51 protein-coding genes, 1 pseudogene and 1 other annotated feature (2 of these 53 cut by a window edge) are annotated in these 57,671 nt (G+C 41.9%); of the genes and pseudogenes, 25 read left to right on the forward strand and 27 right to left on the reverse strand.

Annotation, left to right across the window (positions count from 1 at the left end):
• The 4 genes in view from pdxA to apaH are tightly spaced (at most 12 nt apart) and all read left to right on the forward strand, a layout consistent with a single transcriptional unit that may run on beyond the window.
• Window positions 1-796, forward strand: the 3' portion of a protein-coding gene (pdxA, locus tag ACGF5R_RS01575; RefSeq protein WP_112876458.1) for a 4-hydroxythreonine-4-phosphate dehydrogenase PdxA. The gene continues 224 nt to the left of window position 1, outside the view; the window shows 796 of its 1,020 coding nt (coding positions 225-1,020); its start codon lies off the left edge, out of view; it ends in the stop codon at window positions 794-796.
• On the forward strand, window positions 789-1,607 hold the full coding sequence (gene rsmA, locus ACGF5R_RS01580) for a 16S rRNA (adenine(1518)-N(6)/adenine(1519)-N(6))-dimethyltransferase RsmA (RefSeq protein WP_387689398.1): 819 nt from the start codon (window positions 789-791) through the stop codon (window positions 1,605-1,607). Before pdxA ends, rsmA begins: the two co-directional genes overlap by 8 nt.
• Before the next feature lie 12 nt (window positions 1,608-1,619).
• Entirely contained in the window at window positions 1,620-1,997 is a 378-nt protein-coding gene (gene apaG, locus ACGF5R_RS01585) for a Co2+/Mg2+ efflux protein ApaG (RefSeq protein WP_112876456.1), read from the forward strand.
• Window positions 1,998-1,999: 2 nt separating this feature from the next.
• Complete coding sequence (gene apaH / locus ACGF5R_RS01590) at window positions 2,000-2,827, forward strand: bis(5'-nucleosyl)-tetraphosphatase (symmetrical) ApaH (protein ID WP_262980984.1); 828 nt, start codon at window positions 2,000-2,002, stop codon at window positions 2,825-2,827.
• A gap of 43 nt (window positions 2,828-2,870) precedes the next feature.
• Here the strand turns inward: apaH and folA are convergent, their stop codons facing one another.
• Window positions 2,871-3,356, reverse strand: a complete 486-nt coding sequence (gene folA, locus ACGF5R_RS01595; RefSeq protein WP_112876454.1) for a type 3 dihydrofolate reductase — start codon at window positions 3,354-3,356, stop codon at window positions 2,871-2,873.
• A 179-nt stretch (window positions 3,357-3,535) separates the two neighbouring features.
• On the opposite strand from folA, the gene ACGF5R_RS01600 reads away from it, so the two are divergent.
• From ACGF5R_RS01600 to ACGF5R_RS01655, 12 genes and pseudogenes are all read left to right on the forward strand, one after another.
• The gene (locus tag ACGF5R_RS01600) at window positions 3,536-4,150 is read left to right on the forward strand and encodes a LysE family translocator (RefSeq protein ID WP_387689402.1); all 615 of its coding nucleotides are present in this window, start codon (window positions 3,536-3,538) and stop codon (window positions 4,148-4,150) included.
• Window positions 4,151-4,906: 756 nt separating this feature from the next.
• Window positions 4,907-10,105, forward strand: coding sequence for a DUF637 domain-containing protein (locus tag ACGF5R_RS01605; protein WP_387689405.1), 5,199 nt, complete (start codon window positions 4,907-4,909; stop codon window positions 10,103-10,105).
• Window positions 10,102-10,452 carry a hypothetical protein gene (locus ACGF5R_RS01610; RefSeq protein ID WP_112876452.1) on the forward strand — a complete coding sequence of 117 codons (351 nt, stop codon included), beginning with the start codon at window positions 10,102-10,104 and terminating at the stop codon, window positions 10,450-10,452. The genes ACGF5R_RS01605 and ACGF5R_RS01610 overlap by 4 nt, the downstream gene beginning before the upstream one ends.
• Before the next feature lie 52 nt (window positions 10,453-10,504).
• Window positions 10,505-11,365: a hypothetical protein gene (locus ACGF5R_RS01615; RefSeq protein ID WP_240002995.1), complete on the forward strand. Its 861-nt coding sequence runs from the start codon at window positions 10,505-10,507 to the stop codon at window positions 11,363-11,365.
• Window positions 11,362-11,847: an immunity 42 family protein gene (locus ACGF5R_RS01620; protein WP_112876451.1), complete on the forward strand. Its 486-nt coding sequence runs from the start codon at window positions 11,362-11,364 to the stop codon at window positions 11,845-11,847. The genes ACGF5R_RS01615 and ACGF5R_RS01620 overlap by 4 nt, the downstream gene beginning before the upstream one ends.
• A gap of 127 nt (window positions 11,848-11,974) precedes the next feature.
• Window positions 11,975-12,502 (forward strand): annotated as a pseudogene (locus tag ACGF5R_RS01625) (hemagglutinin); the annotation flags it as partial.
• Window positions 12,459-12,758: a hypothetical protein gene (locus ACGF5R_RS01630; RefSeq protein WP_240002994.1), complete on the forward strand. Its 300-nt coding sequence runs from the start codon at window positions 12,459-12,461 to the stop codon at window positions 12,756-12,758. The pseudogene ACGF5R_RS01625 and the gene ACGF5R_RS01630, both read left to right, overlap by 44 nt.
• 260 nt (window positions 12,759-13,018) lie before the next feature.
• The gene (gene cdiI / locus ACGF5R_RS01635) at window positions 13,019-13,222 is read left to right on the forward strand and encodes a ribonuclease toxin immunity protein CdiI (RefSeq protein ID WP_255566853.1); all 204 of its coding nucleotides are present in this window, start codon (window positions 13,019-13,021) and stop codon (window positions 13,220-13,222) included.
• 7 nt (window positions 13,223-13,229) lie between these two features.
• On the forward strand, window positions 13,230-13,370 hold the full coding sequence (gene cdiI, locus ACGF5R_RS01640) for a ribonuclease toxin immunity protein CdiI (protein ID WP_255566851.1): 141 nt from the start codon (window positions 13,230-13,232) through the stop codon (window positions 13,368-13,370).
• Window positions 13,354-13,722, forward strand: coding sequence for a hypothetical protein (locus tag ACGF5R_RS01645; protein ID WP_387689408.1), 369 nt, complete (start codon window positions 13,354-13,356; stop codon window positions 13,720-13,722). Before cdiI (ACGF5R_RS01640) ends, ACGF5R_RS01645 begins: the two co-directional genes overlap by 17 nt.
• Before the next feature lie 121 nt (window positions 13,723-13,843).
• Window positions 13,844-14,188 carry a hypothetical protein gene (locus ACGF5R_RS01650; RefSeq protein WP_387689411.1) on the forward strand — a complete coding sequence of 115 codons (345 nt, stop codon included), beginning with the start codon at window positions 13,844-13,846 and terminating at the stop codon, window positions 14,186-14,188.
• Window positions 14,189-14,304: 116 nt separating this feature from the next.
• Window positions 14,305-14,460 carry a hypothetical protein gene (locus ACGF5R_RS01655; protein WP_387689414.1) on the forward strand — a complete coding sequence of 52 codons (156 nt, stop codon included), beginning with the start codon at window positions 14,305-14,307 and terminating at the stop codon, window positions 14,458-14,460.
• Between the two features lie 56 nt (window positions 14,461-14,516).
• On the opposite strand, the gene carB is transcribed toward ACGF5R_RS01655, so the two are convergent.
• From carB to ribF, 8 genes are all read right to left on the reverse strand, one after another.
• A complete protein-coding gene (gene carB / locus ACGF5R_RS01660) occupies window positions 14,517-17,741 on the reverse strand; it encodes a carbamoyl-phosphate synthase large subunit (RefSeq protein ID WP_387689417.1) in 3,225 nt (1,074 codons plus the stop codon).
• 15 nt (window positions 17,742-17,756) lie between these two features.
• Complete coding sequence (gene carA / locus ACGF5R_RS01665) at window positions 17,757-18,920, reverse strand: glutamine-hydrolyzing carbamoyl-phosphate synthase small subunit (protein WP_387689420.1); 1,164 nt, start codon at window positions 18,918-18,920, stop codon at window positions 17,757-17,759.
• A gap of 434 nt (window positions 18,921-19,354) precedes the next feature.
• Entirely contained in the window at window positions 19,355-20,176 is an 822-nt protein-coding gene (dapB, locus tag ACGF5R_RS01670; RefSeq protein WP_262980978.1) for a 4-hydroxy-tetrahydrodipicolinate reductase, read from the reverse strand.
• 92 nt (window positions 20,177-20,268) lie between these two features.
• On the reverse strand, window positions 20,269-21,222 hold the full coding sequence (gene ispH, locus ACGF5R_RS01675; protein WP_112876445.1) for a 4-hydroxy-3-methylbut-2-enyl diphosphate reductase: 954 nt from the start codon (window positions 21,220-21,222) through the stop codon (window positions 20,269-20,271).
• Entirely contained in the window at window positions 21,203-21,673 is a 471-nt protein-coding gene (fkpB, locus tag ACGF5R_RS01680; RefSeq protein ID WP_112876444.1) for an FKBP-type peptidyl-prolyl cis-trans isomerase, read from the reverse strand. The genes ispH and fkpB overlap by 20 nt, the downstream gene beginning before the upstream one ends.
• 5 nt (window positions 21,674-21,678) lie before the next feature.
• Window positions 21,679-22,182 (reverse strand): signal peptidase II, encoded by a 504-nt coding sequence (gene lspA / locus ACGF5R_RS01685; protein WP_011144971.1) that lies wholly within the window; start codon window positions 22,180-22,182, stop codon window positions 21,679-21,681.
• A complete protein-coding gene (gene ileS / locus ACGF5R_RS01690; protein WP_387689424.1) occupies window positions 22,182-24,998 on the reverse strand; it encodes an isoleucine--tRNA ligase in 2,817 nt (938 codons plus the stop codon). Before ileS ends, lspA begins: the two co-directional genes overlap by 1 nt.
• Window positions 24,999-25,022: 24 nt before the next feature.
• On the reverse strand, window positions 25,023-25,967 hold the full coding sequence (gene ribF, locus ACGF5R_RS01695; protein WP_112876442.1) for a bifunctional riboflavin kinase/FAD synthetase: 945 nt from the start codon (window positions 25,965-25,967) through the stop codon (window positions 25,023-25,025).
• 350 nt (window positions 25,968-26,317) lie between these two features.
• On the opposite strand from ribF, the gene rpsT reads away from it, so the two are divergent.
• Window positions 26,318-26,578, forward strand: a complete 261-nt coding sequence (rpsT, locus tag ACGF5R_RS01700) for a 30S ribosomal protein S20 (protein ID WP_112876441.1) — start codon at window positions 26,318-26,320, stop codon at window positions 26,576-26,578.
• Between the two features lie 74 nt (window positions 26,579-26,652).
• On the opposite strand, the gene nhaR is transcribed toward rpsT, so the two are convergent.
• The 5 genes from nhaR to ACGF5R_RS01725 form a co-directional block, all read right to left on the reverse strand.
• On the reverse strand, window positions 26,653-27,567 hold the full coding sequence (gene nhaR, locus ACGF5R_RS01705) for a transcriptional activator NhaR (protein ID WP_112876440.1): 915 nt from the start codon (window positions 27,565-27,567) through the stop codon (window positions 26,653-26,655).
• Between the two features lie 223 nt (window positions 27,568-27,790).
• On the reverse strand, window positions 27,791-28,957 hold the full coding sequence (nhaA, locus tag ACGF5R_RS01710; RefSeq protein ID WP_387689427.1) for a Na+/H+ antiporter NhaA: 1,167 nt from the start codon (window positions 28,955-28,957) through the stop codon (window positions 27,791-27,793).
• Between the two features lie 371 nt (window positions 28,958-29,328).
• Window positions 29,329-29,514: a hypothetical protein gene (locus ACGF5R_RS01715; RefSeq protein ID WP_192880979.1), complete on the reverse strand. Its 186-nt coding sequence runs from the start codon at window positions 29,512-29,514 to the stop codon at window positions 29,329-29,331.
• A 361-nt stretch (window positions 29,515-29,875) separates the two neighbouring features.
• On the reverse strand, window positions 29,876-31,723 hold the full coding sequence (locus ACGF5R_RS01720) for a beta-glucoside-specific PTS transporter subunit IIABC (RefSeq protein WP_387689430.1): 1,848 nt from the start codon (window positions 31,721-31,723) through the stop codon (window positions 29,876-29,878).
• A gap of 93 nt (window positions 31,724-31,816) precedes the next feature.
• Entirely contained in the window at window positions 31,817-32,668 is an 852-nt protein-coding gene (locus tag ACGF5R_RS01725) for a PRD domain-containing protein (protein ID WP_387689433.1), read from the reverse strand.
• Window positions 32,669-33,128: 460 nt separating this feature from the next.
• Here ACGF5R_RS01725 and ACGF5R_RS01730 point away from each other — a divergent pair, with 460 nt between their 5' ends.
• The 3 genes from ACGF5R_RS01730 to ACGF5R_RS01740 all read left to right on the forward strand — a co-directional run bounded on the left by ACGF5R_RS01730 (window position 33,129) and on the right by ACGF5R_RS01740 (window position 37,350).
• On the forward strand, window positions 33,129-34,565 hold the full coding sequence (locus tag ACGF5R_RS01730; RefSeq protein ID WP_112876436.1) for a PTS transporter subunit EIIC: 1,437 nt from the start codon (window positions 33,129-33,131) through the stop codon (window positions 34,563-34,565).
• A 75-nt stretch (window positions 34,566-34,640) separates the two neighbouring features.
• Window positions 34,641-36,062 (forward strand): glycoside hydrolase family 1 protein, encoded by a 1,422-nt coding sequence (locus ACGF5R_RS01735; protein ID WP_387689436.1) that lies wholly within the window; start codon window positions 34,641-34,643, stop codon window positions 36,060-36,062.
• Entirely contained in the window at window positions 36,046-37,350 is a 1,305-nt protein-coding gene (locus ACGF5R_RS01740; protein ID WP_262980975.1) for a carbohydrate porin, read from the forward strand. The genes ACGF5R_RS01735 and ACGF5R_RS01740 overlap by 17 nt, the downstream gene beginning before the upstream one ends.
• A gap of 226 nt (window positions 37,351-37,576) precedes the next feature.
• On the opposite strand, the gene dnaJ is transcribed toward ACGF5R_RS01740, so the two are convergent.
• Entirely contained in the window at window positions 37,577-38,707 is a 1,131-nt protein-coding gene (gene dnaJ, locus ACGF5R_RS01745; RefSeq protein ID WP_112876433.1) for a molecular chaperone DnaJ, read from the reverse strand.
• Window positions 38,708-38,820: 113 nt separating this feature from the next.
• The gene (gene dnaK / locus ACGF5R_RS01750) at window positions 38,821-40,731 is read right to left on the reverse strand and encodes a molecular chaperone DnaK (protein ID WP_112876432.1); all 1,911 of its coding nucleotides are present in this window, start codon (window positions 40,729-40,731) and stop codon (window positions 38,821-38,823) included.
• A 312-nt stretch (window positions 40,732-41,043) separates the two neighbouring features.
• On the opposite strand from dnaK, the gene satP reads away from it, so the two are divergent.
• Entirely contained in the window at window positions 41,044-41,613 is a 570-nt protein-coding gene (gene satP / locus ACGF5R_RS01755; RefSeq protein WP_112876431.1) for an acetate uptake transporter, read from the forward strand.
• Window positions 41,614-41,702: 89 nt separating this feature from the next.
• Here satP and ACGF5R_RS01760 read toward each other — a convergent pair whose 3' ends face one another.
• From ACGF5R_RS01760 to ACGF5R_RS01770, 3 genes are read right to left on the reverse strand one after another with little or no spacing between them, the layout of a single operon-like run.
• Entirely contained in the window at window positions 41,703-41,876 is a 174-nt protein-coding gene (locus tag ACGF5R_RS01760; protein ID WP_192880978.1) for a hypothetical protein, read from the reverse strand.
• A gap of 8 nt (window positions 41,877-41,884) precedes the next feature.
• Complete coding sequence (gene galK / locus ACGF5R_RS01765; RefSeq protein WP_387689439.1) at window positions 41,885-43,045, reverse strand: galactokinase; 1,161 nt, start codon at window positions 43,043-43,045, stop codon at window positions 41,885-41,887.
• A 22-nt stretch (window positions 43,046-43,067) separates the two neighbouring features.
• A complete protein-coding gene (locus ACGF5R_RS01770) occupies window positions 43,068-44,141 on the reverse strand; it encodes a UDP-glucose--hexose-1-phosphate uridylyltransferase (RefSeq protein ID WP_112876430.1) in 1,074 nt (357 codons plus the stop codon).
• A 504-nt stretch (window positions 44,142-44,645) separates the two neighbouring features.
• Here ACGF5R_RS01770 and ACGF5R_RS01775 point away from each other — a divergent pair.
• Window positions 44,646-45,161: a hypothetical protein gene (locus tag ACGF5R_RS01775; RefSeq protein ID WP_387689442.1), complete on the forward strand. Its 516-nt coding sequence runs from the start codon at window positions 44,646-44,648 to the stop codon at window positions 45,159-45,161.
• Between the two features lie 77 nt (window positions 45,162-45,238).
• Here the strand turns inward: ACGF5R_RS01775 and mog are convergent, their stop codons facing one another.
• From mog to ACGF5R_RS01790, 3 genes are all read right to left on the reverse strand, one after another.
• Window positions 45,239-45,814: a molybdopterin adenylyltransferase gene (gene mog / locus ACGF5R_RS01780; RefSeq protein ID WP_387689445.1), complete on the reverse strand. Its 576-nt coding sequence runs from the start codon at window positions 45,812-45,814 to the stop codon at window positions 45,239-45,241.
• A gap of 80 nt (window positions 45,815-45,894) precedes the next feature.
• On the reverse strand, window positions 45,895-46,848 hold the full coding sequence (tal, locus tag ACGF5R_RS01785; protein ID WP_387689448.1) for a transaldolase: 954 nt from the start codon (window positions 46,846-46,848) through the stop codon (window positions 45,895-45,897).
• Between the two features lie 266 nt (window positions 46,849-47,114).
• On the reverse strand, window positions 47,115-48,326 hold the full coding sequence (locus tag ACGF5R_RS01790) for an MFS transporter (protein WP_112876425.1): 1,212 nt from the start codon (window positions 48,324-48,326) through the stop codon (window positions 47,115-47,117).
• Window positions 48,327-48,729: 403 nt separating this feature from the next.
• Here ACGF5R_RS01790 and yaaA point away from each other — a divergent pair, with 403 nt between their 5' ends.
• Window positions 48,730-49,506, forward strand: coding sequence for a peroxide stress protein YaaA (gene yaaA / locus ACGF5R_RS01795; protein WP_387689451.1), 777 nt, complete (start codon window positions 48,730-48,732; stop codon window positions 49,504-49,506).
• Window positions 49,507-49,555: 49 nt separating this feature from the next.
• Here yaaA and thrC read toward each other — a convergent pair whose 3' ends face one another.
• The 4 genes from thrC to ACGF5R_RS01815 all read right to left on the reverse strand — a co-directional run bounded on the left by thrC (window position 49,556) and on the right by ACGF5R_RS01815 (window position 54,401).
• Complete coding sequence (gene thrC, locus ACGF5R_RS01800) at window positions 49,556-50,854, reverse strand: threonine synthase (RefSeq protein ID WP_387689454.1); 1,299 nt, start codon at window positions 50,852-50,854, stop codon at window positions 49,556-49,558.
• A 3-nt stretch (window positions 50,855-50,857) separates the two neighbouring features.
• On the reverse strand, window positions 50,858-51,787 hold the full coding sequence (thrB, locus tag ACGF5R_RS01805) for a homoserine kinase (protein ID WP_112876421.1): 930 nt from the start codon (window positions 51,785-51,787) through the stop codon (window positions 50,858-50,860).
• Between the two features lie 2 nt (window positions 51,788-51,789).
• A complete protein-coding gene (thrA, locus tag ACGF5R_RS01810) occupies window positions 51,790-54,249 on the reverse strand; it encodes a bifunctional aspartate kinase/homoserine dehydrogenase I (protein ID WP_387689457.1) in 2,460 nt (819 codons plus the stop codon).
• 25 nt (window positions 54,250-54,274) lie between these two features.
• Window positions 54,275-54,394 (reverse strand) — a sequence feature (Thr leader region).
• Window positions 54,333-54,401, reverse strand: coding sequence for a thr operon leader peptide (locus tag ACGF5R_RS01815; RefSeq protein WP_110882773.1), 69 nt, complete (start codon window positions 54,399-54,401; stop codon window positions 54,333-54,335). It overlaps the preceding feature by 62 nt.
• A 659-nt stretch (window positions 54,402-55,060) precedes the next feature.
• Between ACGF5R_RS01815 and arcA the strand changes: the two genes are divergently transcribed.
• Window positions 55,061-55,777 carry a two-component system response regulator ArcA gene (arcA, locus tag ACGF5R_RS01820; protein WP_011144944.1) on the forward strand — a complete coding sequence of 239 codons (717 nt, stop codon included), beginning with the start codon at window positions 55,061-55,063 and terminating at the stop codon, window positions 55,775-55,777.
• Window positions 55,778-55,969: 192 nt separating this feature from the next.
• Here the strand turns inward: arcA and creA are convergent, their stop codons facing one another.
• The gene (creA, locus tag ACGF5R_RS01825; protein WP_112876420.1) at window positions 55,970-56,455 is read right to left on the reverse strand and encodes a protein CreA; all 486 of its coding nucleotides are present in this window, start codon (window positions 56,453-56,455) and stop codon (window positions 55,970-55,972) included.
• Between the two features lie 507 nt (window positions 56,456-56,962).
• Between creA and robA the strand changes: the two genes are divergently transcribed.
• Window positions 56,963-57,671 carry the 5' portion of an MDR efflux pump AcrAB transcriptional activator RobA gene (gene robA, locus ACGF5R_RS01830; protein ID WP_036777055.1) on the forward strand. The gene runs 167 nt beyond the window's last position, so 709 of the gene's 876 nt are visible here — the first part of the coding sequence; the start codon lies at window positions 56,963-56,965; the stop codon falls past the right edge of the window.

Here is a 57,671-nt window from a genome sequence, read left to right on the forward strand (position 1 = left end):
ACCACAGGCTGCCGGGACGTTGACAATACTGCCAGTTCCTCTTCATGTACCCGCAATCGCTGGCGAATTGAATCAAGAAAACGGTAGATATGTCACCGAAACACTGGCACAAGCTTGTGACGGCTGTTTAAACGGGGAATTTTCAGCATTAGTCACAGGGCCAGTTCATAAAGGGAATATCAATGATGCTGGCGTGCCTTTTATCGGCCATACCGAATTCTTTGCCGATCGCAGCGGATGCCAACGAGTCGTCATGATGCTTGCGACAGAAGAACTTCGGGTTGCCCTGGCAACGACGCATCTACCCATTATTGATGTACCAAAGTCCATCACTTTCGATAGCCTGCGAGAAGTGATTACTATTCTTAACCATGACTTAAAAACAAAGTTTGGCCTGGCAAAACCCTGTATTTATGTTTGCGGTCTGAATCCTCATGCGGGAGAAGGCGGCCATATGGGACGGGAAGAGATTGATGTTATTATTCCTGCATTAGCCAGTCTGAGAGCAGAAGGCATCGTGCTGGAAGGCCCTTTACCGGCAGATACTTTGTTTCAACCTAAATATCTTCAACATGCAGACGCCGTACTCTCAATGTATCACGACCAGGGATTACCCGTGTTAAAATACCAAGGTTTTGGCAGAGCAGTGAATATTACATTGGGCCTGCCGTTCATCCGTACTTCGGTCGATCATGGCACAGCACTGGAACTGGCCGGGACAGGTCAAGCTGATGTGGGAAGCTTTATCACCGCATTAAATTTAGCAATTAAAATGATACAAAACAGTAATGAATAACAGAGTCCACCAAGGGCACTTTGCCCGTAAACGTTTCGGGCAGAACTTCTTAACCGATCAATTTGTCATTGATAGTATTGTTGCCGCTATCAATCCACAACCCGGCCAAGCAGTGTTAGAAATTGGCCCCGGTCTTGGTGCATTGACAGAACCGGTCGGCGAACGTATGGATAAAATGACCGTGGTTGAACTCGACCGCGATTTAGCCGCACGTCTACAAGTTCATCCACAATTAAAAGATAAACTTACCATCATCCAGCAAGACGCCATGACGGTTAATTTTGGCGAATTGTCTCAGCAAAGAGGGAAGCCGCTACGCGTCTTTGGTAATTTACCTTATAATATTTCCACGCCGTTAATGTTCCACCTTTTCAGCTATACTGATGCTATTGCTGATATGCATTTTATGTTACAAAAAGAGGTGGTAAACCGTCTGGCAGCTGGCCCCGGAAGTAAAGCTTTCGGGCGTTTGAGTGTCATGGCCCAATATTATTGTCAGGTTATCCCTGTGCTGGAAGTACCGCCAACCGCGTTTACTCCCGCACCTAAAATCGATTCAGCCGTTGTACGTCTGGTACCGCACAAAAGCATACCGCACCCCGTCAAAAATATTCGTATGCTGAGCCGGATCACGACTCAAGCTTTCAACCAACGGCGTAAAACTATCCGTAACAGCCTCGGTGATCTTTTTACTGTAGAACAGCTAACAGAACTTGGTATCGATCCAAGTACTCGTGCAGAGAATATTTCTGTTGAGCAGTACTGTAAAATGGCAAACTGGCTATCAGAACAACCTGAAATGCAGTCATAACAGGAGTCAATTATGATTAATACGCCCAGGGTTTCTATTCAGGTACAAAGTGTTTATGTAGAAAGCCAATCGTGTCCCGATCAACGGCGTTTCGTTTTTGCCTATACAGTTACTATTCGAAATCTTGGGCGCGAACTGGTTCAGTTAATGAATCGTTACTGGCTGATTACCAACAGCGATAGCCATCAAACGGAAGTTCAGGGGGAAGGTGTTGTTGGTGAGCAACCCATAATCCAGCCAGGTACCGAATACCGTTACACCAGCGGCGCGATATTGGAAACGCCCTTGGGTACTATGGAAGGCCATTATGAAATGGTTGACCACAATGGCGAACCATTTCGCGTTGCCATTCCGGTTTTCCGTCTGGCTATCCCAACGCTGATTAATTGATTATGTCTACCTATCTCATTGGTGATATTCATGGCTGCTACCGTGAATTACGTGCTTTATTAACCAAGGCTAATTTTGATCCTAAAAAGGACACATTGTGGTTAACAGGAGATTTAGTTGCCCGAGGCCCGGACTCTCTTAACGTTCTCCGATATGTTAAACAGTTAGGTTCAGCCTCAAGGATGGTATTAGGCAATCACGATCTCCATTTATTGGGCGTTTATGCCGGGATCAGCCGTAATAAACCTAAAGATAAAATTGATACGTTACTGTCCGCGCCAGATGCCGATGAATTAATTAATTGGCTACGCAAACAACCGTTACTACAGTTCGATGATGATCTAAAACTGCTCATGACACATGCCGGTATTACGCCTCAATGGGATTTGGAAACAGCCAAAATGTGTGCCAGCGAAGTTGAAACCATGCTCAACAGTAGCTGTTACCCTCTGTTTCTCAATTCCATGTATGGGGATATGCCAAACAACTGGTCACCAGAACTCTCTGGGCTGGCACGTTTACGTTTCAGTACTAATGCATTGACACGTATGCGTTACTGTTTTCCAAATGGTCAGTTAGACATGTTGTGCAAAGATAAGCCCGAAAACGCGCCTGCGCCGCTAAGACCTTGGTTTGAACTGGAACGGCAGATCCCATCAGAGTATGCCATCGTTTTTGGTCACTGGGCATCATTGGAAGGCCAGGGAACACCCGAAAGGTTTTATGCATTAGATACAGGCTGCTGTTGGGGAGGACAACTGACGATGTTGCGTTGGGAAGATAAGCAATATTTTACACAATCATCGTTACCGGCAGTAAAACAGCATTAAGCCAGACACGCCGTGAAAAAAGCTCACCGGCGTGTTCTATCAATCACAGACGACGTTGTAAAATCTCAAAACAGTAGCTGTGAGAATTTAATTCATCGGCATCATGGTACTCAGTAAATTCAGAATCCCATTCATCCGGTTCATAGTCAGGAAAATGTGTATCACCTATCACTTCTGCATCGATGTGAGTCAGGTACATACGACTCGCTCGTGAAATAAATTGGTCATAAACTTTACCACCACCCATGACCATAACTTCTTCTACATCACCCGCCACAGCCAGTGCTTCATCAACTGAACTTACCCAGGTTACACATTCATCATTACCCGGCTGACTACTCAATACAATATTGAGTCTTCCCGGTAACGGACGACCTATAGATTCATAAGTTACTCGCCCCATAATAACGGGTTTATTCAATGTATTACGTTTAAACCAGGCCAGATCTCCCGGCAGATTCCACGGCATTTTACTCTCCATGCCGATAACCCGATCCATAGCTAAAGCAGCGATCAAGCTGATATTCATTAAGCCACCTTAATAGGCAAATAGTATAAAAATTGATGACACTATACGGAAAGGGATGTACCCAGTCGATAGGCTCAACGCTTTCTTAAGTACAAAAGATTAATTTATACTTGGTTTATTACTTAAGACATTTATTAATCAAAATAATAACAAAGCTAATATTAACCATAGGGTACATTATGCTGGAAACATCACTGGTCGTCATCACTATCTCAACGTTGGGTATGCTCTCTCCCGGCCCCGATTTCTTTTTGGTAGTCAAAAATGCTATACGTTACCAACGTTCCGCCGCTATGATGACAGTAGTGGGCTTAATCGCTGCTATAACTTGCCATATGGTTTATTGCGTCGCCGGGTTGGCTATTGTTATCACCACAACGCCGTGGCTATTTAACCTGATGAAATATGCCGGAGCAGCTTATCTTATTTGGATTGGGATCAATAGCATGCTTTCACGCGGTGGGAATACTCTAACTTTCGATGATCAACCACAGCAGATTGTTACTTTCAAAAAAGCGTTTATGCAGGGGTTCTTATGTAACTTACTGAATCCAAAAGCAACGTTGTTTTTTCTGGCAATATTTACTCAGTTGCTAAATGTCAATTCTGGTGTTGGCGAGAAATTATGGTATGCCTCTATTATCTGGGGATTGTCAGTCATCTATTGGCCACTGTTAGTCATATTGATCCAAAGTGCCCCAGTACGCCGCAGATTAGCTAAGGCTCAGAAGATTATCGATAAACTACTAGGCATCGTTTTAATTGGCTTAGGTGTCAAAGTAGCACTGGGATAACAGACAGTGATTCTTTTCTTTTAAATTTTCAATAAACATAGAAAAGTGCGCTTAATAAAGCGCACCTCAAAATCCAGCCCTGATTTATTCAGAGATTTTATTATTCCAGTTTTTTACCATCAATTATTTAATTGGCTTATGAAAAAATTCATTCTTCGGTTGAAAACGTTATTAAAGCCAATTTTTTTCATTAAGAATTTCGATAGGTAGGTTTTAAACTGTGACTAAAAGTCATTGTTTTAACATCTGGGTTTAATAGTATAAAGTTTTAACGATTTTTTACCATTTTTGACGCCTGTTATTTTATTAATTTTAATCATAATGGTATATACCCACCTTAAAAAATCTTTAATCAAGGTCTTTTACCTTTAATGGTTAAATTCTTTACGGGTCTTTTCATCGTGGGAGCCCGTCCTAATCAAATTGCCAGATACCATCACGCGAAAACTGAAAGTGTCAAGGCAGGAGTAAGGAAACAATACCTCTAGCCTTATCGCAATTTACCGGCATTTAATATAACAGATTCCCCATTATCAGGATTAAAAAATCGACCTCTGATCACATTTCATACTACCCATTCTGACAATCAATTAATTTCATATTAGTATAGTTTAATGATGTAACTATTAAATCATCAATATTCTCTGTGGGTATATGACCATTTTATCACCACAGCCTGACCGCAGATAACCGGGTCACTTATTGGTCAGTATCACTGACTTTGTAACACTTAAATTCAACAAAAGGGAGAGTACGATGAGTAAACACAACCACTCTGTGGCGAGAGGCACGAGTTATCTTTTAATTTACCTGACGGCAATCCAGCCGCTACACCCGGCGATTGCCGCTGGAATCACACCGGATAATAACCAGACTCAGGTACAAAATCAGGGCAATGTCCCGGTGGTGAATATTGCTACGCCGAATGACGCGGGGATATCTCACAATACTTATAAAGAGTTCAATGTCGCCACTCAAGGTGCCGTACTCAATAACGCCACGCAAGCGGCTAAATCACAACTGGCAGGACAACTTAACGCTAACCCTAATCTGCATGGAAAAGCAGCGGAACTGATTATTAATGAAGTGACCGGCAGCGGACGATCTAATCTGCAAGGTCAGTTGGAGATTTTCGGCAATAAAGCCAATGTGATGATTGCTAACCCCAACGGCATTACCTGTGATGGCTGTGGTTTTATTAATACCTCGAGCGCAACACTGACCACGGGTAAACCCCAATTTGATAAACAGGGCGCGCTGGAAGCATTGGAGGTTAAAAAAGGCCAAATTACTATTGGCGGTAAAGGGTTAGATGGCAAGGCGACGGATTATATCGATATTATCAGCCGTGCAACGGAATTAAATGGAAAAATTCAGGCTAATAACCTGTCCCTGACGCAAGGCGCTAACCGAATCAGTTTAAAAGACGGCACAGTTAAACCTGTCGCTGGCGAAGGTGCTAAACCTCAATTAGCGGTTGATACCAAAGCGTTAGGCGGCATGTATGCCAATAAAATTCGACTTGTTGCCACTGAAGAGGGCGTTGGCGTTAATTTGAAAGAGTTAACCAGTAACCAGCGTGATATTACTTTAAACGCCAATGGCAAAATTGAGCTGGGAAATATTAAGGCTAAAACGGACCTGAATATTATTGGCAAAGAAACCCATATTGCGCCCAATATTAAAGTGCAAGCGGGACGAGATATTACTCTGGAAAATACCACGCTGGATAATAAAGGCAGTGTAACCGCAGGTCGGGATATACGGATATTTGGCGACACTGTGAAAAATACAGGCAACAAAGCCTTGCTACAAGCCAACGATAATATGTGGATACAGAAAGATGCTCAGGGGAATAAAGGTCAGTTAGTCGAAAATAGATCTGCGACAATAAAAACCGTGAAGGGAGATTTGGTTGTCAGGACCAAAAAACTTAATAATGCACGTGATGTTTTTGTTGTTAAAAACAAAGAGTTAATACCCGATTCAACAGATAAAAACATGATTATTAATGAAACGGAAACCAGTGATTTTGGAAACTCAGTTATTCATGAGGCTGAATTAATAACGCCACTTCCTGAGAAATGGTTTGGACGTGTTGATTTTGGTGGGGATAATACAACAGATAGAGAAGTTCATGTAAATCACTCTAGAACTGCAACCATCATTTCTGATAGTAAGCAACCTGGAGTGATAACATCTGGAAAGAATATTTATATCAACAGTGATGAACTCTTGAATTTTGTCAGTAAGATGAGTGCCGGTAAAGATATTTTCTTGACGGGAATTAATTTTATTAATGAAAGCAAAATAACCGGCGTGCTAAATAATTATATTGTATATACTGAAAAAGAAACTGAAAGTAATATATCTTCCATTGGTGACGTATATATCAGGACAGACTTTGACAAATCAGGAAACGTTAAAACATGGGAGGATGAAAAAAATATTATTGAACCAGCCAGTGTTGTTGCTACCGGTAATCTTGTCGCTGATTTTAAGGATAATATTAATATTCGCACCCCACTACCCTATGACATAAATGAAATGTCCCAAATAACTGTCGCAGGCAGTTATGATACATTATCTGCTAAAAATATTGTATTAAACTCAGGGAAAATTAGTAACAATAATATTTTTAAAGCGAATAACGATATCACTATTTTGGCAACTGACTCTATTACATTAAATACAGCGGAAGTTATTTCTGGTGGTAATATCTCTATGATTGCCGCTGATAATATTGATGCATTGCAGAGTAAAATCAAGGGAAAAAATATTACTGTTATTAGCCGTAATGCGGATTTAAAATTGCAAAGCAATGAGACTGCCGGATATTTCAACCACGATGGTAATCGAATAATCAGCAGCATTGAAGCAACCGGTGATTTATTGTTAAACGCAGGCAAGAATATTATTTTGCGGGATGTATTTTTAACTAAAAGTGATAATATTACTTTGGCGGCAAATAATGATATTACGATTGACAATAACAATGCGGTGCTATTATCACATAACCGAATTGGCAATATTCTCTCTTACATTAAAGAGCAAGAACTTTTTAATAACATGTTATCTAAAATGGGTAAGCTGGATGCAAAAAGTTCTGTTGTGATTAATGCCGGCGGAAATTTATCTGCGAAGAGTATTCGTTTTTCCGCAGAAAAAGACATCAACTTAACTTCGGCAAAAAATATTGATCTGACTCCCCGTGAATTATCGCCGTCACTGAATAAATTATTCCCTTCATCACGTTCAGGAGAATTAAGCAGCCGATTAACCGCCGGAAATAATATCAGTGTTATCAGCGGTACAGATATCAACGGAAAGGCGGTCCAAATACAGGCAAACGGTAACGCATTATTATCCTCTGGCAGGAATATCACACTCCTGCCCCTGCTTTACTCGGCTATTGCTTACAATGACGATGACAGACCTGAGCATTATGATGAATATAAGGATGACAGAAATCATGGCGCACAAATCCGTGGTACCAAAAAGCTGACAATGGCTGCAAATGGAGCCATTACCACTGTGGGTTCAACGCTACTTTCTGATGGTGATATCACGATTACCTCTGGTGGTGATATACGTTTCGAGTCGGCTCGGAATCACTTCTACAAAGATCGCGCTGATTATTTCAAAGATGACAGCATCACAGAAACCTATACTCAACAAAGTACTGAATTAACCAGTGGTGGCGTGCTGACTGTCCTTTCAAACGGCAGCATTCTTTTTCAGGCCACCAAACTGGCTTCCAAAGGGGCAATGGATATCGCGGCGAAAGGCGGTTATCTCTACGCTCAGGCGATGGAAGAATCCAGCCACTATGAAAAAACAGAGACAAATCGTAATTGGTATGGCAAGAAGAAAACCGCTAAACGTACCCGTCATGATGTCACGAATAAAGTCACTGAATTTACCGCTGGTGGTGATATTAATCTGTTAAGCCGGGATGACAGCACTTACGAAGCCAGTAAAATGGCGACTAATAAAAATGCCAAACTGACCAGCACTCACGGTAAAGTCAATTTTAAAGCGGTCAAAAACAGCACCTTTGAACAGACGATTACCCATTCCAAAGGCTTTTATATCAAGCAGACCGATAAAGGTTATACCGAAAACACATGGGTTCTGCCTGCCATTCATATCGGCGGAAAATTCACCGTGGAGGCGACCAAAGGAGTTAGCGCGGATATCAAAGCCCAAAATGGTCAATCGTTACAAAATGCGGTATCAGTCTTCGGCAATACGCCGGAAACCGCCTGGTTAAAAGGACTCAGTGAACGTAAAGACGTTCAATGGAATTTAGTTAAAGATGCCTATGATAGTTGGGATTATAAAAGCCAGCACCTGAATCCGGTGGTCTCTGCGGTTATCGCGATTGCCGTCGCCGCTGCGACAGCGGGAGCCGGATTAACGGTTTCGGTTGCCGGGTCAGCCGCAAGTACAGCGGGTTCAGCCGCGACGGCAGCAGGCGCTACCGCCAGCACGGCCGCCGCCATGAGTTCAGTCGCTTACGGCGCGACAGCTTCCGGTATGGCCACACTCGCTTCTCAGGCAGCGGTAGCTTTGGTGGATAATCAGGGTGACTTATCCAAAACCTTAAAAATGATGGGAAGCAGCGACACCGTTAAATCAACCCTCACTTCAATGGCGATGGGTGGCGCTTTGGCGGGTTTTGATAACATCATGGGATGGGATAAAGCCGCCAATGGCACGCAAATTGACCCGGCAAAAGCGACATTACCTCAACTGAGCAAGGGTGACTGGAGCAAAGTGGCTCAACGGGTAGCAGGTCAATCCATTATCAGTTCCAGCCTGGGTACAGCCATCAATGGCGGTAGTTTTAAGGACAATTTTACCACCGCATTACTGGCCAATATTAGCAGCCAGATTAACGCCGAAGGGGCCGGGTTGATTGGCAAGAACGGTCAGGTGTCAGGTTTACCCGGAAAAGCTATCAGCCATGCGGTAGTTTCTGCCCTTGCAGCGGAAATTGGCGGCGGTGATGCCAAAGGTGCTGCTGCCGGGGCATTAGCCGCAGAACTGGCCGCGATAACATTGGATAAAACATTCAATGATCCAATGAAAATTCAGGCGGGCGGCAAAATCATCGGCAGCGTTGCAGGGGCCATTGCGACCAACAGCGCCAAAGGCGCTAACAGTGGGGCCAATGCCGGAGAAATTGTCATTCTCTTTAACCACCTGAACTCCATGAATGCCTACAATCTGGCTAGAGAGCTTCAAGAGGCACATAAGCAAGGAACGCCTACCGAAGCAATCTGGAACAAATACAACAAACTGAGCGCTGCACAACGGGCAGAAATGTTGTCTGCCTGTGCCGGGAACGGTGGATTATGCACACTAACCTATCAGGCTGAAATGGAAGGTGGGATAAAAACAGCAGATGCCATTAGTGGCTTAAGATGGATGTTTAACTTATCGGCTGAGGATGCCCATCGTATCAGCCAGTTTGTGACGACAGAAAACCAGAACGATTTAGGTCTGTTGTATAACTCGCTGCCTGCCTGGGAAAAAGGTGCACTGATAGCCAAAGAGGCGGTAGAATCTGCCGGTATTGGTGGCGCTATCGGCGGTAAAGCTTCCATTGCTTCGATTGTTGGGAAGAGTAAACAGCCTTATCAGCCGAATAAAGGTGCTGTTGGTAATATGGGGGAGTTTTTTAGACAGCCAGGATTTGGAAGCCAAATAAAGAATAGCTCAAGTAAAACCAGCCAAATCTATCAAGGCCAAAGTGTTTATCAAGCTAAAGATGTGGTCGGAGATCATATAGCTAAAGGCGATAAATATTATCTTGATGGAATGCATAAAAATCATATTGAAATCTTTGATAAGAATGGGAAATTCAAATCTGTTCTTAATTTAGATGGTTCATATAATGAGGTTAAAACCCAAAAAGCAATGATTGAAGGACGGAGATTGCCAAAATGATAGACCATATTCCTCTTGATAGAATGAAAAAAGACTTTTTGCTCATTCTCAACCAAAAATCTATTGGCACGATAGATACGGATAACCTATCAATAAACTACAATGACCACTTAGATAAAAGACTAAAAAGATATTTAACTTTATTATGTGGTACCGCTGAGTTGCTAGCCGATGCAACAGAAAATGGAGATGAAATGACTACACAGGCAGCCTTATTAAGAATCCGTAGTCATTCAATGAGTTTATCTAGTTTCTTTGAAGCAATAACTGAAGATGCAGAAGTATTGCTTCATCTGAATGGTTGGCCAAAGATCCCTGACAATTACATTTATCCATCTAGTAAATAATAATCTCAGCCATTATGAACCGAAAGCCCACATCACGCGGGCTTTCGACCTTTTGTCAGCAATCATCGGCAGCATTGCAACCAACAGCGCCAAAGGCGCTAACAGTGGGGCTAATGCCGGGGAAATTGTTATTCTCTTTAACCACCTGAACTCCATGAATGCCTATAATCTGGCTAGAGAGCTCCAGGAAGCTAATAAGCAAGGAACGCCTACCGAAATAATCTGGAACAAATACAACAAACTGAGCGCTGCACACCGGGCAGAAATGTTATCTGCCTGTGCCGGGAACGGTGGGTTATGCACACTGACCTATCAGGCTGAAATGGACGGCGGGATAAAAACAGCGGATGCTATTAGTGGTCTGAGATGGATGTTTGATTTATCAGCTGAAGATGCCCATCGTATTAGCCAGTTTGTAACGACAGAAAACCAGAACGATTTAGGGCTGTTATATAACTCGCTGCCTGCCTGGGAAAAAGGTGCGCTGATAGCCAAAGAGGCGGTAGAATCTGCCAGTATTGGTGGCGCTATCGGCAGTAAAGCTTCCATTGCTTCGATTATTGGGAAACGCCGAGGAAGCGCAATACCGGTACCAGAGCCAATAGTCGCTTCTAATGGGCTAACTTACAAATCAAACCCTAAACATACTCCCGGAGGTGATGGAAATCGCAAAAATGCAGGAATAGAACCTAGAGACTCTCTAATTCTTTTTGAAAACTCTATACCAAGCTCAAAAAACTATAACAATAAAGAGGTTCGATTCTCAGTAGATAAGAACGGTAATGTTCACCGATTCGAAGGAACTAACGGAGAATATCATTGGAATGGCAGCTCCGGAGATATTAACAATTCCTTAACAAGCAAACAGGTGCCAAGTGATATTCAGAAAAAACTAGGGGTGAAACTAAAATGATTTATGGTGATCCATTTTACTTTTCTCTTCAATTTGACATTGTTGAGTCATGGAACTCTCCAGATAGCTTTTGGAAAAATGGAATATTTTCTTTCTATTTAGAAGGGAATAAATTATTTGACATTGTTGATGTTTTCGAATTAAGAACAACAATTGGATTTTACTCAAATATGAAAATAGATGAGTTAGCATGTAATGATATTCCCTTTGATCCTATTACCTTATACAGAAATGCAGAAAGTTATTTTACAGGGGAAGGAGAAGATCTTATTGATGGCTTGTTTGATATGACTTGTACTGCAATGGGGGATAATGGCTATTATATTTATTTTATGAAAACAAGCCAAAATGATCGCCTAATTTGGAGTATTGATGATGGGAATACAATAAAGGAGACATTATTACCTGCCGGTACAGTTGATTCTGTAATTCAAAAAATGTCACAATGTCCGTTAACTAAAATATCTACTAATGACTCGTAAGTCTAGATAAAACTCTAATCCCAGTCAGCTACGGCTGGGATTATTTTAACTTGGCGGATTAGATTAAATAAGGATAAATATTTTCTATTTATCAGTCTAATGCAGAGTTAGGATTAAAAATTCCAACCATCTCAGCCAGTTTGTAACGACAGAAAACCAGAACGATTTAGGGCTGTTATATAACTCGTTACCCGCCTGGGAAAAAGGCGCGCTGATAACCAAAGAGGCGGTAGAATCTGCCGGTATTGGTGGCGCTATCGGCGGTAAAGCTTCCGTTGCTTCGATTGTTGGGAAGAATCGTAATGTTGGCAACACAATAGATTCAGGCAAAACTAAAGAAACTCAAATATGGACGGAAACGAAGAAAAAAGAACCTGTAGCAAATGCTTATGGTCACTGGGATAAACATAAAAGTGAATTCCCTGAATATCAGAATTCAAAACAATATGTTGAAGCCACCCATAATTTTATTAAAAATCCTCCGAAAGGAACTTTAATCAAAACCCGAGCTAATGGAGATACTTTATATTACAATTCAGAGACAAATATTTTCGCAGTAAAAAATGCGGATGGTGTTCCTAAAACAATGTTTAAACCAAATCCAGTAGATCATGGATATAAAACAAATTTGGATTACTTCAATGCACAAAAATAATAGATTATATGTATGCCGTGTATGTGGTGCAGAACAATTAGATCCTCCGTGGGGTGGAGATGGCAATTCACCAACGTTTGATATTTGTGATTGCTGTGGGGTGGAATTTGGCTATGAAGATGCTACTTTAACAGCATTAAAAAATTACAGATCTAAGTGGTTGGATAAAGGCGCAAAATGGAATTTCGAAAGATCCAAGCCAGAAAATTGGTCACTAGAGGAGCAGATATCAAATATACCTAAAGAATATTTGTAAAATTTAAGAGTCTACAAATGGATTTGCGTGATCTCTTGTTAATGAAATGATTATCCTCCCGTGTTAGCAGTACGCTAACACGGGGAATTATCAGCCAGTTGATTGATTAAACACACGTTCAAGCAAGCCCTGAGCGTTTTCAGTGCCGGGAATTGACATACCCATAAGTTATCTGTTCCAAAAAAATTGCGAAATTTTCGACCTATCGTATAACAGACAGAGAATATAAGTACAGTTACTAACTTTTTCCCGGTGACACAATGAGTAATAAACGTCTTTTTGAAAAAATAGATTATAACAGTGATTCAGAGTGGGTTATGAAGGAGTTTTTTAATTCTATATATTCCCAAGGTGAATTTTTATGGGCTTTACCGCTTGTTCTAAAAAAGGACGGGTGTGGAGTTAATGAAACCTATTGTATTTTTCCAAACTTAGATGATCCCGATCCTGAAATACCATTTTGAAGGAATAATGTTCGGTGTATGGGAAGGTGAAGTTATTGTTTCTGAATCCATCGGCTTTGAATATATAAAACTAGCCTGTGAGAAATATCTTCAATTACATCCAGAAGATACAGAGCAAGTAAAATCCTTACTTGCTCAACTCCCTTAAACCAGAAAGATCCCAGTACCAAAAGCTGGGATCTTTTCTTAATACGCTTGAACAACTGCCAACTTGGGAAAAAGGTGCACTAATAGCCAAAGAGGCGGTAGAATCTGCCGATATTGGTGGCGCTATCGGCGGTAAAGCTTCGGTTGCTTCGATTATTGAGAAGAATAAACAGCCTTATCAGCCGAATCAGGGTGCTGTTGGTAATATGAATGAATTCCTGAAACAACCGGATTTTGGGAGCCAAATTAAAGGAAATACTCAAAAAACTAGTAAAATGTATGATGGGCAGAGTATTTATTCTGCAAAAAGTGACATTGATAAATATATCAAAAAAGCGATCAGATTTACTTAGATGGTGATCATAAGAATCATCTTGAAATTTTTGATAAAAGAGGAAATTTTAGAGTTGTGCTTAACTTGGATGGTTCAATTAATGATGCTAAAACTAAAGCTGCGGAGGGGAGAAAATTAAAATGATGAAAACTCTAAACAAACTTAGCTATTGTATTAATTTACTCTCACTTAGGAAAAATATCCAATCTGAGTTAAATCTGAATTTAGATATTACCGAAAAATACAAGGAATATATTTATGATTTTGAACAGGCAGTGATGTTACTTAACAGAACTATTGAAGAAAATGATCAAATAGTTATTCAATGTGCGCTGACAAGAGTTCGGATTACATCATTGAATCTGTCTAATCTATATGCAGATATTATCGACGATGTTGTATCAATAAACAGTCAGGACTTGTGGCCTGAGATTCCAGAAGATTACAAAATACCTGATCATTATAACTATCCTCGAAACAAATAACTCACAACCCCAGCCACGACTGGGGCTTATTTACCTGTCAGTTACTATTTACTTATCAGAGAAAATTATTTAAAAAGAGGGTAACAATAACATCAGATAAAACATTCAGCGATCCAATGAAAATTCAGGCGGGTGGCAAAATCATCGGCAGCGTTACCCACAGCGCCAAAGGCGTTAACAGTGGTGCCAATGCCGGGGAAATTGTGAGATCTCTGACCTCACCTAACAAAGCGCTGATTTTTTTTATCCGGCATTTTGTCAGTAATAAATAATAAGTGCGCTTTCTCAAGCGCACCTTATTTATTACTTCAATTAATCATAATACGGACTAGCTATTAATCATCGCATGCATTTCCTGTACAGAAATCACCTGCTCAGTTGGATCAGCACTCAGTGCCATTGTTGTAGCAAATCCACCATTTAATGTGGTGTCATAATGCACTTTATATTGCAGTGCACTGCGGCGAATAAGTTTGGAATCTTCAATCGCCTGACGACCCGCAGTCGTGTTTACAATATAGCTATATTCACCATTTTTGGTTCTATCCTGAATATGCGGACGCCCTTCGTGAACTTTATTCACCAGACGAGGGTTAATCCCCGCTTCACCTAGCACAACCGCAGTACCGTGAGTCGCATCCAGTTCAAAGCCCTGTTTCAGCAATTTAGCGGCCAAATCCACAACCCGGCCTTTATCACCTTCACGCACGGACAAAAGTGCTCTACCATTTTGCGGAATTCTGGCGCTACACCCCAATAGTGCCTTTGAGAAAGCTTCGGCAAATGTACGCCCAACCCCCATCACTTCGCCGGTTGACCGCATTTCAGGCCCCAGAATCGGATCCACACCTGGGAATTTGTTGAAAGGCAATACAACTTCTTTCACCGAATAGTATGGTGGAATGATCTCCTGAGTTGCATCTTGCTCAACCAGAGATTGACCAACCATCACACGAGCCGCAACTTTCGCCAGTGGTAAACCGGTCGCTTTAGAAACAAATGGCACAGTACGAGCCGCACGCGGGTTGACTTCAATCAGATAAACTTCGTCATTCTTGACAGCAAACTGGACATTCATCAAGCCACGTACACCCAATTCAAACGCCAGTTCTTCTACCTGCTGACGCATGACATCCTGGATTTCCTGACTTAGGGTGTAAGCAGGCAATGAACAAGCTGAGTCGCCGGAATGCACACCGGCCTGTTCAATATGTTCCATAATGCCGCCGATCAATACACGCTCACCGTCACAGATAGCGTCAACATCCACTTCCACTGCATCATCAAGGAAACAATCAAGCAATACTGGGGCATCATTAGAGACATTGACCGCCGTCTGGAAGTAACGACGTAGGTCAACTTCGTCATATACGATTTCCATCGCACGGCCACCCAAAACATAGGATGGACGAACCACCAACGGATAACCCAGAATATTTGCCTTCTCAACTGCCCGTTCTATCGTGGTCACTGTGGCATTTTCGGGTTGTTTCAGGCCAAGGCGATTTACCGCCTGTTTGAAACGTTCACGGTCTTCCGCACGATCAATCGCATCCGGGCTGGTACCAATAATGGGAACACCGGCAATTTCCAGTTCACGAGCTAATTTCAGCGGAGTCTGCCCACCATATTGAACAATCACCCCTTTTGGCTGCTCAACACGTACAATCTCAAGAACATCTTCCAAAGTCACCGGTTCGAAATAGAGACGGTCCGAAGTATCGTAATCTGTTGAAACGGTTTCCGGGTTACAGTTCACCATGATGGTTTCATACCCATCTTCACGCAGTGCCAAGGCCGCATGAACACAACAATAGTCGAATTCAATCCCCTGCCCAATACGATTAGGGCCACCACCCAATACCATGATTTTTGGCTTGTCACTATTCGGATTAGCCTCACACTCATCTTCATAAGTGGAATACATGTATGCAGTATCAGTCGCAAATTCTGCCGCACAGGTATCAACGCGCTTGTAAACCGGATACAGATTATATTTGTAGCGCAGTTTGCGGATCTCTTTTTCGGCCACACCGACCAGTTTCGCCAAACGTGCATCAGCAAAACCTTTACGCTTCAGATGGCGCAGGAAGTCGGCCGTCAAGCTGTTAATGCCCTGCTCTGCTACTTGCTCTTCCAATCGCACGAGTTCTTCAATTTGCACTAAGAACCAGCGATCAATATCAGTCAGGTTAAAAACACCATCAACAGACATACCCGCACGGAAAGCATCCGCGATATACCAGATACGTTCAGCACCTGCATCTTTTAATTCGCGACGAATTTTAGTCAATGCTTCTGGATCATCTAAACTGACTTTCGGGTCAAAACCGGTTGCCCCCACTTCCAAACCACGCAATGCTTTTTGCAGAGATTCTTGCTGAGTGCGACCAATCGCCATCACCTCACCAACAGATTTCATCTGGGTTGTCAGACGATCATTGGCTCCAGCAAATTTCTCGAAATTAAAGCGAGGAACTTTAGTAACTACGTAGTCGATAGAAGGTTCAAAGGAAGCTGGCGTGCGACCACCAGTGATATCATTCATCAATTCGTCAAGGGTATAGCCCACAGCCAATTTAGCGGCAATTTTAGCGATCGGGAAACCTGTCGCTTTCGAAGCCAGCGCAGAAGAGCGAGAAACGCGTGGATTCATTTCGATGATAACTAAACGGCCATTTTTTGGGTTCACCGCAAACTGTACGTTAGATCCCCCAGTTTCTACACCGATTTCACGCAATACCGCCATCGAAGCGTTACGCATGATTTGATACTCTTTATCCGTCAGCGTTTGCGCCGGAGCGACCGTGATGGAATCACCGGTGTGAATCCCCATTGCATCAAAGTTTTCAATAGAGCAGACGATAATGCAGTTATCGTTTTTATCCCGCACAACTTCCATTTCATACTCTTTCCAACCAATCAGAGATTCATCAATCAAGAGTTCGTTGGTTGGTGAAAGATCCAGGCCACGCTCACAAATTTCCTCGAATTCTTCACGGTTATAAGCAATACCGCCACCACTTCCTCCCATAGTAAAGGAAGGGCGGATAATACAAGGAAAACCGACTTGATCAGCAACTGCCAGCGCTTCTTCCATTGAATGAGCGATACCAGAACGCGGAGTTTCCAAGCCAATCTTTTTCATTGCTATATCGAAACGGCGGCGATCTTCCGCTTTGTCAATCGCATCTGCGGTAGCGCCAATCATGGTAACGCCAAACTCTTCCAGTACTCCCTGACGCTCTAGTTCTAGCGCACAGTTCAGTGCAGTTTGTCCGCCCATTGTTGGCAGAATCGCATCGGGGCGCTCTTTTTCAATGATTTTACGTACCACTTCCCAGTGGATCGGCTCAATGTAAGTGGCATCGGCCATTTCTGGATCAGTCATAATAGTAGCAGGGTTCGAGTTCACCAGAACGACACGATAACCTTCTTCCCGTAACGCTTTACAAGCTTGTGCTCCCGAGTAGTCGAATTCACAAGCCTGACCAATGACAATTGGACCCGCTCCCAGGATCAGGATACTTTTAATATCAGTACGTTTTGCCATTTTATTTTCTCCTGATTACTTGGTGTTATGACGATTATTTTTCTGACAATACTGCTCAATGAGTTCAATAAAGTGATCAAATAACGATGCAGTCTCATGTGGACCGGGGCTAGCTTCTGGATGCCCCTGGAAGCTGAATGCAGGTTTATCGGTACGATGAATCCCTTGCAACGTGCCGTCAAACAGAGATTTATGAGTAACGCGCAAATTTGACGGCAGTGATTTTTCATCCACAGCAAAGCCGTGGTTTTGTGCAGTAATCATTACAACATTACATTCAAGATCTTTCACCGGATGGTTACCACCATGATGGCCGAATTTCATTTTCATAGTTTCAGCGCCACTGGCTAACGCCAACAATTGGTGTCCAAGGCAGATACCAAAGATCGGAATCTCTGTCTCAAGCAGGGTTTTGATTGCATCGACTGCATAACCACAAGGTGCCGGATCTCCTGGCCCATTGGACAAGAAAATACCATCCGGATTCAGTTTCAGTACATCTTCCGCCGATGTCTGGGCAGGAACAACTGTCAGGCGGCAGCCACGATCCACCAGCATTCGCAAGATATTACGTTTTGCGCCAAAGTCATAAGCAACAACATGATAAGGCAGATCCTGTTCTTGCTTATCTTCCGGTAATCCCCCCGCCAACGTCCAGCTCCCCTGTAACCACGGATAAATCTGTTTAGTTGTCACCTCTTTTGCTAAATCCATCCCCTCCAGCCCCGGAAACGCTTGCGCTTTTTCCAGTGCAACCTGAGCGTCAATCTGTTTACCTGCTATAATACAACCATTCTGTGAACCCTTTTCTCTTAACAAACGTGTCAGTTTACGGGTATCGATATCTGCTATCGCAACAATATTATGACGTTTAAGGTAATCGGAAAGTGTTTCTTCGCAGCGGAAGTTACTGGTCAACAGTGGTAGATCACGAATCACTAGCCCTTGGGCCTGTACTTTTAGTGATTCTTTATCGACTGAGTTAACACCGACATTACCAATATGGGGATAAGTAAGAGTGACAATTTGGCGGGAATAGGAAGGGTCTGTGAGAATTTCTTGATATCCGGTCATCGAGGTATTGAAAACCACTTCCCCAACTGCCGCCCCTTCCGCACCTATGGCACGACCGTGGAATTGGGTTCCATCTTCCAGAACCAATATAGCTGACTTAATCAAAACACCCTCCAAAGAATAATTACTCGCAATTAGTGCATATTAATTCAGATTTATTCCTCAAAATCAATGCCAAAGCTGCTTTTTAGGCAAAATTTTGGCAAATTGCGCGCATTCTAATGATGAGAGGGAGAGTTGTCTACAAAAAATGTTACTTTTCTTATTTTTTTACACATTTCACTGAGTGAATTAATGAAATAAGACTAAAAACAGCAATAAAACTAATTTAGAAAACGGTAATCAGCATAGAAAACTTGATTCTCAGATGAAAAGTTGAAAATAATCATGAAAAGGAGAAAAAAGCAGAAAATTAAGGTTAGAAATAAGATAAAAATAGAAAAAACAAACTAAAAAGCAATGAAAATAAACAAAGAAATTAAAAATCGCACAATAAAATATTTAATTATGCGATATCAATAAGTTGTAAAAATTTTCTTTCAAAGTAAGTCGAGATTTAGCACATCTTTCATATCAAAAAGACCACTATTTTTACCACTCAGCCATAAAGCAGCCTTTACAGCGCCATTTGCAAATGTCATCCGACTGGAAGCCTTATGAGTTATCTCTACTCTCTCCCCAATATCTGCAAACATAGCGGTATGCTCGCCCACGATATCCCCTGCACGGACAGTTGCAAAACCAATACTTTTTGGATCACGTTCACCGGTATAACCTTCACGGGCATAGACAGCACACGCTTTAAGATCCCGCCCCAAAGCATGAGCAATAGATTCTCCCATTGCTAAAGCTGTTCCTGATGGAGCATCCACTTTATGGCGGTGATGTGCTTCAATAATTTCGATATCACTATACTCGCCCATCACTTTCGCTGCTTTTTCCAATAATTTAAGCACCAGATTTACACCAACACTGAAATTCGCAGCAAATACAATCGGGATATCAGCAGAAGCCTCTTTAATTGCCTGTTTACCAGCCTCATCAAAGCCAGTTGTACCGATCACTATCGCTTTACCGTTCTGGCGACAAATTTCAAGATGAGTCAACGTTCCTTCCGGACGGGTAAAATCGATAAGGATATCAAAATCATCAACGATACTTTTCAAGTCATCACAAACAGTCACACCTGTATGACCAATACCCGCCAACTCTCCGGCATCTGCGCCAATCAGAGAAGAACCGGAGCGTTCCAAAGCTGCACCAAGAGCAACACCATCTATTTGATATATGGCCTGAATCAACTGACGTCCCATACGCCCACCAGCGCCAACAATAGCAACACGAATATCTGTATCAGCCATAAGCCCTCACTATATTTAACACGATGAACAGTCAGATGAATGCTCTAAATAAAGAGTATATGCAATACTTTATTCTTATTTATCTTGATAATTTAGCTAATTTCTTTAACTTCAACACGTAACTCTTTTGGCACTTCAAATACAATATTTTCTTCTCTACCGTGTAATTCTTGGACGGAATCAGCACCAAGATATTTCAAGCGTTCAATAACTTGCTGAACTAGAATATCCGGTGCCGAAGCGCCCGCGGTTACGCCAACCAAAGAGATGCCGGTAATCCACTCTTCTTTAATATCCTCAGCAGAATCTATCAAGTAAGCAGGTTTACCAACCCGCTGAGCTAACTCAGCAAGGCGATTAGAGTTAGATGAATTCTTCGAACCCACAACCAAAACAACATCGGCGTCAGACGCCAGATCCCGTACCGCTTCCTGGCGGTTAGTCGTCGCATAGCAGATATCATCTTTACGGGGACCAACGATGTTTGGGAATCGCGCATTAAGTGCATCAATCACTTCTGAAGTATCATCAACAGATAATGTGGTTTGAGTCATAAAACACATGTTGTCTTCATCTTTGACTTTCAAGTTCCATACATCTTCCGGAGATTCAACCAGATACATTCCACCTTCCGCATTGTTGTACTGACCCATTGTACCTTCAACTTCGGGATGTCCAGCGTGACCAATCAGAATAGCTTCTTTGCCTTTGCGGCTGGCTCTTGCTACCTCCATATGGACTTTAGTCACTAGAGGACAAGTCGCATCGAACAACATTGTCAAATTGCGAGAACGTGCTTCAGCACGAATAGCCTGTGAAACACCATGTGCCGAAAAAATCAGAATCGCATCATCCGGTACTTCTGAAATTTCTTCAATAAAGATAGCACCCCGCTTGCGCAGGTTATCTACAACATAACGGTTATGCACAACTTCATGACGAACGTAGATCGGCGCACCATATAATTCCAGCGCGCGCTCTACAATACTGATAGCACGGTCAACACCAGCACAAAAACCGCGGGGGTTAGCCAGCAATATCTGCATGGTTTTCCTCCAATTGTGGATCAATTTCCAACACTTCAATTTCAAACGTGACGTTCTGATCAGCTAACGGGTGATTGAAATCAACAGTCACAGATTCTTCTGTTACAGCTTTGACTATGCCCGGCATTTCACTGCCATTCATTGCCGTAAATAACATTATAGTGCCAATTTCAGGAATACCCGTTTCAGCAAAATCACGCGGAGTAAAATATTGGATCAGATCAGGATTTGGTTTACCAAATACATTCTCACCAGCCAGAGTAAAGGTATGTTTATCTCCGTCTTTTAGCCCAGTAAGCTGCTGTTCCAAAGGTGAAGAAAGGGTTCCATCACCTAAACGAAATAATGCAGGTTTGCCCTGAGTGTGAGTGGAGTCGACAATAGAGCCATCTTGCAGTTTTAAAGTGAAGTGCAGTAAAACTGCACTATTCGCCTGCACCTGATTTGACATATTACTTATCCCACTTTGATGGTCTTTTCATCCGGGCTTAGAAAGCTATCAATGATAACCAATCCAGCCCCGATACATATCGCCATATCAGCGATATTAAAAGTTGGAAAGTGCCAATCACCGACATAAAAATCAATAAAATCGATGACAAAACCATGAACCAACCGGTCAAACAGATTACCCAATGCTCCACCAATAATCAGGGCATAAGCGATATTACTCAGTTTCTTCTTTGCACTGGCACGATACATCATCACCATCAGTACAACTGAAATAGCAACGGCAATGAATGCAAAGAACCAACGCTGCCAACCATCTTTCTCTGCAAGGAAACTAAAAGCCGCCCCAAAATTCTGGGCATAAGTCAGATTAAAATAAGGTATCAACGGAACGGATTCATACAGATGAAAGTGTTGCAACACTAGCTGCTTACTACCCAGATCCAAAATCAATACCACAACAACTAACCAAAGCCAGCGAAGGCCGGTGGAGCAAATGGGTTTATTCATCAGGCAAACTTACGCTCTTCGCCGTTACCGGCAACATTAGTTACACAGCGGCCACAAAGTTCTGCATGTTCCGCCACCAATCCCACATCTTTAGCGTAATGCCAGCAACGAGGACATTTTTCGCCATCCGCTTTGCGGAAAGCAATTTTCAGACTACCGATTTCGCTTTGTTGCGCATCTTCACCAGCCTGCTCATAATCTGCAACAACAACCTGAGATGTTAGCAGAACAAAACGCAATTCATCTCCGAGGCTATTCAGTTTATCCGCCAATTCATTATCGGCGTACAGCGTCACCGCGGCTTCCAGTGAACTACGGATATGTTTGTCTGCGCGTGCCTGCTCCAGCACTTTGTTAACCTCACCACGCACAGCCAACAAATCAGCCCAGAAAACATCATTCATTGGTTCGCCTGCGGCCAGACCAAACAAACCGTCGTACCACTCTTCGGTAAATACATATTGAGCACGTTTGCCACCAGGCAACTCATTCCAAACTTCATCAGCAGTAAAGGAGAGGATAGGCACCATCCAGCGAACCAATGCTTCCGCAATATGATACAGCGCAGTCTGACAACTGCGACGAGCCAAACTATCGCTCTTAGCAGTGTATTGACGGTCTTTAATGATATCGAGATAGAACGATCCCATCTCCACGGAACAGAATTGCATCATACGTTGAACAACGGTGTGGAAATCATATCTATCGTAACATTTGGTAATGTCCGCTTGCGCCGCTTGAGCACGCCCCACAGCCCAACGATCCAACACAGCCATCTCTTCTGGTTTAACCCTATGCTGTTCAGGATCGAAACCATTCAGGTTTGCCAGCAGGAAACGCGCCGTGTTACGGATACGACGATATGCATCAGCAGAGCGTTTCAAAATCTCATCGGATACCGCAATTTCACCGGTGTAATCGGTAGAAGCAACCCATAGACGCAGAATATCTGCCCCTAATTTATCCATGACATCCTGCGGACTGATGGTATTACCGATAGATTTAGACATCTTACGGCCCTGACCATCCACAGTGAAACCATGCGTTAACACCTGACGGTAAGGTGCTTTACCTTTTATTGCCGTTGAGATCATCAGGGAAGACATAAACCAGCCACGGTGCTGATCTGAACCTTCAAGATAGATATCCGCAGCGTTACCCTGGAATTCAGGGCGGGCATCAACCACCGATGCGTGAGTTGATCCCGAATCGAACCAGACATCCAACGTATCAAAAATTTTGACATAGTTAGCCGCATCATCACCTAACAGTTCGGCTGGCTCCAGATCCCACCACGCCTGAATACCGTCAACTTCAACACGTTTTGCAACTTCTTCCATCAATTCGATAGTACGTGGATGAAGCTCTTCCGTCTCTTTATGGACAAAAAGAGACATCGGCGTACCCCAAGTACGTTGACGTGAAATACACCAGTCAGGGCGATTTTCAACCATTGCCTCAATACGGGCCTGACCCCAACCCGGAATCCACTCAACCCCTTTGATCTCCTGCAACGATTGTTTACGCAGACCATTTTGCTCCATGCTGACAAACCACTGCGGCGTGGCACGGAAAATGATAGGTGTCTTATGGCGCCAGCAGCAAGGATAACTGTGCTGTAATTTTTCCAAATGCAACAACGCATTGTTTTCACTCAGGATATTCAGCACAACATCATTCGCTTTAAAGACAAACACACCATCCAGAGAAGGATAAGTACCGGGCAGGTAGCAACCATTAGGGCCAACCGGGTTTGCAACTTCCAAGCCATATTTCTGACCAAGAACAAAGTCGTCCGGGCCGTGACCTGGGGCCGTATGCACAGCACCGGTACCCGCATCCAAAGTCACGTGATCACCCAGTACAACCGGTGAATCAAAACCCATAAATGGATGTTTAAAGCGCAATAACTCCAACGCAGCACCCGCACAATTCCCTAGCACTGTCCACGAAGTTATACCCGCGCGCTGCATCACACTTTCTACCAAATCAGCAGCCAGGATCAGGCATTCACCCTCAATCTGTACTAATTGATAGCTAAATTCAGCATGCAAAGCGATCGCTCGGTTAGCCGGCAACGTCCACGGCGTGGTTGTCCAGATAACCAGAGAGACCGGTTGATCTGCTACCTGCACACCAAATTTCTCACAAACGGCAACTGCATCAACCGCATTAAAACGCACATCAATCGATGGAGAAGTTTTGTCGTAATACTCAACTTCTGCTTCGGCCAGTGACGAACGACAATCAGTACACCAGTGAACAGGCTTGGCACCTTTCAACAAATGACCATTAGCGATAATACGGCTCAATGCGCGAATAATGTCGGCTTCGGTCTTAAAGTCCATCGTCAAATATGGACGTTCCCAGTCACCTAATATGCCCAGACGGATAAAGTCTTTCTTCTGACCTTCAATTTGCTCTTTAGCATATTTGCGGCACTCGGCACGAAATTCAGCGGCGGAAAATTTTTCCCCCGGCTTACCAATAATCTGCTCAACCTTAAGCTCAATGGGTAAACCGTGGCAATCCCAACCAGGGATATATGGCGAATCATATCCCGCCATTCCTTTGGATTTAATAATAATATCTTTGAGAATCTTATTGACTGAGTGACCAATATGAATACTGCCATTCGCGTAAGGAGGGCCATCATGCAGAATAAATGTTTTTTTACCGGCTTTTGCTTTACGAATTACTTGATACAACCCATCTTTGTACCAACGTTTTAACATATCTGGTTCGCGCTTTGCTAAATCTCCGCGCATTGGAAACCCTGTTTCTGGCAGATTCAGGGTGTTTTTATAGTCACTCATTCGATTCTCAATTCCAATTTTCCGCTAGATACATGACACAGGTAGCTGCTTAAAAAATTCCTTCGCAGCAACCAAATCATTCGCAATTTGCTGCTTGAGTGCATCAAGGGAAGCAAACCGCTGTTCATTACGCAATTTTTTACGTAACACCACATCAATATAACGCCCATAGAGATCCATTTGGGTATCAATTAGATGTACTTCAAGTTGTTGACCCTGACCAGAGACTGTTGGACGTGTACCAATATTGGCAACACCCGGTAAAGGCTGGTCTCCCAAACCATAGACTTCAACAACATAAACGCCGTGTACCGGAACCACTAATCGTTTTAACGGCAAATTTGCTGTTGGAAAACCAATAGTGCTCCCTAGTCGCTTACCATGAACGACCCGGCCACAAATGCTGTATGGATGTCCCAATAATGTTTCGGCTAATACCAAATCATCATCTTGCAGTGCTTGACGGATAGCTGTGCTGCTAATCCGTAAACCATCATCACAAAAACTTTCACTGCTGGTCACATCAAAGCCGTATGTCTCACCGGCTCGCTGCAAAAAGGCAAAATCACCACTGCGAGATTGACCAAAACGAAAGTCGTCTCCTACAGCGAGAAACTTAACACCCAATTTTTCCACCAGCAACCGTGAAACAAAGGCTTCTGGCGTATTTGCCGCAAAATTTCTATCAAATTTCACGCATAATAAATAATCCACTCCACATTGGGCGAGATATTTGGCTTTATCCCTTAATCTCGTTAGACGCGCAGGAGCATTACCCTTAGCAAAAAACTCCAAAGGTTGTGGTTCAAAAATCATGACCATTACTGGTAATCCCAGACGCTGCCCTTCGTGTTTTAAGTGTTTCAGTAGTGCCTGATGACCTCTGTGGACACCATCAAAATTACCAATCGTCAACACGCAACCGCGGTGACATGTCCGGATATTACGTATACCGCGAATTAGCTCCATAGCTGGCTCAATACCCTGGAAATTACCAAATTATACCTTGTACAAAGCTCAAGGTTAACCCACCATCATAAGATGATTTAAATCAATAGCCCTGATTCATACAACAAAAACGAGCAGGAATCCCGAAAAATATTCATTTTATTTCTATCTGGACTATTCAATGAGATTTTTATTGTGAAAGACTGTATTCCCACCAAGTAAACTGATAAAATCCTGCGCCATCACAACGAAACAAGTTGCCGCGGTACAACGGCGCTTATTTGCACAAATCCATTGACAAAAGAAGGTTGAACAGGCATATTCCTCGGCCTTTGAATTGTCCTCGATAGAATATATTTGGGAGTTGGACCTTGGCTAATATCAAATCAGCTAAGAAACGCGCCATACAGTCTGAAAAACGTCGTCAGCATAACGCTAGCCGTCGTTCTATGGTGCGTACCTTTATCAAGAAGGTATATGCTGCTATCGCTACCGGCGATAAAGAAGCTGCGCAGAAAGCATTTCATGACATGCAACCTATTGTCGATCGTCACGCCTGTAAGGGTCTGATCCACAAAAACAAAGCAGCACGTCATAAATCTAATCTGACGGCGCAAATCAACGCAATGTAATAATTTGCGTTTGGGTTACTGAAAAACCGGCCTGCGCCGGTTTTTTTGTGTCTGCAGTTACTATCAATTATTTTTTAAGTACGCTTCTTAGATAGCACATTAAACAACGCAGAAAAATCTTTATTACATACCCTTTGAACAGCCGGGTGTTGAATCATTCGCTCAGCAAAAATCACATAATACTCTTCCTGCACGGCATCCAACCGACCAATCTCGGCAATATCATTATCTGTAAAAATATCATTGGTATACAAAGATGGCGCCACGAAAATCGCATTATGATACATACCAAACGCTTTCATTAACGCGGCATCATCAAACTCACCTAGTACTTCAACCTGAAGATTTTTATTACGTATCCAAGTCAACAATTTACGCCCCAACATAGAGCGACGCCCTGGAACCAATAAGCGACGTTCCTCCAAACATTCCGGGAAAGGTTTTTCCGGGATAGGTTGTCGGCAGAAGAAACTCACATCACATTCACCCAGTTTTACCGAGAACAGCCCTTCCTGTTGGGAAGAATCCACCGGGCAATCAGACAATATCATATCGAGTTTGTGCTGGCTGAGTTGTTCCAGCAACAACTCATGGGTTGATTCAAAACAACGTAGATGAATCTGCTCATGTTCCACAACCGCCGTTTTTAATACCTGGCTAACCAGACGTTTGGACAGTGCATCAGCAACACCAACATCAAATAAAAGATTAGATTCACGGCTGTAGTTAACGATATCCAACATCTCCTGGCTTAGCATAAACATCTTATCCGCATAGCGGAAGATAAGCTGTCCTAGCTCTGATGGCACTAATCCCCTGCCCTGACGTTTGAACAGTTTCCCTCCCAGACGCTCCTCCAGCGCTTTTATCTGTCCTGTGATCGTTTGAGGTGTTAGATAAAGCGCTTCTGCCGCCCCAACCACTGATCCTTCCTTGCAAACATGCCAGAAATAATAGAGATGATTAAAATTCAGATGTGACACCCGCATACGTTTTTCCTTATGTATCGCTTACGTCTGGTAGACAACGCCAGCCATACATTACTAATCCACCGTCTCCCGGTGATTTTCTGTTTTTTCACTACATAAAGTATCCGCGATACAATTTTAGTTGTTGTACCGCAAATACAAAAATGATGAGTCAGTCCAGAAATTTTCTCTAAAATGTAGAACTTCATTTGGCTAAGTTAATGAATTTATCCCCACTCTGCCATCACTTTTTCTTTGGTAAGACCATTCGTAACAAGCCATACCCCATAAACGCAGCGATGGTTGAACCTATCAGAATGCCAAGACGGGAATAGACACTGAAAGATTCATCCGCTCCTTCAAAAGCCAATCCTGAAATAAAGATAGACATAGTAAAACCGATTCCACAAAGAACAGAGACCGCAAATATCTGTTTAAGATTAATCTGCTGTGGCAATTTAGCAAATCCGATCTTAATAGCAATATAGCTAAAAAGAAAAATGCCCAATGGCTTACCAAGAAACAGAGCCACAGCAATACCTAACGGTAACATATCGGTCAAACCATTTAACGTAACGCCATTCAGGGCTACGCCTGCATTGGCAAATGCAAATAATGGCAAAATAAGATACGCCACCCAAGGATGCAAACCGTGCTCAAGTAATTCAGATGGTGAATGACCATTCTGACCACGCAGAGGAATCAGAAAACCAACAATGACGCCAGCTAGTGTTGCATGAACACCCGATTTCAAGATGCAAACCCAAAGGATAGTGCCAACAGCCAGATAAGCCGATGTTTTTTCGACACCACGCCAATTCATCCAAACCAGCAAAGCAATCATTGCCGCTGACAATCCAAGCGCCACAAGAGAAACCGTTTTGGTATAAAACAGAGCGATAATCACAATAACGCCCAGATCATCAATAATCGCGAGTGCCAACAAGAAAACCTTGAGTTCTATTGGCACCCGCTTAGACAGTAGCGCCATCACCCCCAAGGCAAAAGCAATATCGGTTGCCGCAGGAATAGCCCACCCTTGACGGGTAAATTCATCATTGCCATTAAATAACAGATATATCAGTGCCGGAGCGACCATACCTCCTATCGCCGCTATTACCGGAAATATTGCCTTATCACGCCCCGCTAAAGAACCTTCCAGCAATTCCCGCTTGACTTCCAGACCAACAATCAAAAAGAAGACAGCCATTAAGCCGTCATTAATCCATAACAATAAAGGCTTATTGATCTCCAGTGCAGCGAATTGCACTACCATCGAAATATTAAGAAATTGCTGATAAATACCCTGTAATGGCGAGTTTGCCATTATCAGCGCAATAATGGCAGCAATGATAAGAAGGAGCCCTCCAGCCGCTTCTAATTTCAGGAATTGACGAATAATTGCTGTCACGATGATTAACCTCTGAAACTGATCGAGCTTAAATGGTACTCTAGCTATGGTTTCGAAAAAAATCGATTTTATAACCAGAATAATTCGATATAACCGATCTATTGATGATCTACATCTCAATAAAATAGATTATCAATCAGAGGAAATCGTTAAGTGGAGCGTGCCTATTTATTTTACATTAGCACCAATTTCCCGCATCTTAGCCAAAATGCGGTTTAAATCATCTTCTGATAGTGTTAACTGTGCTGCTATATATACCCTTCATCTTTCAAGCTGCTGCTTTGTTGGCAGCTTTCACTCACCCCAGTCACATAGTTATCTATGCTCCTAGGGATTCGTTCACTTGCCGCCGCGCTGCAACTCGAAATCTATTAGGTATAGAATAGAATGTGCGGAGAAATAACACGTGGCATTTTCCCGCCCGTGTATTTTCTCCATTGATTGTTACCGGAAACTCCCGCTAAATCGGCCATTTGTTCTCCCGTGAAACCTAATTCTTCTTTGAGTTTAATGAGATCTTCTGTAGTAGGAGGAGAATAATTGCCGATCAGTCGCATAAGTATTCCAGAACAAAGCCCCTTACGGGGCCAATTAATTAAATGAATTTGAGCGCTACCTTATATTATTACACAATAAAAAGCAGCCCTTTTAGGGTTAATTGTCAATGTTGATCGATTAATTTTTCACCTCAAAATATTAGTATTCAATATGACTTCATATTATGCAAAATATATTTTTTCAGAATTTATATAGCTAGATAATTTCTAAGGATTCGACAGAAAAGATAAAATAAGACAATAATAACGAGAAAACAGCATGAACAATTAACAGGTATTAAAACTGGTCATATTGCAATCTTTAAATACAAAAAAAGAATTAAGAATATTATTAATATACACCAATCACTTGAAAAACAAATCAATATCGATTAATAACCAACAAATCATCTTTACATCCAATAACATTTTTTCTTTTAGCAGGCATTATTGAGTGATATTCCTCGCTATTAGTGACAATAATTGGCGATATAATCTGAATTTTATTCTCTTGAAGAAATTCCAGATCAAAATTAACTAATACCTCACCGGCAACTACTCTCTGCCCTTCTATAATTTGCAAATTAAATCCCGCTCCTTGCAAACCTACCGTTTCAATACCAATATGAATTAATAACTCCACTCCTTGATCGGAAATTAAACCAATAGCATGTCCAGTCGGAGTAATCATTGAAACCTTGCCATTAAAAGGCGATTTAACCACACCTTCGGTAGGAATAATAGCAATACCATCACCAATAATTTTTTCAGAAAAAGTGTCGTCAGGTACTCTTGAGAGAGATTCTATTGTGCCGGTCATCGGAGAACGTAATATGATTTTCTTCTTTTTTGAAAAACGTGGCTTTATTAATACTATAGAATCAACATTAGATTCTAATTTCATTAATAAAGTGGATATAAATGCCACTAAGAAACTACTAAAAATGCCAAGCAAAATAAAAATAAAATTATTGCTATCTTTTTGCATATAAAAAGGTAATGACACCAATCCCGGTACACTAAAAGCAAATATTTTCACAGAGAAAATACCTATAATAGCGCCACCAACGGCTCCACCCATTAATGCAGCATAAAAAGGTTTTCTTAATTTAAGCGTAACGCCATACATTGCAGGTTCAGTTACGCCTAAAAAAGCAGAGAATAAAGATGAATAAGCTAATGATTTCATTTGCCTGTCTTTAATTTTAATTGCGACTGCTAATGTCGCACCAGCTTGTGCAATATTACTCGCAAAACTGATGGGTAATAACATAAAATCGTATCCAAGAGACTTAAAGTTAGCAAAAACACTTGGCAAAAAGGCATAATGCATCCCAGTAATAACTAAAATAGGTATCAATCCACCTAACAATAATCCCGCAAACGGTCCAGCCACGGAAAATAATATTAAAAGCCACTTTTCAATATACAAACCAATTGTATTTCCCAACGGTGCAGCAATAATCAATAAAATAGGTGCAGAAATTAATAAGACCAATAATGGTGTAAATATTATTTTCAATACCGTTGGAATAAACCTATCTACCCATCTATGAATATAACTGAGCAACCAAACCCCTAAAATAATTGGAATGGCAGTATAACTATAATGAATAGCGGGAATAGTAATACCAAATACTCTGAAATATCCACCACCAGAACTGCTCACAAGATCAGATAATGTTGGATAAATTAAAATACACGCTAATGTGGCGGCAATAAATTCATTTGTTTTAAATTTTCTTGCCGCTGAAAAAGCCAAAAGAACAGGCAAAAAATAGAGAGGTGTATCAGAAAGAATATATAATAACTTATACTCATTACTCTGCTCTGAAACCCAATCCATCATATAGAAAAAAATTAATCCGCCTTTAAGTAAACCCGCCCCTACAATTGCAGGCAATATGGGAACAAATATGCCTGAAATGACGTCAAGAATATGACTAATGAAACCCTTTTTTGGACCATAATGATTTCCTTCATTTTCTTTTAACTGCTTAATTATTTCACTAAATATTTCAACAACTCTATTACCAATAATTATTTGCAATTGCCCGCTGTGAAAATGTGCTCCAATAACCCCCTGCATTTTTCTGATCGCAGCAATATCTACTTTACTATCATCTATAATATTAAAACGCAATCTGGTAACACAATGCCAACTTTTATTTATATTTTCTTGTCCGCCAATAAATATAATGATCTCTTTTGCAAAATCTTCATCTCTCATTTTATTCACCACCTCCCAAAAAATCTAAATCACATAAATATACTCATCTAATACCATTAGCGATTGACACTTATTTGACGATCCATTTACTTATCATTCTCTGCCCTTATAACTATCATTAACCACCCGCTCTATATGAATGACTAAATAAATCAATTCATCATCGGGCACTTTCCATTGGTATTTCTCCCTCAGATATTTAATTAGCTTAACTGCACAGTTGTAGCTTTTGAAATACTTTTCTTCTATCAACTCTTGCAGAGAAAAATCCATCTCAATCGCAGAAGAATGCTCATTTTTATTTTGTCTAATCAGGAAATAGCGCAAATGCGTAATAAAACGAGAGTAATTCACCGAGGTTGTATCAAGGTTAACATGAAAATAGTAGTGTATGAGCTTAACCGTTTTATTAATCAAATTCGTTAATTTTAATGTATCTCCCATTGTTTGCCCTTCATATTGAGCATTGACAAAATGCAAGGCAATCAATGAGGCTTCTATCGGCGGTAATGGTTTTTCAATCTGGTCATTAATATAGATAAGCGCCTGTTTACCGACTTCATATTCCAACGGGTAAAGATGAGGGATCTCCCATTGTAAGACATTACCAATCTGATATCCTTTACTCACTCGCTCAAATGCAAAGTTTAAATGCTCTGACAAAGTAATGAGTAATGAATCGTTGAGTGATTTGCCAAGAAGATCTTTCCCTAATGCGATAATTTTCTCGGTTAGCTCTATAACTGAGACTGGAATAGTCGCAATAATTTGATTAATTCTATCGTTCTTTTCAACAGTGAAGACTTTTTCAACATCTTGAATATTCAGCCTATCGCCTTTTTTTCTATTAAAACCTATGCCCTTATCCATTAGAATAACTTCATTATTATTCTCATCAACGGCAAGAACGACATTATTATTTATGAGTTTTACTATCGTTAACAAAAGAGATACCTTACAGGATAAACTATTATATGCACCAATATATGCACCAACCTAAGCCTATAAAATAGGTGAAATATATTTGTGACCTGGTTGTGCCTGAGTCTAATCAGTAACACTCCTGTACACTATATTCATTATGTTACCTTTTAAGCTAAAACATTATTTTTACAAAGTCAACGACACAGCAACATATCCACTTACCCAGGATATTTATGATAAGCATCACATTTTTACCAAAATTACATTTAATAACTTGCAAGTATCGCAAGGAGTAATTAGTTTTTGACCAACTGATATAGGCTTGTTACCGACTTAGTTGCGATTGACGTCGGGCAAAACCTAATCCATCACGCTACAGTTCCCTTATTCCAAGGCGATTGTAGATGGTGGGTTAGGTTTTTTTTTACCTTAAATTTGGCCTTTCGCTGTTTTCAGCGTACTAAAATGAAGGAGAGGTCCAATGAGATACGAAAGTCTGGCTGAGAAAATAGTCAGCACAATAGGTGGGAAAGAGAATATATCTAGCCTAGTCCATTGTGCGACTCGTTTACGATTTAAACTTAAAGATAGCAGCCTGACCAATAGCGAATTACTCAAACAGACTGCGGGAATTATTACCGTAGTAGAGAGTGGTGGGCAATATCAGGTAGTCATCGGTAGCCATGTAGGTGATGTTTACGATGATATTAATCATAAATACTTACAAGATGACGCAGAAGCAGCACAAAATATAACTTCACCACAAGAGATAAAACGAGATAACGCCAGAGGTTTAAAACGCATTCTTGATGTCGCCATTGATATTATTTCCAGTATTTTTACCCCGCTATTAGGTGTATTGGTCGCAGCCGGATTAATTAAAGGCATTCTCGCTTTATCCAACGTATTCAATTGGATGAGCATAGACAGCGGTACCTATAAAATATTATACGCTACCGGTGATGCAATGCTCTATTTCATGCCTATTTTATTAGGGTATACCGCAGGTAAGCGGTTCGGAGGCAACCCTTTTATTACGATGGTTATCGGGGCAGCCTTAACCTATCCAACCATGACCGAGACATTTAAACTTTCACAAATTACACCTGCTATTCACCTCAATTTCCTTGGTGTCCCTATTACTTTCATTAATTACAGCTCAACAGTTGTTCCCATTATTTTATCAGCATGGTTTAGCTGCTTACTGGAAAAGAAGTTTAACAGTTGGTTTCATTCTTCCTTCAAAATGTTTGCCACACCTTTCCTATGTCTATTGATTACGGTTCCTTTGACTTTTCTAGTTATTGGCCCTATAGCAACAGAGCTCAGTGATAGCCTGGCAGCGGGATATCTCTTTTTCTATCAATTAAATCCGGTCATTGCTGGACTTTTGATGGGCGCATTGTGGCAGGTTTGTGTCATTTTCGGTCTGCATTGGGGACTTATCCCAATAATGATCAATAATATGATGACCCAGAAAAGAGATATGCTCTCTCCACTGCTCCAGCCAGCAATATTTGGTCAAGCAGGTGCAACTCTGGGGGTATTTTTACGTACACGCGATAAGAATATGAAAACATTATCAGGTACCGCACTGATATCAAGTCTCTTTGGCATCACTGAGCCATCTATTTATGGTGTCACACTGCCACTAAAACGCCCATTTATTATCGGTTGTATTGGCGGGGCACTTGGCGGGGCAATTGTCGGTTTCTATTCAGGAACAGCATATAACGTTGGCGGCATGGGTATCTTTGCATTTACCTCATTTATTTCTCCCTCCGGCATAGATAGTGCTTTCTGGAGTGTCGTATTAGGTTCGTTAGGTTCATTTGTCTTCTCCTGTATCGCAACCTATTTATTCGGTTTGCCATCAGAAGTAAAAGCTTCACCAATAACATCCCGTACAAAAAATTAATTTAAACTCTGAGAGGAAGAATCATATTAAGAAGATATCTTCCAAGTTTAACGAGCAATTAACAAGAGGAAAATCATGAACAAACAATTTCCAAATAACTTCCTTTGGGGAGGAGCGCTGGCTGCAAATCAAGTTGAAGGTGCCTATCAAATAGATGGCAAAGGGTTATCAACCTCAGATATGCAACCCCGCGGAGTCATTGGTCACAGCATAGAACGCAGTTTGGGTGATTTTCATATTAAGGATATTGGTATCGATTTTTATCATCGTTATCCCGAAGATATTGCGCTATTTGCTGAAATGGGATTTAAATGCCTGAGAACCTCTATCGCCTGGACACGTATATTCCCTGAAGGAGATGAAGAAATACCGAACGAAAATGGTTTAGCTTTTTATGATCGCCTTTTTGACGAAATGATAAAACATAATATTCAACCATTGATTACGCTTTCTCATTTTGAAATGCCTTATGGCTTAGTAAAAAAATATGGTGGTTGGGGAAATCGTGAAACAATTGCGTTTTTTGACCATTATACCAGAACTGTTTTTAAACGTTACCAACATAAAGTAAAATATTGGCTGACATTCAATGAAATTAACATGTCTTTATTCTCTTGTTTTACCGGCGCAGGATTACCAGAAAAAAGTAAAATTCAAGATATTTATCAGGCGCTACATTATCAATTAGTTGCCAGTGCTAAAGCAGTTAAAGCCTGCCATGAAATTATTCCTGATGCAAAAATAGGTAATATGGTGGCAGCGGCACCTTATTATCCATTGACTTGTCACCCTGATGATATATTAGAATCATTGAAAAAGAATCGCGAATGGTTGTTCTTCTTTGATGTACAAGCTCGTGGATATTATCCATCTTATATGTCCCGTCTATTTGAAGAGCAAAATATTACACTTGATATAACAGATGAAGATAAAAAAGCACTCAAAGAAACCGTTGATTTTCTCTCTTTCAGTTACTACATGAGTAGCTGTGCAACGACAAATCCTGAGATTATCAAGACCTCAGGGAATATAATTAATCCGGTGAAAAATCCTTATCTGTCCAGCTCAGAATGGGGATGGCAAATCGATCCCCAAGGCATTCGCTATCTTCTCAATATGCTATATGACCGTTACCAGAAACCCCTGTTTATTGTAGAAAACGGTTTGGGTGCCAGGGATGTTATTCAAGACGATGGCTCTATTATTGATGATTATCGTATTAACTATCTCAACGATCACTTATTTCAGATACGAGAAGCCATTGAAGATGGTGTTCAATTATTAGGATATACCTCATGGGGGCCAATAGATTTGGTCAGCGCCTCTACAGCAGAAATGTCAAAACGATATGGATTTATTTATGTCGATCGTGATGACCAAGGTAATGGGACATTAGAACGGCGACGTAAAAAAAGTTTTAGTTGGTATAAAGAGGTGATAAGCAGTCACGGGAATACGCTTAAATCCCCGGAGGAAAAAAATGAAAATAACCAATAAATTTCGTTTACTCACAGTTCCACTTATTTTGCTTTATAACAATATTACTGTGGCAGCAGAAAATAGCTGTAGCTCGTATGATGCCCTTTTACCGAGAGGACAAGAAACACCTTCGGTTTCATCTGCATGCGATACCGTATTTCCTGAATGGGGCGGCCTTAGAAAAGAAATGGCAGATCGTGGCTTTTATGCAAATTTTCAACTACTCACTAACCTAACCTACGATGTATCAAGAAGCTGGAAAAATACACCTAATCCCAATTATATGGGACAGCGCTTAACTACCGGTAATATGGCGGCTACAGAACTCACTTACGATTTATCACGGATTGGTTTCACTGATAAAGCACAACTGCGTTTAGGTTTAACCTATGCTTATAATAACTTCAAAAATAATGGTCAAGATGGACATCCTTTTGTCTCAGCCTTTTCCATTAACCAACCCTTATTTAATGACCAAGTAATATTAAATTACGGCTATACAACACTACTCTTCAATTTCTATGGATTATTTTTTGGTAGCAGTACAGCCTCATCCGCGTTGGGGCCAACCAGTGTCATGTTGGCCCAAGCTGGCCTCACCATGACCAAACCGAGTCCATCGATAGATATTCGGTTTTTATCGGAAAATAAACGTTGGTATGACCACATTGGTGTTGCCAGAAGTCAAAGCTCAGAAGGTTTAAAGGCAGACTCAAAATATAATACTTACGGTCTGCGCTGGAAACTTCCCAGAGCAGGCACCTTGGTGATCAATGAATTAGGTTATCGTGTTAATACCAATGAAACGGAAAATATGATCTGGCTGCGGGGCGGATCGGTGTTCAATAAAACACCTTATTTTAACTATAATAACTTAGAGTATGAAGATAACACTTACTCTCATTATATAGCGGCGACCCGCCAAATAACCAAACCGGATGCGTCAATGCCTTTCCGTGGCTGGTATATTGACGGCAAAGCCAATTACGCACCAAAGAATCGTAACCTATTTAATGCTGATATTTCGTTATCACTGTTCAGCATCGGGCCATTTAATTCACGTCCAAACGATATGGTCACTTTTGGTCTGGCATACGATAAATTCAGTAACGATGCAAAAGATTACTTCGCCCGCAATGGTCAACTTGCTGAAAGTTATAGTGCAACCGCTTCTGTAGCGTATACCTATCGTGTTTACAACGGAATCTATTGGACTAATAGCTTATCGTATACTCATCACCCATCAGTGACACCGAAAGAGGATGATGCCTATAACTTGCTCACACAAATTACTGTTAGTTTATAATTTTCAATTTAAACAAAAAGTCCTCATTTAAAACGAGGACTTTTCACCCGTAATTTGAGCTTTATTTAGCAATCCAGCTCTATACCCGTTATCTTTCAAGTTGCCTCTTTGTTGGCTGCACTCGCTCACCCCGATCACATAGTTCGCTATGCTCCCGGGGATTCACTTCCTTGCCGTCGCGATGTATCTTGAAATCCACAGGGTATATATGTGGCGACATCGACTATTACTTAGTCAAATCATCAAAGAATTTCTTTACACCATCGAAGAAACTTTTAGAACGTGGGCTATTCGTTTCTTCGCCAGCACCACCGAAAGATTCACCCAATTCGCACAGTAATTCTTTCTGTCTTTCATTCAATTTAACTGGCGTTTCTACCACTACCCGGCACAGTAAATCACCCTGAATGCCACCACGGACAGATTTAACACCTTTGCCTTTCATGCGGAACATTTTACCTGTCTGGGTTTCAGCAGGTATTTTCAATTTCACACGGCCATCGAGGGTTGGTACTTCGATTTCTCCGCCCAGTGCCGCCATTGCAAAGTTAACCGGCACTTCACAATAGAGATTACTTTCTTGACGCTCAAAAATATGGTGCGATTTCACCTGTACCTGAACGTACAGATCACCTGCGGGTGCGCCTTTAGCTCCCGCTTCACCTTCACCACTCAAACGAACGCGGTCACCGGTATCTACACCTGCCGGGATCTTAACAGACAGGGTTTTGTATCTTTCAACTCGCCCATGACCATGACATTTATGGCAAGAATCTTTAATGATCTGACCACGTCCATGACAATGTGGACAAGGTTGCTGAACGGTGAAGAACCCCTGACGCATATGAACCTGACCAGCACCTTGACAGGTTGAGCAGGTTACAGGGCTGGTTCCTGCTTTAGCGCCGCTACCATGACAGGCATCACAGGTTTCCAGTGTCGGGATACGGATCTCTTTGGTCACACCACGAACTGCTTCTTCCAGCGTCAACTCCATGCTGTAACGCAAATCAGCACCGCGGCTTGGACGCTGTTGACGACGACCACCTCCGAAGATATCACCGAAAACGTCACCAAAGATATCACTAAAATCAGCACCGCCGCTAAAACCGCCACCGCCCATGCCGCCTTGTTCAAAAGCAGCATGACCATATTGGTCATAAGCAGCCCGTTTCTGGTCATCCGTCAGAATTTCATAAGCTTCTTTAACTTCTTTGAATTGACTTTCTGCTTCTTTATCACCCTGATTACGATCAGGATGATATTTCATCGCCAGCCGCTTATAGGCTTTTTTAATCTCTTTTTCGCTCGCTGTTTTGGAAACCCCCAAAACTTCGTAATAATCTCTTTTCGCCATCTCTTATTTTACCCTTAACATACGCGCACGGGCGCAGAGTTCCCTCGACGCCCGTGCCGGTTAATCAGCAACAGTTGTCATCATCTAACTGTCACCGCGCCCGCTAAGGGCTATTATTTTTTATCTTTAACTTCTTCGAATTCAGCGTCTACAACGTCGTCATCTTTCTTCGCACTGTCACCAGCGTCTGCGGTTGCACCAGCCTGAGCCTGCTGCTGAGCAATTTCCAACAACTTAGCGGAAGCCTGAACCAAAGCCTGAATTTTCGCTTCAATATCCGCTTTATCTTCGCCTTTCGCTGCGGTTTCTAGCTGAGTGATAGCACTTTCAATCGCAGTTTTATCTTCTGCTGGCAGCTTGTCACCCGCTTCTTCTACTTGCTTACGGGTACCGTGAACCAGTTGATCTGCTTGGTTACGCGTTTGTACCAACTCTTCAAACTTACGATCAGATTCAGCGTTAGCTTCTGCATCACGAACCATCCGTTGAATTTCGTCCTCATTCAGACCGGAAGAGGCCTTGATAGTGATCTGCTGTTCGCGACCAGTGTTTTTGTCTTTAGCAGATACATGCAAAATACCATCAGCATCAATATCAAAAGTCACTTCAATCTGAGGCATACCACGAGGTGCTGCTTGGATACCATCCAAATTGAACTGGCCCAAAGATTTGTTATCACCGGCACGTTTACGCTCACCCTGCAACACATGGATAGTTACCGCAGACTGATTGTCGTCTGCCGTAGAGAACACCTGGCTGTGTTTGGTTGGGATCGTGGTGTTTTTCACAATGAGGGAAGTCATAACGCCACCCATTGTTTCGATACCCAGAGACAGTGGTGTAACATCCAGCAACAAGACATCTTTCACATCACCGGCCAGAACACCGCCCTGTACCGCAGCACCCATTGCTACCGCTTCGTCAGGGTTCACATCTTTACGTGGCTCTTTACCGAAGAAGTCAGCAACCACTTTCTGTACCATTGGCATACGGGTCTGACCGCCCACCAAAATGACATCGTTCACATCAGAAACTGACAGGCCGGCATCTTGCAATGCGACTCGTACAGGCTCCATAGAACGTTTAACCAGCTCTTCTACCAGTGATTCCAGTTTCGCACGGGTCACTTTGATATTCATGTGCTTAGGACCGGTTGCATCTGCGGTGATATATGGCAGGTTCACATCGGTCTGTTGTGCAGAAGAGAGTTCAATTTTTGCTTTTTCCGCTGCTTCTTTCAGACGTTGCATTGCCAATGGGTCGTTACGCAGATCAATGCCCTGATCTTTCTTAAATTCGTCAACCAAGTAGTTGATCATACGGCTGTCGAAGTCTTCACCGCCCAAGTGAGTATCACCGTTGGTTGCCAGCACTTCATATGTTTTTTCACCATCAACTTCATCGATTTCGATAATAGAGATATCGAAAGTACCACCACCAAGGTCATAAACCGCGATAGTACGGTTACCTACTTCTCTGTCCAAGCCATAAGCTAGTGCAGCAGCGGTTGGTTCGTTGATAATACGTTTTACTTCCAGACCTGCGATACGGCCAGCATCTTTGGTTGCTTGACGCTGAGCATCGTTAAAATATGCAGGTACGGTGATTACCGCTTCAGTCACTGGCTCACCCAGATAATCTTCTGCCGTTTTCTTCATTTTCTTCAAAACTTCAGCAGAAACCTGAGGAGGAGCCATCTTCTGGTCTTTCACTTCCAGCCATGCGTCGCCATTATCTGCCGCAATAATTTTGTATGGCATGATAGCTACATCGCGTTGCGCTTCTTCGTCTTGGAAACGACGGCCAATCAGACGCTTAATAGCAAACAACGTATTTTGCGGGTTAGTAACAGCCTGACGTTTAGCCGGTTGACCAACCAGAGTCTCACCATCCTGGGTATAAGCAATGATGGAAGGGGTTGTGCGATCACCTTCGCTGTTTTCCAGCACACGAGCTGTCGTGCCATCCATAATAGCTACACAAGAGTTGGTAGTTCCCAGGTCGATACCAATAATTTTACCCATCTAAACGCCTCCAAAGAAATTCGTAATCAGTCAAGTTGCTAATCAATATGAGGATGACTTTCTGCTTTTCAATGGCACCCATTTTTATGCCTCTACGCGATTCCTCACCCTTGCTTATAACACCGGCTGTATAGGACAGCGATTAGCAACTGCGGTTGATTATAAGATGGGGTCGTTAAAGCTATCATCAAGGGGGGATGCGAAAAAAAAACCTTTTTATTATTTCAAAGATTATTGTTTCATTGCTGACAGATCATTATGATTCGCCTCCTTTGCTATTTATGACTTTTATGATTTTCTTTCAGAGGACTTATGAGCGCGAATCAATTGGCTAATCCCGGCCCCTTAGGGCTAATGGGCTTCGGCATGACAACCATTCTGCTTAATCTGCATAACGCAGGTCTCTTTCCACTGGCATCCGTTATCCTGAGTATGGGCATTTTCTACGGCGGCCTGGCTCAAGTACTGGCAGGGATTTTTGAATATAAGAAAGGCAATACCTTTGCCGCAACGGCTTTCACCTCCTATGGGTTGTTTTGGCTCAGTCTGGTCGGGTTATTATTTCTGCCTAAAATGGGACTGGCAGAAGCCACCAGCAGCCAATATTTAGCGGTATATCTTGGCCTATGGGGTGTGTTTACTCTGTTTATGTTCTTTGGCACCTTCAAGGCTAACCGCGTACTACAGTTTATCTTTGGTGGCCTGACACTGTTGTTCGCTTTGTTAGCGATTGGCAACTTTACCGGAAATACCACTCTTCTGACGATTGCCGGTTATGAAGGGATAATATGTGGTGCCAGCGCATTTTATCTGGCAATGGCGGAAGTGCTGAATGAGCAGTATGGACGCACTATTCTGCCCATTGGCGAGATAAAACCGTAATAAACCGCGGGTTGGAAGAAGGCAAATTTTTTCTCCTCTTCCAGTCCGTTATTTTCAGAGGAAAAGATGGTAGAAAAAGCCGATGATATTTACCCCTGCGCTATTAAAGGTACACGGCAACTTAACCACGAAGCGCCAATGTCCATCAGCACCATAGAAAAACCTGAAACATTGGAAAGGCAGACAAGATTTGTTTTCTTTCCATCCCAAGCAACATTTTGTGTCATTGAAGCGTTCAATAATTCAAAGTAAGCATCTGTCATTTTATTGCCTACAGTGTTTCAACCAGATTTACACCGTCCGAAGCCTGACACACATAAATGGCCTCTTTCAGACCTGTCAACGCAAAATAATGTTGTTCTACCGCAGCCTTAACCACATCAACCAAAGTTTGTGGAACTAAAGCCACCACACAACCCCCAAACCCACCACCAGTCATTCTCACTCCACCCTGTTTACCAATGACTTGTTTCACAATATCAACCAAGGTATCGATTTCAGGTACGGTAATTTCAAAATCATCACACATTGACTGATGTGATTGCGCCATAAGTTCCGCGATTAATGGCATATCACCCTTTGCTAATGCTTTTGCTGCCAAAAGTGTACGTTCATTTTCCGTGATCACATGGCGTGCACGTTTAGCCACTACACTATCCAGCTCAACACGACGTTTTTCAAACTCATCTAATGCCACATCCCGCAAAGCTTTAACCTCAAATAGTGCGGCTGCTTGTTCACATTGAGCCCGACGAACATTATATTCACTGCCAACCAATTCCCGTTTTTTATTTGAATTAATAATCATAACTGCAATATCTTTCGGCATAGATACGGCTTGCGTGGTTAAATGACGACAATCAATTAATAACGCATGATCCTTCTTACCTTGTGCGGAAATCAATTGATCCATAATGCCACAATGACAACCGACAAATTCATTTTCAGCTTGCTGCCCATTTAATGCTATTTCTGTTTGGCTAATGGCTAAGTGGTAAAGGTTTTTAATTGTTTGACCAATAACTGTTTCCAGTGCAGCCGATGAACTTAATCCCGCCCCTTGTGGCACATTACCCACTACCACAATATCTGCCCCGTTAAATATATACCCACGACTGAGCAGACACTTTACAACACCGCGAATATAATTAGCCCACATTTTACTTTCATGAAATATAATAGATTGGCTAATATCAAACTCGTCTAACTGATTATTATAATCAACCGAAACAACACGAATAATATTATCTTCTCGTTTCGCCGCAGCAGCCACGATTTGGTAATTAATAGCACAGGGCAATACAAAGCCGTCATTATAATCCGTGTGCTCTCCAATCAAATTAACCCGACCCGGTGCCTGAATAATATGTGTCGGCGTATAATGAAATACTAAATCAAAAACATTTTTAACGCGATTAATTAAAGTTTCCATCACATTACTCTCAAATATGGTATCAACCACTCGATAATGAGCATTGCTGCTCTTTATAATGTACATCGCTCACAGCACGCAAAAGCTGAGCAGCTTGCTCTGCCGTTAAATCACGTTGTGTTTCAGCAAACATTTCATAGCCCACCATAAATTTTCGCACAGTAGCCGATCGCAATAATGGCGGATAGAAAAGTGCATGCAGTTGCCAATGTTCAATATCGCTGCCTTGTGCAAAAAACGGCGCAAAATGCCAACCCATTGAATAAGGAAAAGAGCTATGAAATAAGTTGTCATAACGACTGGTAAGCTTTTTAAGCGCAACCGCCAAATCATCGCGTTGTTCACCCGTTAATTCATTCATACGACGAACATGAACTTTAGGTAATAACATGGTTTCATAGGGCCATGCAGCCCAATAAGGCACAACCACCAACCAATGGGTTGTATCGACCACCACCCGTTCACCATCAGCTAATTCAGCCTGAACATAATCCATCAGTAAATTGGAACCTTGTTCTTGGTAATAGTTACGTAACTGTTTATCTTTACGTTCAATTTCGTTTGGCAGAAAACTATTTGCCCAAATTTGTCCATGTGGATGAGGCTGAGAACATCCCATTACTTCACCCTTATTTTCAAAAATTTGAACCCAAAGATATTCTTTACCCAGTATTTCAATATGCTCATTCCAGGTATCAATTACCTGACGAATATGTTTAACCGGCAATTCAGGCAATGTCTTACTGTGATCAGGAGAAAAACAGATCACGCGACTTAATCCTCGTACTCCTTGTATTTTAAATAACGGGTGAGACGATTGGAGCACATCAGGTGAATCGGGCATTAAAGCCGAAAAATCATTATTAAAAACAAAGGTTCCTTGATAAGCAGGATTTTTATCACCGGAAATACGTGTATTTGATGGGCAAAGAAAACATTGCTCATCATAGTTAAGAATATTATCTATCAATGGCTGCTCATCTTGCCCACACCACGGCCGCTTCACTCGATGAGGAGAGACTAAAACCCATTGCCCGGTTAGCGGATTGTAACGACGATGGGGATGTTCAACAGGATTGAATGCAATTTTGGGCATAGCAGTCTCTACTTTTTATATACCCGTCATCTTTCAAGTTGCCTCTTTGTTGGCGGCACTCACTCACCCCGGTCACATAGTTCTCTATGCTCCCGGGGATTCGCTCCCTTGCCGTCGCGATGCATCTTGAAATCCATTGGGTATATTTTTCAACACCGATTGTGAAAATCTTTATTAATACTTGGGCTGGACACAGTTTAACAACGGACATTAACACTAATCTGAGATACCAATCACGCAAATGTAAACGGTTACACAAAAAGTTTAAATATAAACCTAAAATACAGATAAGGTGTTCAACTTTAACATATTCTGCAAACATGAGTTAAAAGTCACAGTAAATTTACTTAATCTATTAATTAAAACAAATTATTAAGAATTAAGATAAGTTACAAATAGGATATTTAATAACAATTTTGTGATTCTGATTACATCTCCACCAAATGGTAACGTTTACAAGTTTGGCCCGATGTTATTCAAGTCTTCTTCCTGATATTAGGTGGATTGCTCACAACATTTATCGCTATCAGTTATATTGGCGGTAGTGACGGCATGATGGCCGGATTTGCAAAAATGGCTGATGCGGCACCGGGGCACTTTGAAATGATTTTGGATAAAAGTAACCCTGAATTCATAAACTTGCCTGGTATTGCTGTAATGATTGGCGGTTTATGGGTCGCAAACCTCTATTATTGGGGCTTCAACCAATACATTATTCAGCGTACTCTTGCCGCAAAATCAATTCAGGAAGCACAGAAAGGAATTGTTTTCGCCGCCTTTCTGAAACTCATTTTGCCTTTCCTGGTTGTTGTGCCGGGCATTGCCACTTACGTGATCACAACATCCCCTGAATTAATGGCCGGTTTAGGTAATATTGCACTGCACAACATGCCTGATGCAACGCACGCAGATAAAGCTTATCCGTGGTTAACGCAATTTCTACCAGTCGGTTTTAAAGGTATCCTTAACCCGAAAAACTCAGCCTCGCTGATTGATTTAGCAAGAACCTTATCTTCCTGAGCCAAAACCTCAACCGGTAGATGATGATAGGTGGCGGATAAAAGTTTGATTTTTTGATTCTCTAATCAACCCATTGCTTAACGACAAGCACTTTTCGGTCTAAAAGCCGCGACTACCTTATCATTGGTTTCCACATATGGGCCATCCAGCAATTGGATACAATATGGCACGCTGGCAAAAATGCCGGATACCAGAACGTTGCCGTTTTCGTCTTTCAAACCTTCCAGCGTTTCTGCAATTGCTTTTGGTTGCCCCGGTAAGTTCAGGATCAGCGCCTGTTTGCGAATAACACCAACCTGACGGGATAAAATTGCCGTTGGAACAAATTGCAAACTAATCTGACGCATCTGTTCGCCATAGCCCGGCATTTCACGATCTGCAACCGCTAATGTGGCATCAGGAGTCATATCTCGGCGTGCCGGACCCGTTCCACCAGTGGTCAAAACCAGATGACAGCCGATTTCATCCACCAGCTCACATAAGGTTTGTTCAATGATGATCTGCTCATCCGGGATCAGACGAGCCTCTATCTGAAAAGGGGTGGTAATCGCACTTTTCAGCCACTCGGACAATGCCGGAATCCCTTTGTCCTGATAAACCCCACTCGATGCACGATCAGAGACGGATATCAAGCCAATGCGCAATTCATTCATACAAACCTCAATTAACTGATGGCAAAAAGGCGGCTAATTATGCCGCCTTTAACACTAAAAGAATAGCTTATAACCTACTATTACAGCAGATCAGCGATCATCTTCTCAAGTTTACCCTGATCGATAGCAAATTTACGGATACCATCCGCCAGTTTTTCTGTTGCCATTGCATCTTGATGATGTTCCCAATAGAACTGAGCTTCATTCAATGGCTCTGGACGCACTTTAATTTCACCGGTATAACTCAGTTTACGTTCAACTTCACCCTGAGCTTCCGATAGCTCTTTCAACAACGCAGGGGCAATAGTCAAACGGTCACAACCCGCTAATTCCAAAATCTCACCAGCGTTACGGAAACTTGCTCCCATAACCACAGTGCTATAGCCATGTTGTTTATAGTATTGGTAGATTTCAGTCACAGAAATGACGCCGGGATCTTCATGTGGAGCAAACTCTTTCTGATCGCTGTTCGCTTTATACCAGTCAAGGATACGACCAACGAATGGCGAAATCAGATATACACCCGCCTCCGCACAAGCACGCGCCTGAGCAAAAGAGAACAGTAGTGTCAGGTTGCAGTTAATCCCTTCTTTTTCTAGCTGTTCAGCCGCGCGGATACCCTGCCAGGTTGAAGCCAATTTGATCAGAATCCGATCATTGCTGATACCTGCCTCGTTATACAACTTAATCAGGCGTTTAGCTTTAGCAACACTGCGTTCAGTGTCATAAGACAAACGAGCATCAACTTCTGTCGAAATACGGCCGGGGATCAGTTTGAGAATTTCCAAGCCAATATTTACCGCCAGTTTATCACTGGCATCCACAATCTGCTGCTCGCGGGAATCGCTCTGTTCACGCGCCCACGCAATTGCTTCATCAATTAATTTACGGTATTCAGGAATCTGTGCAGCGTTAAGGATCAGAGATGGGTTAGTTGTCGCATCTTGTGGCTGATAAAGTTTCATCGCCGCAATATCCCCGGTATCTGCCACTACTGTTGTCAGTTTACGCAGGGAGGTTAGTTTATCGGTCATTTTGTCATATCTCATCGTTATGCGTGAAATTGTGGCATTGTTTCTGAGCCATCCGTTGATAATAACATGGTCAGATCTTGCTGCAAGGCGGTAAAAACAATTGAGGATGTTTGGTTGATTTACAAACGTTTTCGATAGCAAATCCTTTAAACTTTAGAGCATCATTACAGACCCCCGCTAGCAAAGTCTCTTGGTTTGAGGATCTCATCACAGAGATAAAAATTCAGTAAATTGAAACCATTGCCAATAATTTCCTTTAAAATAAACTACTTTAATGTGAGTTTATTCTCAACGTCAGCACTTATTTTCTTTGCAACAACAATTGAACTTAAAGAACACATTGCAAAAAAGACAAATAAAACACTACTTCCTAGCAAAGGGATTAACCATATTATTATAATACCAAAGGCTGATTGGTAACTTCTTGAAATTGCATCCGAAGACGATATTATTCTCGCAAAATATTTTTCTGGAGTTAGCTCTTGCCCTGATGTATAGAGAGAGATTCTTAAAAAAGAAAGTCCGATAAAAATAAGCACGGTCCCCAGAGTATAGTATAACAGGACAATTTTTGATAAAGGCATAGCCCAAAGGATACTCCCAATTGCAATCAATAGAGAACCAAGAAAGAAAGATTTTTTTATTCTACTTATAGTAAAATAGCGACCAGATAAATAAGACCCAAATAACATTGAAACAGAAGCTAAAAAGGAAAAATAAGCAATCAAATCAGAAAAAGAAAACGAATATGGCCCACTAAATAAAGAGGAAATTGTTGTATAGTTAGAAGTCACTATATAGGTCGAAATTACTTGATATGACACCATTGCAGTTAAAATACTTATCCTGAATAATAATATATTTCTCTGCGTATTATTCTTGATAATATATTCTAACCCACCATATTTCATAGAAATATCTTTTTCCTTTACTTTAGTTCCCCAATCGCCGATAAAAAAGAGAAATATAATTGATAAAATAAAACACATTGATTCAATAAAAAATAAGGGGCGTATTGAAATCATATTTATCAAAAAACCAGCTATCAATGGAGAAGATATAGAGAGCAATCCATAATAGAATTGTTGCTTTGATATAAAAGCCACTCTTTCTTCTGAGCTAACAAATGCTTGGTATGCTACTGACCTTATTGATATATTCAAACCTGAAAAAAATGATAGAAGAAAAGATATGAAAAACAATAAATATATATTATTGACAAATACAGCAAGAAATATTGTTACTACCCGAAATAAATCCGAAGAAATACAAATAGCCCTCATATTAAACCGAGCAGTTAGCCCACCAATAACCACAAAAACTAATATACTCGCCATTAATCTCACAGATACCATTAAAGATGTATCTATCTCCGACTTGGTAATTGAATATACAAGTGAAAGAAGCGCTATTTCACTTATTCCTGTACCAAAGATAGATATTATATCAGAGGATAATAGCTTATTTTTATTCTCCATATCTTATCCCACTTATATTATAATTATCCAATCGATTTCATTAATGGTATTTCCCCGACTTCAATAAAATAAGAAAACAGTAATATTGTACACTCTCTTACTTTTAAAATAATTACACTATTACAATCCAAGAAAAATCGATCAAACTCACAAAAATTAATATTTTAATAAGCCAAAAAACTTTATTTAAATTTATATATAAATTTAAATAAAAATATACCATCATAAATCATTAAAATATTTTTAATATTAAAAGCAATATCGACCAATAAAATGAAGTACAAAATTATCAGCTTGTTACCCGACAGATATCACGTACACAGTTTCCGCTATCGTCGTTATTAATTCTTTATTATCCTATCTTTTGTTAAAGTAACTTCATCTGAACAACCGGAACGATATTATGCTTATTACTATTTCACCTGCAAAAACCCTTGATTATGAAAGCCCTCTTGCCACGGAAAAATATAGTCAGCCAGTATTACTCAACCAATCAGAGCAGTTAATCAGTATTTGTCGCGAACTGGCACCCGCCCAAATTGCGAGTTTGATGGGTATCAGCGATAAACTTGCCGGCCTGAATGCAGCCCGTTTTGGCGAATGGCATGCTGATTTCACACCAGAAAATGCCCGTCAAGCTATCCTGGCATTTAAAGGTGATGTTTATACCGGTATGCAAGCTGAATCTTTCTCCGATAAGGATTTTGATTTTGCTCAGAATCATCTGAGGATTTTATCTGGCCTTTACGGTGTACTTCGTCCGTTAGATCTGATGCAACCTTACCGGTTGGAAATGGGGATCAAACTGGAAAATAAACGCGGTAAAGATCTCTATGCTTTCTGGGGGGATTTGATCACGGAAAAGCTCAATGAGGCGCTGGAACAACAAGGTGATAATGTGTTGGTTAATTTGGCTTCCGATGAATATTTCAAATCCGTGAATACGAAAAAGTTAGCCGGTAAAATTATTAAACCTGTATTTCTCGATGAGAAAAACGGTAAGTATAAAATCATTAGTTTTTATGCGAAAAAAGCCCGCGGGCTGATGAGCCGGTTTATTATTCAGAACCAATTAACGCAAACTGACCGTCTGGTGGAGTTTAATCTGGATGGCTATGCCTTTGATGAATCGTTATCCAAAGGGAATGAGCTGGTATTTAAGCGCCCAGAACAATATTAAGAGCTTATTATCAATAATAAACGCCGCATGATCTGTGCGGCGCCCACTTTTATAATGACTTGGGTGCTCTTTCCATCAAGAAATATCGCAACCTAGCAAAATCTGCCGGCAAGTAATGGGACTGCAACTCCAGATCAGCCCGTTCAGCCAAAGCTTTGGGCAATGGTAATTCCTCACCCAGAATCTGCTCCACTCTCTCTTTAAATTTCGCTGGATGAGCTGTACCAAGAAATAACCCGTATTCATCTTCTTGTAATTGATCACGCAGAACACGATAAGCAACCGCTGCATGAGGTTCAGAGATATAACCCAGTTTAGCCAGTTCTTTAATTGTCTCTTCAGTTACCTCATCACTGACTACACCATATCCCAATTCGTTCAACGGCCAGGATTTACGATAGAACAGTTCTTCAATCCGGGGCCAATTGTTTGGCTGGCTCACATCCATTGCGTTGGAAAGCGTGGCAACGGTCTGATGAGGCAACCATTTTCCATCCTCTAGATAACGTGGAACTGTATCGTTAACATTAGTGGCAGCGATAAAGCGTTTTACCGGCAATCCCATCGATTTTGCCAATAAACCCGCGGTCAAATCACCAAAATTCCCACTCGGTACAGAGATAACCAGTTGTTCACGCTTATCTTCTGGTAGCTGAGCAATTGCTTCAAAGTAGTAGCAAATTTGCGCCAACAAGCGGCTGATGTTAATTGAGTTGGCTGAATTGAGATACAAAGCCTGTTTCAACTCCTGATCATCAAACGCCTGTTTAACCAACGCCTGACAATCATCGAAATCGCCATCAATCGCCACCGTGTGAATATTACCGTCCAATGTACAGAATAGTTTCTCCTGTAACGGACTGATCTTGCCTCGCGGATAGAGGATTACCACCTGTACATTATTCAGCCCATAAAAGGCGTGCGCTACTGCTGCCCCCGTATCGCCGGAAGTCGCAGTCAGGATAGTTACTGGCTGCTCACCGGCAACTTGTGCCAACATTTGCGCCATAAAACGGCCGCCAAAATCCTTAAATGCCAGCGTCGGGCCGTGAAATAATTCCAGCGTTGCAACATCATTTTCCACATCGGTCACAGGAACCGGAAAAGTAAAAGCATGCTTAACTCGTGTCGCCAGTTGTTCTGGCGGAATTTCCTCGCCAATAAACGCGGAGAGAATGCGACCGCTGCGGGTGACAAAATCCAGTTTCAACAGTTGGTCAATTTCTTCACGACTAAATTCGGGTAAATCTTGCGGGAAGAAAAGCCCTTGCTGTTTGCCTAACCCCTGTTTGACTGCTTGTGCAAAACTCACCTGCTCGCGGTTGTCTTTCAAGTTATACAGTTTCATTAGTTACCCTATTTGTCGTGCGCCTGCGAGATCCAGACGGCAAATGTGTACAAAACCTTCATCATTCTGAACATAATGCTGTTGCAGCCACTCAGCTATTTCCTCTGCGGTCGCCATATCATTACAAATGGAGAACAATGTCGGGCCAGAACCAGAAATACCACACGCCAATGCCCCTACCCGTTTTGCTGTTTCACGCGCATTAGCAAAACCCGGTAACAGTTGAGTACGATACGGTTCAGCAACCACATCTTTCATCAATCTGGCTGCCAGCGCTGGTTGCCGTGTATGACAAGCATGAATAAACCCGGCAAGGAAACGTCCATGATCGATAACATCCTGCTTCGAATAGTTCACAGGTAAAATTGCTCTGGCTTCTGCGGTAGAAACTTTAATGCCCGGATAGGCCATCACCCATAACCACTCATCAAACGTAGGTACTGGCTGACAGATAACATCTCCTTGTTCCATAATCAGTTGCAAACCGCCGAGATAACATGGAGCGACATTATCATAGTGAATACTGCCGGAAATACGTCCTTCCAGTTGCCCCATCATTGCCAGTAATTGGCTTTCATAAAATGGGAGACCTGCAAACTCGTTCAGTGCCATCAAACCTGCAACAACAGAACAAGCACTGGAGCCAAGGCCAGAACCAATTGGCATATTTTTTTCCAGCGTCATTTCCACTGGTAATTGTTTGCCCAAACGCTGGCAGAATAATTGCCAGCATTGATAAACAATGTTGTGCTCCAGTTTCTCAGGTAACTTCCCTACAAACTGCCCTTCATTACGCAAACTGAAACTCTTCGCTGCCCGGACAGTAACGCAGTCACCTAATAAAGCACCATTAACTGGAGAGACCGCCGCTCCCAGTACATCAAACCCAACACTGACATTGCCAATAGATGCAGGCGCATAGACTTTAATCACAATTAAACTCCCTGTTTCCAGGACAAGGTACGCAGCATATCTGCGAAAACACCTGCGGCAGTAACATCATTACCCGCCCCGTATCCCCGCAGTACCAGCGGTATTGGCTGATAGTAACGCGTGTAGAATGCCAACGCATTTTCGCCATTTTTGACTTTATAAAGCGGATCATTACCATCCACTGCGGAGATTTTCACCTTACAACGGCCCTCTTCAATTATGCCAACATAGCGCAATACTTTTCCCTGCCCTTTGGCTTCTGCCACCCGCTGGTTGAAAACCTGATCAAGAGAAGGTAAACGTTCAAGGAAAGCATCCACGTCCCCTCGGCTATCAAAGGAGGCTGGCAGTACAGGCTCCACATCAACACCATCCAATTCAAGTTCATAACCTGATTCACGAGCGAGGATCAACAGTTTACGGGCAACATCCATACCGGACAGATCATCACGCGGATCGGGTTCGGTATAGCCTTTCTCTTTTGCCAGTAACGTTGCCTGAGATAGTGACATTCCTTCATCCAGCATACCGAAAATAAAAGAGAGAGAACCAGAAAGAATGCCATTGAACTGAATGAGTTCATCACCCGCATTAAGCAGGTTTTGTAAGTTTTCAATAACAGGCAGGCCAGCCCCTACGTTAGTGTCATACAGAAATTTGCGTTTAGATTTCTCTGCCGCCTTACGAATCTGATGATAATAAGCCATTGACGAAGTATTGGCTTTTTTATTCGGCGTGACCACATTGAAGCCATCACTCAGGAAACTGACGTATTGATCAGCAATTTGCTGATTAGAGGTACAATCCACTATCATCGGGTTCAGTAAATGGTACTCTTTCTCTAAACGGATCAGGCGGCTCAAACTAAAAGGTTCTTTGGCCTCTGATAAACATTGCTGCCAATTATCAAGGCAAATACCTCTCATGTCCGTCAACATGGCCCGTGAATTAGCAATACCACATACCCGTAAATCAATGTGCTTTTGCTTCAACCATGTTTGTTGACGACGGATTTGTTCAATCAAAACACTGCCTACACCACCAACACCGACAACAAAAACTTCGATCACCTGATCGGTATTGAATAACATCTGATGGCACAAACGAACAGCTGTCGTTGCCACTTCATTATCGATAACCGCAGAGATGGAACGTTCAGAAGATCCCTGTGCGATTGCAACAATATTGATATTACCGCGCGCCAATGCAGAGAAGAAACGGGCAGAGATGCCGCGCAGGGTACGCATACCATCGCCAACAACAGAGATAATGGAAAGATTTTCCATCACATCTAAAGGATCAAAAATCCCCTCTTTCAGCTCAAGATAGAATTCTTCACTCAGTGCCTGACGCGCGCGTTCCAATTCACGTTGAGGGACACAGAAGCTGATACTGTATTCTGAAGATGACTGAGTAATCAGCACAACAGAGATCCCTTTGCGGGACATGACAGCAAATACCCTTGCCGCCATACCCACCATCCCCTTCATACCAGGACCTGATACGTTAATCATTGCCATATTGCTCAGGTTGGTAATCCCTTTTACCGGCGTACTTTCATCTTTCTGCCCGTCACCGATCAGTGTTCCAGGCGCATCTGGATTGGCGGTATTTTTAATCAAACAAGGGATCTGAAATTGAGCAATTGGAGCAATGGTCCGTGGATGCAATACCTTGGCACCGAAATAAGAGAGCTCCATCGCTTCCTGATAGGACATGCCTTTTAATAACCGTGCATCCGGCACAACTCTGGGATCACAGGTATAAACACCATCCACATCAGTCCAGATTTCACAACATGTCGCCCGCAAGCAAGCCGCTAAAACCGCAGCAGAATAGTCAGAACCATTACGCCCCAGGACAACTAGCTCCCCTTTATCATTTCCAGCCGTAAATCCAGCCATCAGAACAATATGGTCATCAGGAATATTCAGAGAAGCAATGCGCTTCGTAGACTCGTTGATATCTACCGTAGATTCAAGGTAATGACCTTGTGCCAACAAATTTTCTACCGGATCAATCACCGTGACCTTGTGACCACGTGCCTGCAATACAGACTCCATGATGGCGATAGAGAGTTTTTCCCCACGACAAATCAGGGAAGCGTTAATGCTGTCCGGGCATTGGCCCAGTAACGAAATACCATGCAGAACCTGTTTCAATTGAGCAAATTCTTGCTCAACCATCATTTTTAACCGTTCATAAGCAAAACCGGGTTGCGCCTGTGCCACCCCCTGTAATAAATCAACAAAGATCTGCTCAGCATCGTGCATATGGGTAATGATCTCTTGCCCAGCTACCGTTTTTTCAATCATAGCCACTAAATGATTGGTAATTTTTGCCGGAGCAGAAAGCACCAACGCAACCCCTCCTTGAGAAAGTTTTTTCTCTGCAATATCGGCAACGTTCAACACTCGCTGGTAATTAGCGATCGAAGTTCCTCCAAATTTAAGCACTCGCATTAACATTTTTCTCCTGATTCCGCGCCAAAAAAAAGCCCGCATCTGATTTGGATGCGGGCTTTTTTCTCTGTTTTATATATGCGTCAGCCCGCTCCGCAACCTGTGGTTCCGGTGGTGGTAATAATTGTGGTTTTCAGGCTGATAGTTTGCATAGGTTCCTGTCTGTCATTTAATGGGTTCGACCCTATATTGGTTAAATGAATTTGTGCGCAAAGTCAAACATTTTCTCTAAATAACCTTACGCTTTTGATATTTTTAATATTGGAATAATTCATTTCATGGTCATCAAGACAAACAAATATTTCTTACTGAACCCAATCTTTTAGTTATTAAATCCATTTTTAACAAAATTAACAATATATTTTATCTTTTCGTAAAAATCAGTTATTTTTGTTCACCGCCAAGCTCATGGGGGATTATTTTTCGAACAAAACCACTCTGTGCGTTAACAAGAATTTGTCATTTGCATGACAGAATACAAGGTATAAAATAACCAATATAAATAATATTAACGTGCTACAATCAATTTTGATGTACGTCAATAAAAGGTAGTTTTTTTAGATGGTAAATGCATTGCAAGCTGTTATATTGCTGTTAATGGACTAACATAACACTGTTTAACCAGTTTTTTTGGGTATATACCCACCAAAGGAAAAGCAACTTTTACTTTCAGTGTAAAACATATCAATAAAATGTTATTACTGATTTGGGCTATAATTTCAGTGATGACAAATAATAACCAGTAAATATCCTGAGATAAGAGTAGTTTGAATCATTCTGATTTATTTTTAAGCGATTCTAGGTAGCAACCATGCAAACCCCGCACATTTTGATTGTTGAAGACGAAATTGTCACTCGCAATACCCTAAAAAGCATTTTCGAAGCTGAAGGGTACATAGTTTATGAAGCCACCGATGGTTCAGAAATGCACCATATTCTGTCAAACAACGACATTAACCTGGTGATTATGGATATTAATCTTCCAGGCAAAAATGGCTTGTTACTTGCCCGCGAACTGCGTGAGCAAGCAAATGTTGCCTTGATGTTCCTGACCGGCCGTGATAACGAAGTAGACAAAATCCTTGGCTTGGAAATTGGCGCAGATGATTACATCACCAAACCATTTAATCCGCGTGAATTGACTATTCGCGCCCGCAACCTGCTTTCTCGTACCATGAATCTGAGTAATGTCAGCGAGGAACGCCGCCAAGTTGAGAGTTATAAATTCAACGGTTGGGAATTAGATATCAATAGCCGTTCTCTGATAAGCCCAGCTGGTGAGCCGTATAAATTGCCACGCAGCGAGTTCCGCGCCATGCTTCATTTCTGTGAAAATCCAGGCAAAATCCAAACACGCGCAGATTTACTGAAAAAAATGACAGGTCGTGAATTGAAACCTCACGACCGTACTGTTGATGTAACGATTCGTCGTATCCGTAAACATTTTGAATCGACGCCAGATACGATGGAAATTATCGCCACCATTCACGGTGAAGGCTATCGTTTCTGTGGTGATTTGGAAGCATAACTTGAACATATCCCTATGGATTTCAAGATGCATCGCGACGGCAAAGGAGCGAATCCCCGGGAGCATAGCGAACTATGTGACCGGGGTGAGTGAGTGCAGCCAACAAAGAGGCAACTTGAAAGATAACGGGTATATCAGTAAGTCTCTAACAATGACAGGATGGGATATCCCTGTAAGAACCCATCCTGCTCCTCAATTTTCCACCGTCTTCCACGGCATAATGGGTACAGCACTGAGCGCATTCTTCGGTGAACCATCGATCATCTTATCGGAATATGTCAAATAGACTAATGCATTACGGTTTGCATCATAGAAGCGAACGACTTGAAGTTTTTTAAACACCAGTGAGGTTCGTTTCTGGAAAACCACCTGACCTTTTTTGCTGCTCTTTTTAATCTTGTCTGTGAGTTCAATCTCTCCAACCTGCTGACAAGAAATAGCTGCATCAGAAGTATCTTCCGCAAGTCCTAAACCCCCTTTTATTCCACCTGTTTTTGCCCTGCTCAGGTAGCAAGTCACATTTTTAACATCAGGATCATCAAACGCTTCCACGACAATTTTGTGATCAGGCCCGATAAATTTAAAAACAGTGTCTACCGAGCCAATCTCTTCAGACAGAGCCACCACAGGTATGCACAACAATGCCGTTGTTACGAGTATCTTTATGATTTTTAACATATATAGTCTCATTCCTTAATTAATTCAGCGTAAAATTTCACCGCTGAGATACCAAATAGGACGGTAATACCATCAATAGAAATAATTAATCATTAATATAATTTCATAAAGTAATGAGTGAAATAATAATACGAATAAGTATCCTATTGTAAATATAAGACTTGTTTTACACTTAGTGCTCATATCCAGTAGAGTTATTGTTGAATGCCACGCTTGTCAATAAATTATGAACACGAACAGCACGCAGAAATCAGAACAGACATACGATGTACAAGGAATGATTCGTTTTACCACTCTGTGGGACTGTTCAAGTGGCAAACAAAATAGCCTAGTAGTATAGGTTCTTATATACCCTATGGATTTCAAGATGCATCGCGACGGCAAGGGAGCGAATCCCCGGGAGCATAGCGAACTATGTGACTGGGGTGAGTGAGTGCAGCCAACAAAGAGGCAACTTGAAAGATAACGGGTATATTGTTCTTTTGGTCTTAATGACTAAGGAGATGTATGGATCAAACCGGCATCATTCGTGATTTATTACGTTGGCTAGATAACCATTTAGATCAACCATTATCACTCAATAATGTTGCAGCTAAAGCAGGTTATTCTAAATGGCACCTGCAACGTATGTTTAAAGACATTACCGGCCAGGCTATTGGCTCCTATATCCGTGCCAGAAGGTTATCACGGGCAGCCGTTGCTTTACGTTTAACCAGCCGCCCTATTCTGGATATTGCTTTACAGTACCAGTTTGACTCCCAACAAACTTTCACTCGCGCATTTAAAAAACAATTCAATAAAACACCAGCACTTTATCGACTCAGTGAGGAGTGGTGTGCCACGGGTATTTGCCCGCCCATATTGCTGGATAAAAGGTATATTCCCGAAGCAACCTATCTCACACTAGAGGAACAACCACTGGTGGGTATAGAACAGACCTGTTCCTATACGCTGGAACAATGGTCCAGTTTTTGTACTGAAATGCGCCACAATTTCTGGACATATTATCTGCAAAATGCAGAGGTGTTACCTCCTGTACTTTATGGCCTTCACCATGCAACTCCCAATCCAGAAAAAGAAGATGAACAAACCGTATTGTACACAACAGCGGTAGAACCCCAATATGCCCAGTTTGATGTGGCAGGCAGCCAGCCTGTTACATTACCGGCTGGAGAATACGTCTCATTTAGTTACTACGGTACCAAAGATGGCTTAC

The organism is Photorhabdus sp. RM71S, assembly GCF_042879355.1.
In the GTDB taxonomy this organism is placed as follows: Bacteria; Pseudomonadota; Gammaproteobacteria; order Enterobacterales; family Enterobacteriaceae; genus Photorhabdus; species Photorhabdus kayaii.

Bases quoted from the DNA above. Each gene is read 5' to 3' on its own strand.
- rsmA (WP_387689398.1), top strand. From the start codon at position 789: ATGAATAACAGAGTCCACCAAGGGCACTTTGCCCGTAAACGTTTCGGG.
- apaG (WP_112876456.1), top strand. From the start codon at position 1,620: ATGATTAATACGCCCAGGGTTTCTATTCAGGTACAAAGTGTTTATGTA.
- apaH (WP_262980984.1), top strand. From the start codon at position 2,000: ATGTCTACCTATCTCATTGGTGATATTCATGGCTGCTACCGTGAATTA.
- folA (WP_112876454.1), bottom strand. From the start codon at position 3,356: ATGAATATCAGCTTGATCGCTGCTTTAGCTATGGATCGGGTTATCGGC.
- ACGF5R_RS01600 (WP_387689402.1), top strand. From the start codon at position 3,536: ATGCTGGAAACATCACTGGTCGTCATCACTATCTCAACGTTGGGTATG.
- ACGF5R_RS01605 (WP_387689405.1), top strand. From the start codon at position 4,907: ATGAGTAAACACAACCACTCTGTGGCGAGAGGCACGAGTTATCTTTTA.
- ACGF5R_RS01610 (WP_112876452.1), top strand. From the start codon at position 10,102: ATGATAGACCATATTCCTCTTGATAGAATGAAAAAAGACTTTTTGCTC.
- ACGF5R_RS01620 (WP_112876451.1), top strand. From the start codon at position 11,362: ATGATTTATGGTGATCCATTTTACTTTTCTCTTCAATTTGACATTGTT.
- ACGF5R_RS01630 (WP_240002994.1), top strand. From the start codon at position 12,459: ATGGATATAAAACAAATTTGGATTACTTCAATGCACAAAAATAATAGA.
- cdiI (WP_255566853.1), top strand. From the start codon at position 13,019: ATGAGTAATAAACGTCTTTTTGAAAAAATAGATTATAACAGTGATTCA.
- cdiI (WP_255566851.1), top strand. From the start codon at position 13,230: ATGTTCGGTGTATGGGAAGGTGAAGTTATTGTTTCTGAATCCATCGGC.
- ACGF5R_RS01650 (WP_387689411.1), top strand. From the start codon at position 13,844: ATGATGAAAACTCTAAACAAACTTAGCTATTGTATTAATTTACTCTCA.
- ACGF5R_RS01655 (WP_387689414.1), top strand. From the start codon at position 14,305: ATGAAAATTCAGGCGGGTGGCAAAATCATCGGCAGCGTTACCCACAGC.
- carB (WP_387689417.1), bottom strand. From the start codon at position 17,741: ATGGCAAAACGTACTGATATTAAAAGTATCCTGATCCTGGGAGCGGGT.
- dapB (WP_262980978.1), bottom strand. From the start codon at position 20,176: ATGGCTGATACAGATATTCGTGTTGCTATTGTTGGCGCTGGTGGGCGT.
- ispH (WP_112876445.1), bottom strand. From the start codon at position 21,222: ATGCAGATATTGCTGGCTAACCCCCGCGGTTTTTGTGCTGGTGTTGAC.
- fkpB (WP_112876444.1), bottom strand. From the start codon at position 21,673: ATGTCAAATCAGGTGCAGGCGAATAGTGCAGTTTTACTGCACTTCACT.
- lspA (WP_011144971.1), bottom strand. From the start codon at position 22,182: ATGAATAAACCCATTTGCTCCACCGGCCTTCGCTGGCTTTGGTTAGTT.
- ileS (WP_387689424.1), bottom strand. From the start codon at position 24,998: ATGAGTGACTATAAAAACACCCTGAATCTGCCAGAAACAGGGTTTCCA.
- ribF (WP_112876442.1), bottom strand. From the start codon at position 25,967: ATGGAGCTAATTCGCGGTATACGTAATATCCGGACATGTCACCGCGGT.
- nhaR (WP_112876440.1), bottom strand. From the start codon at position 27,567: ATGCGGGTGTCACATCTGAATTTTAATCATCTCTATTATTTCTGGCAT.
- ACGF5R_RS01715 (WP_192880979.1), bottom strand. From the start codon at position 29,514: ATGCGACTGATCGGCAATTATTCTCCTCCTACTACAGAAGATCTCATT.
- ACGF5R_RS01720 (WP_387689430.1), bottom strand. From the start codon at position 31,723: ATGAGAGATGAAGATTTTGCAAAAGAGATCATTATATTTATTGGCGGA.
- ACGF5R_RS01730 (WP_112876436.1), top strand. From the start codon at position 33,129: ATGAGATACGAAAGTCTGGCTGAGAAAATAGTCAGCACAATAGGTGGG.
- ACGF5R_RS01735 (WP_387689436.1), top strand. From the start codon at position 34,641: ATGAACAAACAATTTCCAAATAACTTCCTTTGGGGAGGAGCGCTGGCT.
- ACGF5R_RS01740 (WP_262980975.1), top strand. From the start codon at position 36,046: ATGAAAATAACCAATAAATTTCGTTTACTCACAGTTCCACTTATTTTG.
- dnaJ (WP_112876433.1), bottom strand. From the start codon at position 38,707: ATGGCGAAAAGAGATTATTACGAAGTTTTGGGGGTTTCCAAAACAGCG.
- dnaK (WP_112876432.1), bottom strand. From the start codon at position 40,731: ATGGGTAAAATTATTGGTATCGACCTGGGAACTACCAACTCTTGTGTA.
- satP (WP_112876431.1), top strand. From the start codon at position 41,044: ATGAGCGCGAATCAATTGGCTAATCCCGGCCCCTTAGGGCTAATGGGC.
- ACGF5R_RS01760 (WP_192880978.1), bottom strand. From the start codon at position 41,876: ATGACAGATGCTTACTTTGAATTATTGAACGCTTCAATGACACAAAAT.
- galK (WP_387689439.1), bottom strand. From the start codon at position 43,045: ATGGAAACTTTAATTAATCGCGTTAAAAATGTTTTTGATTTAGTATTT.
- ACGF5R_RS01770 (WP_112876430.1), bottom strand. From the start codon at position 44,141: ATGCCCAAAATTGCATTCAATCCTGTTGAACATCCCCATCGTCGTTAC.
- mog (WP_387689445.1), bottom strand. From the start codon at position 45,814: ATGAATGAATTGCGCATTGGCTTGATATCCGTCTCTGATCGTGCATCG.
- tal (WP_387689448.1), bottom strand. From the start codon at position 46,848: ATGACCGATAAACTAACCTCCCTGCGTAAACTGACAACAGTAGTGGCA.
- ACGF5R_RS01790 (WP_112876425.1), bottom strand. From the start codon at position 48,326: ATGGAGAATAAAAATAAGCTATTATCCTCTGATATAATATCTATCTTT.
- yaaA (WP_387689451.1), top strand. From the start codon at position 48,730: ATGCTTATTACTATTTCACCTGCAAAAACCCTTGATTATGAAAGCCCT.
- thrC (WP_387689454.1), bottom strand. From the start codon at position 50,854: ATGAAACTGTATAACTTGAAAGACAACCGCGAGCAGGTGAGTTTTGCA.
- thrA (WP_387689457.1), bottom strand. From the start codon at position 54,249: ATGCGAGTGCTTAAATTTGGAGGAACTTCGATCGCTAATTACCAGCGA.
- arcA (WP_011144944.1), top strand. From the start codon at position 55,061: ATGCAAACCCCGCACATTTTGATTGTTGAAGACGAAATTGTCACTCGC.
- creA (WP_112876420.1), bottom strand. From the start codon at position 56,455: ATGTTAAAAATCATAAAGATACTCGTAACAACGGCATTGTTGTGCATA.